Annotated in this window: 45 protein-coding genes and 2 pseudogenes (1 of these 47 cut by a window edge); 21 read left to right on the top strand and 26 right to left on the bottom strand. The window is 51.6% G+C overall.

Annotated features, from left to right (window positions below):
* Positions 1-645: the 3' portion of a DUF2807 domain-containing protein gene (locus tag IPF95_17735; GenBank protein MBK6476524.1), read on the top strand. 93 nt of this gene lie to the left of the window's left edge; only the last 645 of its 738 coding nucleotides appear in the window; its start codon lies beyond the left edge, outside the window; it ends in the stop codon at positions 643-645.
* A gap of 1 nt (position 646) precedes the next feature.
* Here IPF95_17735 and IPF95_17730 read toward each other — a convergent pair whose 3' ends face one another.
* From IPF95_17730 to IPF95_17720, 3 genes are all read right to left on the bottom strand, one after another.
* On the bottom strand, positions 647-1,555 hold the full coding sequence (locus IPF95_17730) for a T9SS type A sorting domain-containing protein (protein MBK6476523.1): 909 nt from the start codon (positions 1,553-1,555) through the stop codon (positions 647-649).
* 28 nt (positions 1,556-1,583) lie between these two features.
* A complete protein-coding gene (locus IPF95_17725; GenBank protein MBK6476522.1) occupies positions 1,584-2,948 on the bottom strand; it encodes a hypothetical protein in 1,365 nt (454 codons plus the stop codon).
* 84 nt (positions 2,949-3,032) lie between these two features.
* Complete coding sequence (locus IPF95_17720; GenBank protein MBK6476521.1) at positions 3,033-4,001, bottom strand: T9SS type A sorting domain-containing protein; 969 nt, start codon at positions 3,999-4,001, stop codon at positions 3,033-3,035.
* 554 nt (positions 4,002-4,555) lie between these two features.
* Between IPF95_17720 and IPF95_17715 the strand changes: the two genes are divergently transcribed.
* Entirely contained in the window at positions 4,556-8,044 is a 3,489-nt protein-coding gene (locus IPF95_17715; protein MBK6476520.1) for a methylmalonyl-CoA mutase family protein, read from the top strand.
* Positions 8,045-8,065: 21 nt separating this feature from the next.
* The gene (locus tag IPF95_17710; GenBank protein MBK6476519.1) at positions 8,066-8,272 is read left to right on the top strand and encodes a hypothetical protein; all 207 of its coding nucleotides are present in this window, start codon (positions 8,066-8,068) and stop codon (positions 8,270-8,272) included.
* 154 nt (positions 8,273-8,426) lie between these two features.
* Here IPF95_17710 and IPF95_17705 read toward each other — a convergent pair whose 3' ends face one another.
* Positions 8,427-10,415 carry a hypothetical protein gene (locus IPF95_17705; protein MBK6476518.1) on the bottom strand — a complete coding sequence of 663 codons (1,989 nt, stop codon included), beginning with the start codon at positions 10,413-10,415 and terminating at the stop codon, positions 8,427-8,429.
* Between the two features lie 24 nt (positions 10,416-10,439).
* On the opposite strand from IPF95_17705, the gene IPF95_17700 reads away from it, so the two are divergent.
* The 4 genes from IPF95_17700 to IPF95_17685 all read left to right on the top strand — a co-directional run bounded on the left by IPF95_17700 (position 10,440) and on the right by IPF95_17685 (position 14,401).
* The gene (locus IPF95_17700; protein ID MBK6476517.1) at positions 10,440-10,751 is read left to right on the top strand and encodes a hypothetical protein; all 312 of its coding nucleotides are present in this window, start codon (positions 10,440-10,442) and stop codon (positions 10,749-10,751) included.
* A 172-nt stretch (positions 10,752-10,923) separates the two neighbouring features.
* A complete protein-coding gene (locus IPF95_17695) occupies positions 10,924-11,262 on the top strand; it encodes a ribosomal subunit interface protein (GenBank protein MBK6476516.1) in 339 nt (112 codons plus the stop codon).
* Between the two features lie 276 nt (positions 11,263-11,538).
* Entirely contained in the window at positions 11,539-12,516 is a 978-nt protein-coding gene (locus tag IPF95_17690; GenBank protein ID MBK6476515.1) for a virulence RhuM family protein, read from the top strand.
* A 958-nt stretch (positions 12,517-13,474) separates the two neighbouring features.
* Complete coding sequence (locus IPF95_17685; GenBank protein ID MBK6476514.1) at positions 13,475-14,401, top strand: T9SS type A sorting domain-containing protein; 927 nt, start codon at positions 13,475-13,477, stop codon at positions 14,399-14,401.
* 74 nt (positions 14,402-14,475) lie between these two features.
* Here the strand turns inward: IPF95_17685 and IPF95_17680 are convergent, their stop codons facing one another.
* From IPF95_17680 to kdpF, 8 genes and pseudogenes are all read right to left on the bottom strand, one after another.
* Positions 14,476-15,807, bottom strand: a complete 1,332-nt coding sequence (locus tag IPF95_17680) for a sigma-54-dependent Fis family transcriptional regulator (GenBank protein MBK6476513.1) — start codon at positions 15,805-15,807, stop codon at positions 14,476-14,478.
* A 25-nt stretch (positions 15,808-15,832) separates the two neighbouring features.
* Complete coding sequence (locus tag IPF95_17675; GenBank protein MBK6476512.1) at positions 15,833-17,512, bottom strand: HAMP domain-containing protein; 1,680 nt, start codon at positions 17,510-17,512, stop codon at positions 15,833-15,835.
* A gap of 36 nt (positions 17,513-17,548) precedes the next feature.
* Entirely contained in the window at positions 17,549-18,658 is a 1,110-nt protein-coding gene (locus IPF95_17670; protein MBK6476511.1) for a sensor protein KdpD, read from the bottom strand.
* 65 nt (positions 18,659-18,723) lie between these two features.
* Positions 18,724-19,797 (bottom strand): porin, encoded by a 1,074-nt coding sequence (locus IPF95_17665; GenBank protein MBK6476510.1) that lies wholly within the window; start codon positions 19,795-19,797, stop codon positions 18,724-18,726.
* Positions 19,794-20,357 (bottom strand): K(+)-transporting ATPase subunit C, encoded by a 564-nt coding sequence (locus IPF95_17660; protein ID MBK6476509.1) that lies wholly within the window; start codon positions 20,355-20,357, stop codon positions 19,794-19,796. Before IPF95_17660 ends, IPF95_17665 begins: the two co-directional genes overlap by 4 nt.
* Before the next feature lie 41 nt (positions 20,358-20,398).
* Entirely contained in the window at positions 20,399-22,435 is a 2,037-nt protein-coding gene (gene kdpB, locus IPF95_17655; GenBank protein ID MBK6476508.1) for a potassium-transporting ATPase subunit KdpB, read from the bottom strand.
* Between the two features lie 5 nt (positions 22,436-22,440).
* A complete protein-coding gene (gene kdpA, locus IPF95_17650) occupies positions 22,441-24,135 on the bottom strand; it encodes a potassium-transporting ATPase subunit KdpA (GenBank protein ID MBK6476507.1) in 1,695 nt (564 codons plus the stop codon).
* A 7-nt stretch (positions 24,136-24,142) separates the two neighbouring features.
* Positions 24,143-24,309 (bottom strand): annotated as a pseudogene (gene kdpF / locus IPF95_17645) (K(+)-transporting ATPase subunit F).
* Between the two features lie 436 nt (positions 24,310-24,745).
* On the opposite strand from kdpF, the gene IPF95_17640 reads away from it, so the two are divergent.
* Complete coding sequence (locus IPF95_17640; GenBank protein ID MBK6476506.1) at positions 24,746-24,970, top strand: hypothetical protein; 225 nt, start codon at positions 24,746-24,748, stop codon at positions 24,968-24,970.
* A gap of 352 nt (positions 24,971-25,322) precedes the next feature.
* The gene (locus IPF95_17635) at positions 25,323-27,836 is read left to right on the top strand and encodes a cation-translocating P-type ATPase (protein ID MBK6476505.1); all 2,514 of its coding nucleotides are present in this window, start codon (positions 25,323-25,325) and stop codon (positions 27,834-27,836) included.
* Between the two features lie 270 nt (positions 27,837-28,106).
* Here IPF95_17635 and IPF95_17630 read toward each other — a convergent pair whose 3' ends face one another.
* Positions 28,107-28,715 (bottom strand): PorT family protein, encoded by a 609-nt coding sequence (locus IPF95_17630; protein ID MBK6476504.1) that lies wholly within the window; start codon positions 28,713-28,715, stop codon positions 28,107-28,109.
* 609 nt (positions 28,716-29,324) lie between these two features.
* Here IPF95_17630 and IPF95_17625 point away from each other — a divergent pair.
* The gene (locus IPF95_17625; protein ID MBK6476503.1) at positions 29,325-29,684 is read left to right on the top strand and encodes an HPF/RaiA family ribosome-associated protein; all 360 of its coding nucleotides are present in this window, start codon (positions 29,325-29,327) and stop codon (positions 29,682-29,684) included.
* A gap of 153 nt (positions 29,685-29,837) precedes the next feature.
* Here the strand turns inward: IPF95_17625 and IPF95_17620 are convergent, their stop codons facing one another.
* The gene (locus IPF95_17620; protein MBK6476502.1) at positions 29,838-30,287 is read right to left on the bottom strand and encodes a hypothetical protein; all 450 of its coding nucleotides are present in this window, start codon (positions 30,285-30,287) and stop codon (positions 29,838-29,840) included.
* Positions 30,288-30,372: 85 nt separating this feature from the next.
* Here IPF95_17620 and IPF95_17615 point away from each other — a divergent pair, with 85 nt between their 5' ends.
* Complete coding sequence (locus IPF95_17615) at positions 30,373-30,555, top strand: hypothetical protein (protein MBK6476501.1); 183 nt, start codon at positions 30,373-30,375, stop codon at positions 30,553-30,555.
* A gap of 53 nt (positions 30,556-30,608) precedes the next feature.
* Here the strand turns inward: IPF95_17615 and IPF95_17610 are convergent, their stop codons facing one another.
* Positions 30,609-32,468 carry a T9SS type A sorting domain-containing protein gene (locus IPF95_17610; GenBank protein MBK6476500.1) on the bottom strand — a complete coding sequence of 620 codons (1,860 nt, stop codon included), beginning with the start codon at positions 32,466-32,468 and terminating at the stop codon, positions 30,609-30,611.
* Positions 32,469-32,573: 105 nt separating this feature from the next.
* Here IPF95_17610 and IPF95_17605 point away from each other — a divergent pair, with 105 nt between their 5' ends.
* The 3 genes from IPF95_17605 to IPF95_17595 are packed head-to-tail and all read left to right on the top strand — an operon-like array spanning position 32,574 to position 34,522.
* The gene (locus tag IPF95_17605) at positions 32,574-33,431 is read left to right on the top strand and encodes a hypothetical protein (protein MBK6476499.1); all 858 of its coding nucleotides are present in this window, start codon (positions 32,574-32,576) and stop codon (positions 33,429-33,431) included.
* Entirely contained in the window at positions 33,431-34,360 is a 930-nt protein-coding gene (locus IPF95_17600) for a hypothetical protein (GenBank protein MBK6476498.1), read from the top strand. Before IPF95_17605 ends, IPF95_17600 begins: the two co-directional genes overlap by 1 nt.
* Positions 34,361-34,375: 15 nt before the next feature.
* Entirely contained in the window at positions 34,376-34,522 is a 147-nt protein-coding gene (locus tag IPF95_17595; GenBank protein ID MBK6476497.1) for a hypothetical protein, read from the top strand.
* A 32-nt stretch (positions 34,523-34,554) separates the two neighbouring features.
* On the opposite strand, the gene IPF95_17590 is transcribed toward IPF95_17595, so the two are convergent.
* Together IPF95_17590 and IPF95_17585 are read right to left on the bottom strand one after the other, a co-directional pair.
* Positions 34,555-34,962, bottom strand: a complete 408-nt coding sequence (locus tag IPF95_17590) for a hypothetical protein (GenBank protein MBK6476496.1) — start codon at positions 34,960-34,962, stop codon at positions 34,555-34,557.
* Between the two features lie 205 nt (positions 34,963-35,167).
* The gene (locus tag IPF95_17585) at positions 35,168-35,527 is read right to left on the bottom strand and encodes a hypothetical protein (GenBank protein MBK6476495.1); all 360 of its coding nucleotides are present in this window, start codon (positions 35,525-35,527) and stop codon (positions 35,168-35,170) included.
* 116 nt (positions 35,528-35,643) lie between these two features.
* Here IPF95_17585 and IPF95_17580 point away from each other — a divergent pair, with 116 nt between their 5' ends.
* Positions 35,644-36,534, top strand: a complete 891-nt coding sequence (locus IPF95_17580) for an IS4 family transposase (protein MBK6476494.1) — start codon at positions 35,644-35,646, stop codon at positions 36,532-36,534.
* A 232-nt stretch (positions 36,535-36,766) separates the two neighbouring features.
* Here the strand turns inward: IPF95_17580 and IPF95_17575 are convergent, their stop codons facing one another.
* On the bottom strand, positions 36,767-39,442 hold the full coding sequence (locus IPF95_17575; GenBank protein MBK6476493.1) for a leucine-rich repeat domain-containing protein: 2,676 nt from the start codon (positions 39,440-39,442) through the stop codon (positions 36,767-36,769).
* A gap of 79 nt (positions 39,443-39,521) precedes the next feature.
* Positions 39,522-42,260, bottom strand: coding sequence for a hypothetical protein (locus IPF95_17570; protein MBK6476492.1), 2,739 nt, complete (start codon positions 42,258-42,260; stop codon positions 39,522-39,524).
* 254 nt (positions 42,261-42,514) lie between these two features.
* Here IPF95_17570 and IPF95_17565 point away from each other — a divergent pair, with 254 nt between their 5' ends.
* The 4 genes from IPF95_17565 (at position 42,515) to IPF95_17550 (ending at position 46,279) form a co-directional block, all read left to right on the top strand.
* Positions 42,515-43,189 carry a response regulator transcription factor gene (locus tag IPF95_17565; GenBank protein ID MBK6476491.1) on the top strand — a complete coding sequence of 225 codons (675 nt, stop codon included), beginning with the start codon at positions 42,515-42,517 and terminating at the stop codon, positions 43,187-43,189.
* Positions 43,186-44,454, top strand: a complete 1,269-nt coding sequence (locus tag IPF95_17560) for a HAMP domain-containing histidine kinase (protein ID MBK6476490.1) — start codon at positions 43,186-43,188, stop codon at positions 44,452-44,454. Before IPF95_17565 ends, IPF95_17560 begins: the two co-directional genes overlap by 4 nt.
* Positions 44,455-44,534: 80 nt before the next feature.
* Entirely contained in the window at positions 44,535-45,005 is a 471-nt protein-coding gene (locus tag IPF95_17555) for a PepSY-like domain-containing protein (protein ID MBK6476489.1), read from the top strand.
* A 38-nt stretch (positions 45,006-45,043) separates the two neighbouring features.
* Positions 45,044-46,279 (top strand): hypothetical protein, encoded by a 1,236-nt coding sequence (locus IPF95_17550; GenBank protein MBK6476488.1) that lies wholly within the window; start codon positions 45,044-45,046, stop codon positions 46,277-46,279.
* 281 nt (positions 46,280-46,560) lie between these two features.
* Here the strand turns inward: IPF95_17550 and IPF95_17545 are convergent.
* Positions 46,561-47,325 (bottom strand): annotated as a pseudogene (locus tag IPF95_17545) (IS5 family transposase).
* Between the two features lie 138 nt (positions 47,326-47,463).
* Between IPF95_17545 and IPF95_17540 the strand changes: the two are divergent.
* Positions 47,464-48,804, top strand: coding sequence for a T9SS type A sorting domain-containing protein (locus IPF95_17540; GenBank protein ID MBK6476487.1), 1,341 nt, complete (start codon positions 47,464-47,466; stop codon positions 48,802-48,804).
* A 371-nt stretch (positions 48,805-49,175) separates the two neighbouring features.
* On the opposite strand, the gene IPF95_17535 is transcribed toward IPF95_17540, so the two are convergent.
* Both IPF95_17535 and IPF95_17530 read right to left on the bottom strand, forming a co-directional pair.
* Positions 49,176-49,973 carry a T9SS type A sorting domain-containing protein gene (locus IPF95_17535; protein MBK6476486.1) on the bottom strand — a complete coding sequence of 266 codons (798 nt, stop codon included), beginning with the start codon at positions 49,971-49,973 and terminating at the stop codon, positions 49,176-49,178.
* Between the two features lie 168 nt (positions 49,974-50,141).
* Complete coding sequence (locus IPF95_17530; protein ID MBK6476485.1) at positions 50,142-50,483, bottom strand: hypothetical protein; 342 nt, start codon at positions 50,481-50,483, stop codon at positions 50,142-50,144.
* 219 nt (positions 50,484-50,702) lie between these two features.
* Between IPF95_17530 and IPF95_17525 the strand changes: the two genes are divergently transcribed.
* Positions 50,703-53,666: a T9SS type A sorting domain-containing protein gene (locus IPF95_17525; protein MBK6476484.1), complete on the top strand. Its 2,964-nt coding sequence runs from the start codon at positions 50,703-50,705 to the stop codon at positions 53,664-53,666.
* 200 nt (positions 53,667-53,866) lie between these two features.
* Here the strand turns inward: IPF95_17525 and IPF95_17520 are convergent, their stop codons facing one another.
* The 4 genes from IPF95_17520 to IPF95_17505 all read right to left on the bottom strand — a co-directional run bounded on the left by IPF95_17520 (position 53,867) and on the right by IPF95_17505 (position 57,624).
* On the bottom strand, positions 53,867-55,096 hold the full coding sequence (locus IPF95_17520) for a hypothetical protein (protein MBK6476483.1): 1,230 nt from the start codon (positions 55,094-55,096) through the stop codon (positions 53,867-53,869).
* A 143-nt stretch (positions 55,097-55,239) separates the two neighbouring features.
* A complete protein-coding gene (locus IPF95_17515; protein ID MBK6476482.1) occupies positions 55,240-56,118 on the bottom strand; it encodes a pirin family protein in 879 nt (292 codons plus the stop codon).
* A gap of 73 nt (positions 56,119-56,191) precedes the next feature.
* Positions 56,192-56,806, bottom strand: a complete 615-nt coding sequence (locus IPF95_17510; GenBank protein ID MBK6476481.1) for a Crp/Fnr family transcriptional regulator — start codon at positions 56,804-56,806, stop codon at positions 56,192-56,194.
* Positions 56,807-56,997: 191 nt separating this feature from the next.
* Entirely contained in the window at positions 56,998-57,624 is a 627-nt protein-coding gene (locus IPF95_17505; protein ID MBK6476480.1) for a hypothetical protein, read from the bottom strand.
* Positions 57,625-57,671: the final 47 nt, after the last annotated feature.

Below are 57,671 nucleotides of genomic sequence, written 5' to 3'. Positions count from 1 at the left end.
GAGCGTGAAGAGATCCGTATGCTCGAATCGTTCACCACCGTAGACCTGAACGACAGAATTGATCTCGTACTTGAAGAGCGTTCATCGCATACCATTTCGATAACAGCAGGTCGTAATTTATTGGATCAAGTTAGCACTGAAGTACGCGATAGTGTGCTCTATATCACCAACGGCAACCGCTGCAATTGGGTGCGCAGTTTCAAGCCGCGGATAACCGTTGGTGTTTCTATCGCTGACGTGGCTAAACTCATACTACGCGGTACTGGGAACGTGACCAATTCGGACACTTTGGTGCGCGATCATTTCAGTATAGATCAATTCAATGCTCAAGGAACCACGACCTTGACAGTGGATGTGAATACGCTCGATGTCGACCTGCATACCGGTGCTGGTGACATTAAACTTTACGGCCGTTGCGATCAAGTTGCGAACCTGTATAGCGGGATCATGTCGCCGATGGATGCATCCGGAATGAGTGCTCGCTTCGTGAATGTGAACAACAGTGGTGTAAGTGATATCCGGTGCTGGGCCACGGAAGGATTAACTGTTCAACTCCGCGATGTTGGGGATGTGTATTACCGGGATGTGCCGCTCAGTTTTTTAGAAACGGATATCACGGGTAGCGGGGAATTGATCCCCTATTGATCTAGTACTTTACCCAATAGGCATACGATCTAACGCCTTGCATGTCGGACTTTCGAATGAAGTAGCCACCTGGGGCGAGTAGCTCCGTGTTGATGGTAACAGATCCACTTACTGCCAACCCTTGCTTAACGAGCCGACCTTCCTGATCCAGGATATCCACTTGAGATGAACCTGAAGACAGCTGTATGGTAACGAATTCTGACCCTGGATTCGGAAAGACATTCGCGGATCCGTCACGTGCAATGTCCCCAATACCGACCAACGAGCTACAACTGAATTCGCCGAATGCCGTGACCAGATCGATCCCATTGTCCAAATAACAGAGCAGCGTTTCGGTCTGGTTCGGAGGGATACATCCGCTCAATAAATTGAACGATCCATTGGCCAGTCCGATACGTTCCGTAAGCGTGTGTAGATCACCGGATGGCGTTCCGAATTCATCCACATCGGATAGCTGAAGTTCTCTCAGCGGAACACCATCAATGATCACGGTAGCTGTATCCATCACTTGATACATACCGGCTGGAGTTGGGCCGCATTCGCCGTCATCCCCGGGTGCATACCAACGATCACCGGGCATTGCTCCGAACCAATACAACGTGTCCCATTCCGGCGGCCCGTTCCAAATGGACCACAGCAGAACCACGTCATTCTCTATTGAAGTAAACCGGTATTGATCGATGAAAAGCGTGTCGGGTGTTCCGGTCGTATTCACACTAAAACCTGTAACATGGATCCGTTGAGCCGTTCTGCCGTCGATCAACGTATCTCCAACGTAGTGCCGTTCGGTCCTTCCTTCACGTTCAAAGCTGGAAGTATTCCATTTCCACGTTGCATTGGGCGGGCACCAGATCTGCGCGGAAATGAACAGCGGAACCACGAGTGAAAGTAGGAGAGCGACGCGAAGCATGGGTCTAAAATAGGAGCGATCGCACTCCTTAAGGGATCAACATTCCCCAATAAACGAACAATCCGACCATTAAAACGGTGATCGATGTATTCAGCATCAAGAACCAGCGATAGGCGAACGGTTGATCACTTTGCCATGCGCGATACGCGAAAAAGATCAGTCCGAGCATGAGCAAACAACTCAGTGCAGGTATGTATTTCAGGATTGCAGAGACCGCATCTGTCGCATATCCAAAGCCGAAATAATAAACCCCTTCGTTCAGTAATAGGATGGGAATGGCGATGAGCACTACAGCACCTGATAGGGACATGGTCAACAACGCGTATGTCCCCGTCGTTGAAGCCCCTCGTATCCTCGCAATTGAACGGCACAGTAATCCGATGGCGCAATAGAGCATGATGATCCCGGTCATGCCCGCGAACGCGACAAGCGAATAGAACAACCACCGTTGGTGGAACGGCGTTCGATAGGCAACCAACTTTTCATAGTCGGCATTCCGGGGGAAGAACGATGCCATGTCCAGTTCATGATCGCCTTTTGCCAGTTCTTCATTCACGTTGAAACTGCGGACGCTGTTGTAGTCGTGATAGAAATAGAGGTGTACCACGCCATTCAGCGGATCGTACACGTTGCTGTATAGCGTTCCGGTCAGGCCCGCTCGTTCATCGTGTGCGCCCCTCCGTGCTGCCATCTTATCGAGTACCGAAGTTCCAAAGGCGATAGAAATATTCGCATTGTCGGACAGCATTGCCCGACCGTTCTGATAACGTTCAATAGGAACTGCATCGAGGTCCACGCACCGTGACATTCGGAAATTGCCGAGTGCATAGGTCGCGTCGTTACCGGTGTAAAGTGTATCGCCTTCCGCGACCAAGTAATCACCATTCCGATCAACAAGCACAACGATCGCATGGCCCAACGTAGGTATAGTATAGATGCGGATGATCTTCTCTGCTTCGAACATCGTTGCGCAGGTATGCATGATCATTGGCATCAACGTAGCGAAATCGGTGATGCGCGTGTTCGGTCTTCGCGAGATCTCCGTTTCCTCAACGCTCAGGCCATCGAACACAAGCCCTTCGGAATTCATACCGCCTTGATCGATCGGTTGTCGCATAGGGCTACCGTTGTAATGCGCGAAATACACAGCGCCGTATTGGCCCGGCCCACCATTCACGAACCGCACGCGGGCATTGATGCTCCATGCATCTTCGTTGTTCCCAATGATGGACTTTCCGTCCTTGGTTATTTTGAAGAAGGTGCAGGCGTGTGCAGCCGACGCCGAACAAAATAGGAGCGCTACAAGGGTTGAACGAAGAAGCTGGGACATTGTGGATTGATGGTCGTAGAGGTGTGTTACGACCAATGCGGGAATGCTTGAATAGTAACGCATTGGTGCTGTCTATTTGACAGTTACGACCCAGTCACCAACATCAAGTAGTGAATAGATCTGACTTCTAAATCCAAAGCAATTCGACTATTCCTTCACCCACCGAATAGATGAACTTCCTTTGTCAATCCGCACCATATAAATGCCAGTTACTAGGTGAGATGCATTAACGAGAGCTTGTCCGCCGTTTGATCTATGGAGAAATACCCGTTTGCCGAGCGGGTCAAAGATTTCTATAACATGCTCACCGGGCGGGAATGTCAATGCGAATTGACCAGTGCTAGGATTGGGGTGGAGTGCGAAGAAATTCGGTTTGGCACTTTCCCCAACCGAAATTGGTTGAATGACTTCGACCAGAACAGAATCTCTGTACGTGCATCCGCTGCTTACGGATGTGAGGACATATGTTGTGGTCATAATTGGCGAAGCAATAGGGTTGGGTATACCATTCTCGCTGAGACCGTTCAGAGGCGACCAATCATAGCTAGCTCCAACACCAGAAAGTTGAATGCTTTCACCAAGCGGGATCGAGACATCTGGACCGGCACTTAAGTCAACACCGACAATATTTGCGCCAACCCCGGAGACTTCGATGGTGAAATCACATTGGGCTGCATTGAGTGCACTACCATTGGACTCGCCCGCAACAATTAACCAATACTGGGTCGATGGGTTAAGCGGAGGTGTAATGAATGAAAAGTCCTGCGAGTCTGCAACACAAGGTGGCACTGCCACGAATGTGGATAATGCACAAGATCCATCTCCGCTGAGAATAAGGGCGGTCAACAGATTACCCATATTAGCAACTTGCGGGCAATCGATACCGGTGATATCTACATCCACAGAACCTCCGATTGAATTCGTTGTGAACGTATACCAGATCACATTATTTGTATTCGTGCAAAAGCCTGGGATGCCGGCTGGTCCTGTGTTATTACCTGCCACTGGTTGCTGTCCACAAAGTGTTTGAGCGGTCGCGCAGCTACTGTTTGGTGGTTGCGCGAAAGCACTTACACCTAAAAGCAACAAACTGATTATGACAACGGTAATACGCATGGAATAAACAAATACGTTAGTTGCGAACTTACGGCAACATCGAAGGTAAATGTGGTCATATCTGCCTTTTCAATGTGAACGCGCCCCTTTTCACACAAAATGTTGTTAAGCGTGAAAACTGAGAATGTGCTACATAAGCCTAGATCAATACCGAATCGTAAGTACCTCGCCCTGTGTGAGCAGAAACTGCTTCTTCGGGTTTACGGTGTAAGTGATGGTTTTGGGAATTCAGTGTGAACATCAAACCCGCTGTCACTCAAGTGTAGGCCGCAGTTACCGTTGAAGCGGTTGGTGATGGCGTTGTCTTGGGCTGTTGCGTATGCAACGATGGTCAGAGCCGTGACGGTAATCAGAGAACGGAAGTGGATATGCGGCATGAATGTGTGGGTGGTGAAAGTAGGGTGGTTGAGGATATGCTCAATTGGTAGTATGCTAATTATTGTACCGTTCCTGATCTGAACGAATTTGAACGCTCATATTTCACCGGTATTCAAACTTTTACATTTTTCATTCTCCATTCTCCATTCCGCAGAGCGGCTAAGTATCTTCGCAGCATGTCCACCTACGTCCAGGCCCCGCCATACGTCCCCAAGAACAAAATTCGGATCGTAACCGCTGCATCGCTCTTCGATGGGCATGATGCCGCCATTAATATCATGCGTAGGATCATTCAGGCCACGGGTGCCGAGGTGATCCATTTGGGGCATGACCGTAGCGTTGAGGATGTGGTGAACACCGCGATCCAAGAAGATGCACACGCCATTGCGATGACCAGCTACCAAGGTGGGCACACCGAGTATTTCAAGTACATGCACGACCTGCTGAAGGAGAAAGGTGCGGGGCATATCAAGATCTTCGGCGGTGGCGGTGGTACCATTTTGCCGGAGGAAATAAAGGAGTTGCACGCATACGGCATTACGCGTTTGTACCATCCGGATGACGGCCGTTCGATGGGCTTGCAAGGCATGATCAACGACATGCTGGAGAAGGCTGATTATGACCTAAGTGATAAGGTGAATGGCGAAGCTAAAAAGCTAAGTCCACAGAATTGGCCGGCCATTGCGCGATTGATCAGCGCTGCGGAAAATCACCCGGAAGTGTATGCGAAGGTGAGCGACGAGATCGAAAAGAAAGCTGCTGCGAACAAGGCTCCTGTGTTGGGCATTACCGGTACCGGTGGTTCGGGAAAGAGCAGCATGGTCGATGAATTGATCCGTCGATTCTTGATCGATCAGCCGGACAAAACGATCGGTGTGATCAGCGTAGATCCGAGCAAGCGCAAGACCGGTGGCGCGTTGTTGGGCGATCGCATTCGCATGAACAGCATCCGCGGCGAGCGGATCTACATGCGTTCGTTGGCAACGCGCCAGAGCAATTTGGCGTTGAGCAAGCATGTACAAAAAGCGGTGGATATTCTGAAAGCAGCAGGCTTCGATCTGATCGTGTTGGAGACCAGTGGCATTGGCCAAAGTGATACCGAGATACTCGACCACAGCGACGTTTCGTTGTACATCATGACACCCGAATTCGGTGCGGCCACTCAGTTGGAAAAGATCGACATGCTCGATTTCGCCGACGTGGTTGCGGTGAACAAATTCGACAAACGCGGTGCGCAAGATGCAGTGCGCGATGTGAAGAAGCAGTACAAGCGCAACCATCAGTTGTGGGATATCGACGATGAGAAGATACCCGTAGTGGGAACCATTGCCAGCCAGTTCAACGACCCCGGTACGAACAATTTGTACGTGCGGTTGATGGAGACGATCAAGGCCAAGACCGGTATCGATTTCCACAGCAAGTTCGTAGGTCACGATGAAATGAGCGAGAAGGTGTGGATCATCCCACCAGCGCGTACCCGTTACCTAAGCGAGATCAGCGAAAGCAATAGGCGCTATGATGCGCATGTTAACAAGCAAGCGAATGTTGCGGATCAGTTGTATGGTTTGCATTCTGCGGTCATCACATTTGGAGGACCAGATCTTATTAACGGTGAATGGTCTTTGGTGAATGGTGAATGGACAACTACCGGCAACGTGAGCGCTCCCATCACCCTTCACTCATCACCTATCACCACTTCACGCATCTCCACCTCCACGGAAATCGAAACCCTTATTCGGAAATTTCAAGAAGTGAAAAAAGACCTCGACCCCCACATCTGGGCGATGATCACCGGCTGGGACGCTGAGGTGGCGCGTTACAGCGGCGAGTTCTTTACGTACTCCGTTCGCGGCAAGGAGATCAAAGTTCCGAACCACACCGAATCACTTTCGCATTTGAAGATCCCGAAAGTGGCGCTACCGAAATTCCGGAGCTGGGGCGATAAAGTGCGCTGGGCGATGCAAGAAAATACACCCGGTTTCTTCCCGTATACGGCGGGCATCTATCCCTTCAAACGCACCGGTGAAGATCCCGCGCGCATGTTCGCTGGCGAGGGTGGTCCGGAGCGTACGAACAAGCGCTTCCATTACGTGAGCAAAGGCATGCCCGCCAAACGACTGAGCACGGCTTTCGATAGCGTAACGCTCTACGGAAACGATCCCGGCCGTCGTCCGGATATTTATGGCAAAGTGGGCAACAGTGGTGTGAGCATCTGCTGCCTCGACGATGCCAAGAAACTTTACAGCGGCTTCGATCTTGCGAGCAGCCTAACCAGCGTGAGCATGACCATCAACGGTCCTGCCCCGATGTTGTTGGGCTTCTTCATGAATGCCGCCGTAGACCAAACTTGTGAGAAATACATTACCGAACACAAGTTGGAGAAGGACGTCGAAAAACAACTGAAGGCGAAGTACGACGACAAGAAATTGGAACGTCCGAAATACCAAGGTGCGTTACCCGAAGGAAACGATGGTCTTGGATTGATGTTGCTCGGCATTACCGGTGAAGAAGTGTTGCCGAAGGATGTGTATGCGAAGATCAAAACAGAGACCATTGCGCAAGTACGTGGCACCGTTCAAGCCGATATTCTGAAGGAGGATCAAGCGCAGAATACGTGCATCTTCAGCACCGAATTCGCGTTGCGGTTAATGGGCGATGTGCAGGAATATTTCATCGCGAACAACATTCGGAATTTCTATTCAGTAAGCATTAGCGGTTACCACATTGCAGAGGCTGGCGCGAACCCGATCAGTCAGTTGGCGTTCACGTTGGCGAATGGCTTTACATATGTGGAGTACTACCTCAGTCGGGGCATGGACATCAACAAGTTCGGGCCCAACCTCAGCTTCTTCTTCAGCAATGGGATCGATCCGGAATACGCGGTGATCGGTAGGGTAGCGCGCCGCCTCTGGGCCAAGGCCATGAAGCAGAAATACGGAGCCGACGAACGCAGTCAGATGCTGAAGTACCACATCCAAACAAGTGGCCGAAGCCTGCACGCACAAGAGATCGACTTCAACGACATCCGCACCACGTTACAAGCGCTCTATGCCATCTACGACAACTGCAACAGCCTGCACACCAACGCCTACGACGAAGCCATTACCACACCTACAGAAGAAAGCGTACGTCGCGCCATGGCCATCCAGCTCATCATCAACAAAGAGCTCGGCTTAGCAAAAAACGAAAACCCGCTGCAGGGCAGCTTCATCATCGAAGAACTCACCGACTTGGTAGAAGAAGCAGTCCTCACCGAATTCGACCGCATCACCGAGCGCGGCGGCGTGTTGGGCGCCATGGAAACCATGTACCAGCGCAGCAAGATCCAAGAAGAAAGCCTCTACTACGAAACCCTAAAACACACCGGCGAATTCCCGATCATCGGCGTAAACACCTTCCTAAGCAGCAAAGGTTCACCAACGGTATTACCGAAGGAAGTCATCCGCGCCACCGAAGAAGAAAAGGAGTACCAGATCACGATGGTTGAAGGCTTGCAGAAAGCACATGCTGAACAAAGCACCGCATGGTTGAAGACGTTGCAGGCTGCTGCGGTTAAGAATGAGAATATGTTCGCGGTTTTGATGGAGGCTACTAAGTATTGTTCTCTTGGGCAATTGACTGAAGCTATGTTTGAAGTTGGAGGGCAGTATCGGCGGAATATGTGATCACTGATGCGTGGACCTTTGATGTACCTGATCTACTTCACCCTTGTGGTAATCGGACTTATCACTTTTTGGGTGTGGCTGATGTACTGCGCAGGCGTCCATGGCACCTTCCGAGTTCGCTGGGGAGAATGGGAGAACTGGCTGCTTATCTCGGTCATTCTGTTCTGCTTCGGTCTTCCATTGCGAAACGTGGTGTTGATATTGCGCATCAAGAAGAACAACGAATGATAGCGAAGCACGAATCGATAGAGGCTACGAAGTACTGTTCGCTTATGCAGTTGACTGAGGCTATGTTTGAGGTTGGTGGGCAGTATCGGCGGAATGTAGATGGGCACTATCCTGGCATAAGTAAAAGCGCATGAAGAATCAATGAGATCCGAGATCAAGGAGATTGTGCATGCCGTGTGTTCGTTGGTACAACACCTCCGATGGTCTGTAGGATAATGTCACGATCGTTGTCCTGACCGGTATAGCGGATCCAACCATCCAAGTTCACATCTGTACCAGCATACATGGTGACCGAATTTGTGGGGACGGTTCCTCCGATCGCTTGTAGGATGAGGTCACGGTCGTTGCTCTGGCCGGTGTAGCGCACCATGTCATCGGCAATAACGTCGCCCGGCCACAGCATGGCCACACCGCCAAGGACCTGTTGTGCATCGGTGCCAAAGGTGGGTGCGGTGGTAAGGTCCAGAAGTGGGTTGGTGCCCAGCGCGAGCGGTATCGCGCTTACCACCTTCAAATGGTTGCGGTGCCGAATACGCACGTAGTAGGTGCCCGCGGGAACATGGAAAACGATGGTGGCACTGCCATGCGGCATGGTCACCGTGCCATTGCGTCGCAGTAAAGCTGTGCGTGTGGATGCTACATTGCCGTTGGGATCGAGCAGTTCCACGAACACCCAATCCACCACTGCTTGTGATCCGATGACGTCCAACCGTGATTGCGTGGTAAGCCCGCCGGGTACACCGATGTGGTTGTAACCCAATGCGGTGTAAGGTTCGGTAAGTGGCACCATAGCGTTCGTACGCAGGTCATCGCGCATCAGTCCGGTCGTACCGTTGTACGCACCGCCAAGCAGCACACGCAGGCGCACGGCGCTTCGGTCGCCTGCGCCGCACACGGGATATACTGCTTGAGCTTCCACGGTGGTCATTACGGCGCGGGTGGTCATTACAGTGCTTAGCGCGATCGGAAGTTGACCGGTGGAAGCAGTGGCCGTGGGTGCCAGCAGAACGTTGAGCGAAGAGGTGGAGGAGGCACAGTCCCCCAGCCGCCAGTTGTTATCGGTCCGCATCAGCATGGTGCCACCTGGCGTTCCGTTGCTTGGCGAGTATCCGACAACGTATAAACCACCGTTGCTGGCCAATGCTACATCATGCAAAGTAGTGTAGCCAAGATCCACTTCTTCGCAACGTGTGTTGGCGAGCAGCGGATCAACGTATGTGGTGATGATGGCTCCCCGTTGCACCACAGGTGTGTTGCTGGTGAAGCTGGCTGCAATGGCGATACCACCATCCTGTGTGGCGGCGAAGCCAGTATAGGATAGGCTATGTTCGAACTGCGGTAATGCCCATGTGACCGCATTGCTTACCGCTCCATCGCTATGGAACATGACAAGCGCGGGGCGTGTGGGTTGGCCGGGTACACCATAGAGGGCAAGCACGACCGGAATGTCTGCCGTGATAAGGATCTCCCACAACACGAGCGAACCAGCGGGTATGGATATGGTCTTCCGCCAGATCAGGTCGCCATTGGCGCTCCATTTCATCAAGAGCGGCCCATAGACAGCGTAGATCGATCCATCGCTGCTACACACCATGCGTGAGGGAGTACGCCCATTGCCATTCCTTGACCAGAGGTGTACCCCGCTAGCATTGAACGCATGCACAGATCCATTTCCACCATTGCTGTGCGTGCTCACGATGATGTTGCCGTTCGGGGCCAAGGCCAGATCGAACCAATGGTAGACCTGTACATCAACCCCGATCACTGTTAGCGGCGCCGTGGGTTGACCTTGGGCATCGAGGTATAAGATAGCCGGATGGCTCACGCCGGACAGCACCTCATCGGGAACCACACAGAGGGCCACTAGCGCACCGGAGGCCTGTTCGGCAACTTTTTGGATCGCCACACCATAACTCCGGTGCCACACGATAGTTCCACTGGGCGTGGTACGCATAATGCCGCTTCCACGCTCTTCATGGAACAAGGCATCCCCATTCCCGAGTTGTTCCACTCGAGGTGGGTTCCAAGAGGTGTTGTATGACCGGATCCAAGGCTGAGCCGTAAGTGTTGGTATGCACGATACCACCAACGTAATGAAAAGTATGAATGTGCGCATAATGAGTAGACGAAAGACGATCCGCATGGTTGCTTAAAGGTCACTGATCCTTTGGTTGAGTTTCGTTTGGTTGTAGCGGAGGAATTTGTTAATTTAAAACATATGGCCTCAGCCTCAATTAAAGATCCTGACGCTAAAGCCTGCAACTTTGTATTCATGGCCACGCTACCGCTTCGCAATGAACCAACAGAACTAGTTGCCAATGAAGAAGAACACTTTTTGGTTGCAAGCACTTCGGAAATCCTTAGCAGCGGTTCGAAACACGCGTTGTTGAAAGCCAAGCGTGCTGTGGATTCGCTAAAGGCCGATGTAGACGAAGAAGTAAAGGTTTTTTCCATTGACAACTTCCTGATCGACTGCTGAACGGAAGAAGAAGTGAAGGTCCACGTTTTGGATGTCTTTGATCACGGATATGATCCGTTGATGGTGTGGTAGCAGACTTTCCGTGACATCCGTTTTTTTTCAATGGTCAGAATCTCACTCGGTTGGATCGTCGTGCAATTGGAACCGAAATTGCCATAGTTGAATAGTTGTATTGTGGTCGGGAAAACGTTTTAATCCGTACCTTGACCACAAGCAAATACAGATCAATACCGACAAGAATATTGAAGGCACCGAGGCTTGTGCCGAACATGTACGCGCTGTTGTGGAGAAGACCTTGAGCAACTATGCTCACCGCATTAAGCGTGTGGAGGTACACTTACAGGACATGAACGCCGACAAGACCGGACCCAAAGATCATAGCTGCACCATGGAAGCCCGTCCGAACGGCATGGATCCCGTAGCTGCTACGTTCAAAGCATCGAATAATCACCAAGCTGTTGAAGGTGCTGCACAAAGCCTCTCAAATCACTGCGTATTACCCGTCGTGTAAAATGAACATTCCCGAAAACATCCACATCAAGAAAGCCGAATACCGTGGTGATTTTCAGCTTTCCGCTACAAGTCAGCACTCGTCGTTCCTCCTCGCTTGCGGGCTTTCCGCTGCAATCCGTCACGCGAAGCACACCAACTTCTACTAGCGTTTCGTCCACGCATTCCAAGATCGACAAATTTGGGTTTGGGTTAAAGCTTACAAGTAGCGAAAATGCGTTCAACTTCACTATCTTGTCCAAGTCCCGGTTGACAGAAAACTAGTCGGGTAATGACCATGAGCAAAGGTGAGTTATTGATCTATCAGGGCAAGGATGGTTTTACGCAGGTGAGCGTTCGTATGGAGGAAGAGACCGTATGGCTAAACCAGAACCAGCTAGCCGATCTGTTCCAGACCACCAAGCAGAATGTAGGGCAACACATAAAGAACATAGTTGCTGATGGCGAATTGGACGCTGAGGGAACTGTAAAGGATTTCTTTACAGTTGCGCGGGAAGGCCGGCGGAATGTGAAAAGGTTGGTAGAACACTACAACCTGGACATGATCATATCGGTTGGTTACCGCGTTAACAGTCATGTGGGCGTACACTTCAGAAGATGGGCAAGCGAGCGGCTCAAAGAATACATTATTAAGGGGTTCGTATTGGATGATGCCCGGTTGAAGCAGGCGCGTGACGGCTACTTCGACGAGCTGCTGAGTCGGATCCGGGACATTCGCACCAGCGAGAAATTATTCTACCGAAAGGTCTGCGACATATACGCTACAAGTATTGATTATAATGGTACGGTTGAGGCCTCTCGGGATTTTTTCTCAAGTGTCCAGAACAAATTTCATTGGGCCATTCACGGGCATACTGCTGCAGAAGTGGTAATGCAAAGAGCGGATGCCTCCAAGCTGAATATGGGTTTGACCAACTGGCCCACAACAGAAATCCGGAAGCAAGATGTGGTCGTTGCGAAAAATTATTTAGGGTCTGAAGAACTCGATCATTTAAATCGGATCGTTAACCAATACTTGGAATTCGCTGAACTACAAGCTGTACAGCGGAAACCCATGCACATGGCGGATTGGAAAAAGAAGTTGCATGATTTTTTAACCTTAAATGAACGCGAGATCTTGTTGCATGGTGGTAAGGTTAGCCATGAAGAAGCAGAAGTATTTGCACAGGCTGAATTCGAGAAGTTTAGCAAAGCTTTGGATGAAAGTAAACCCGATGAATTGGATAAAGCTCTAAAAAGGTTCAAGAGCAAGTAGTACTGGTTAGAGCGAGCGTAAGTAGGGTGGGAGTTATTACTCGCTTCCGTGAGTTCAAACTGCACAAGAACGTAGATGTCTTTTGGGATGACTGGGAAATGTGTTTCCGTTTTGAAACGCTTTACCAAGGGCAGTTGCCGAAATTTCCGAAGCGTGTTGCTGCGAAACGGGCTTCAAGAGCGAGAAAGGTTCAGAAGGTGAAAGCTTGAAATTCGGGTTGATCCATTAGGAATGACAATACACACTGCTAGATCTTCAGTATATTTAGAGCGAAGGAAGTGCTTTGTTCAGAAACAGTTGATGGAGGCGACGAAATATTGTTCGCCCGGGCAGTTGACGGAGGCGATGTTGGTGGTCGTAGCGAAGTATCGGCGGAATAGGTGTTAACTGATGCGAGGACCATTGATGAATCTGATCTACTTTACACTTATGGTGATTGGAATTGCAGCCTGTAGGATGTGGTTGATGTATAGTTCAGGCGTACACGGGACCTTCCGATTTCGCTGGAATGAATGGGAGAATTGGCTATTTATCGCGGTCATTTTGTTCTGCATGGGGATTCCAATGCGGAACATGGTGTTGATTGTACGCAGCAAAATGAACCGCTGACTAAAGCGATGTTCGAAGTTGGTGCGCAGAATCGCAGGAATATGTGATAGCAATGCTGAGTAAAGCTGGTTTTGAAGTTGGTGCACAGTATCAGCGGATAATGCGGCAGTGATCTGTTGATCGCGATGCTAAACACCGCACGCAACTCCGGGTGTGATCTAACGGAGTCTTTCATCCAAGGCCCATTACCAGCTACCGACTTGAGTCACTAGGAGCTTAACGGACGCGGATCACAAACGGACGGCCCCCTCGTAAAAATACCGGTTTACCGGTATATGATTCTTTTGATATACGATGTTGATTTGCGTCTTCAATAAGAATCCATCCACCTCGATAAAACCAACTTCCAATGAGATCAACAGGACTTCTTTCAGGATTGCTTTATATAACCACCAGTGTTTCGTCCATTGGTCAAGTTATTGACAAAGGTTTCGAATTTTCGAATGATGTCGGCAGTAGTGCTGGTGTACAAGCTTCTCTCGGAGGGGAAGGTGCCGTGCAGACCGCTGTTCCCATGGGGCCGAAGTACTCAGGTGCAAGGTTCCATCGCGGAGCTTTGTTAGGAGGAACGGATCCCAGCCACGATCCTGTTTTGATGAACGCTACGGGTCCAAGTGGTACAGAGCCACAAGGTGACGTCACGTTAACCGATGTCATTTTGAACGGAACTTGGTCGTTTACAGCTTATTGTAATGGGCAAGAAACGAACCTCATTGGAGGCACTGTATACAATAATGACATCGAATACACTAGCGGTTCGATGAGAATGAGGTTGTTTTACTCTACAACCGGATATTTGGGAGGTTCAATATCGGGATGGGCCATCTTTACCTATATGTTTGCCAGCGTTCTTTCTCCGGGGCAGCAGTATGCCACCATAGATCTATATTCCCCATGGACCGATACGCCACCTACAGGAACTTATTATCCAACCCTTTTACTTGAGGAGCATTATCAGGGACAATTTTATATAATTGACTATCTGAATTTTCCGTCCGTTACGCATAACTGTAGCGTTGGCATAGAGGAAAATGAGGAAAACGATGCAGTGGTTCTTTATCCAAATCCGGTGGAAGATCAGCTCACGATCGAGACTGAACAAGGGGTGTCAAGTAGCGCGGTAGAACTCTACACCATGGAAGGTCGACTCGTTCGTCAACAGTCGCTGATCCAGGAGAAAATGGAAATAGATATTTCTGATCTGGGCGAAGGCATTTACACAGCGAAGGTGATAACCGCACGCGGAGCTGTATTGAAGCGGTTCGTCAAAAACTGATCCTGTTGTTCAGTAATCATAATTGACCTGAACTCCAGAAGGACGAGCCTGAGCTGGCTAGGTTGAATTGTACGTTATCCTTCCCACTTCTTCAATTTCGCATAAAGCGTGGTGATACCGATCCCCAGCAAAGCTGCAGCCAACGTTTTGTTGCCACCGGTGTGTTGCAGCACGCGACGGATGTGTTCGCGTTCCACATGCTCAAGATCGTAGACCGGAGAGGTGGACGAGTTGCTGCGGGGCCGCTGTAATTCAAGCGGCAAGGAGGGCGCATCCAAGAGCGGCGCGTCGCAGAGGATGCATGCACGTTCGATCACGTTCCGCAGTTCGCGCACTTGGCCCGGCCATGCATGCGCGGACAATAATTCCAAGGTAGCGCTGTCGATACCTGTGATCGGTTTTCGGAGCTTGGTGGCGAAGCGCTGCAAAAAGAACTTTGCAAGCAATTCGATGTCCGTAGGTCTTTCCGCTAGGCCGGGTATGCGGATGACGAACGCGGCCAGCCGGTAATAGAGGTCTTCGCGGAAGCGACCATTGGTACTATCGAATGCGAGGTCTCGGTGCGTAGCAGCTAAAAAGCGAACATCGGCTTTTCGAGGAACTGTGTCCCCTACGCGGATGTAATCGCCCGTCTCGAGTACGCGCAGAATTTTGGCCTGTAGCGCCAAAGGCATTTCCCCGATCTCATCCAGGAAAAGCGTGCCTCCTTTAGCAGCTTCGATCAATCCCTTTTTGTCTTTTCCCGCTCCGGTGAATGCACCTGCCACATGGCCGAAAAGCTCACTTTCCAAAAGCTCGCCACTGAGTGCGCTGCAGTTCACGGCTAGCATTACGTGTCCCGCGCGTGCGCTGGCTGCATGGATGGCATTCGCAAATACTTCTTTCCCTACGCCGGTGGTCCCGGTCAATAGCACAGTGGCTTCCGTTGGCGCCACTTTCCGGGCAAGCGCGATGGTCTGTTGTATGGCGGACGAACGACCGATCACACCCGCGAACGGATCCGAGGAGACTTCAAGCGGAACGATATCCCGGCTGTTCGCTTGTTGGAGCGCGGCGCTGACCGTGGGAAGCAACTTCGCGTTGTCATCCCCTTTCACCAAGTATTGGAATGCGCCGTTCCGCATGGCCTGAACTGCATCGGGGATCGAGCCGAAGGCGGTCATTACGATGACTTCTGCGGATGGTGCGATCGAGCGAAGTGCACTCGTCAATTCTACGCCGTTGGCATCCGGCAATTTCACGTCGCATAGCACGACGGGAAAGGGTGTTTCCTTCATCCGTAAAAGGCCGATAGCACCGGTCTCAGCAGTTGTAACGGCATAGCCCTCGCCTTCGAAAACACGCCGGAGCATATTCCGTAGTTGTGGCTCGTCATCGATTATGAGCAGGCGGAAAGGTCCGGTCATACCGCGAAGTAACACCAAGTGGTCCCTATCCTGTGGAAGCACATTCAAAGCGAATGGTGAACACCGAGCCTTTTTCACTGGTGGCCGAGAGGGATATTTCACCATTCATGGCGCGCATGAAATCCCGAGCAATGGATAAGCCCAATCCACTCCCACTGGTCGCATGTGGGTTGAAGCGCTCAAAGAGGTGAGCGTGCTGCTCATCCGTAAGGCCGGGACCTTGGTCGCTTACCGAAAGAAGCACGGTGTTACCTTGTATCTTGCAGGTCAATGAGATAGTGCTTTGCGGCGGACTGTGGCGCACCGCGTTGCTCAACAGGTTGATCAGCGCCCACGAGGATTTTTCGGCATCCGCGTGTACGAGTAGGTCGTCTGGTAATAACTGGACGTCGATCCGCACCTGCTTTGCATCAGCTGCAGTGTGAAGTGCACTAACGGCCTTGTGCACGATCGCGCTCAAGGAATGATCATCCAACGCCACACGGATGCGACCGGTCTCGATCTGCGTAAGATCCAGCAGTTCGCTTACGATACGCACCAAACGCTGATGATCTTTGCGAAGGTCATCGAGTATCGCGCGTTGCTCGTCGCCCAAAGTCGGGCTGTTCTCCAGGAGGCCGAGCCCTAGATCGGTGCTCGCTAACGGTGTTTTCAGTTCATGGCTGATGGTGGCAAGGAAATGCGTTCGTGCTTCATCGCGCTCTTGGAAGGGGGTGATGTTATGCAATAGATGGACGGTGCCAAGATCGCCATTCACACTTCTTATCGGGGCCTGACTGCTTGTGAAGAATTGCTCCTTACCACCGACAACGGCCTTGAACGGGCGGCTTTCCCCATCGGATAGTACATAGCGCAGGAGGTCATTCCGCGCAATTAGTTCATCGATGTTTCGCCCCACCAACTCTGTTTCCCCCAGTCCTAATAGTTCCACTGCCTTAAGGTTCGCGAAAATGATACGGCCTTCGTGGTCCACACCGAACGCAGCGTTCACCATGCTGTTGAGGATCGCTTCAACGCGGCTCTTCTCCGTCATGATCATCGCCAAATTGCTGTTCTCCCAGTGTTCCAGTTGGCCTGCCATGACATTGAAGCGCTCAGCCATATGGCCGAATTCACCGTGTCCTTCGATCTCCACGCGTTGGCGATAGCTACCGGCAGCGACACGATCGATGCCTTCGGTAAGTAGGCGGATGGGTTCGGCCATCCGTTCAGGCAAGCTGATGAAAAGGCTGAACGAGATAAGGAAGCACAATGTACCGGTGACGCTGATCCAGATGTAGGACAATTCAGCCCTGTGCTCGGCCTGTGCAGCTTTGCGAACAATGGCGGAACGGTTAATGTCGATCACTTTGTTGATGTCCATCCGCAACGTACGCGTTGTCTGGGCATCGTCGGGGCTGGAGCGGTAAGCGGTGGTGGATCTTCGCAACTTTTCCGTCAATTCCTTCTCTCCGGGTTCAGTATTGTTCGCTGATTGGTTCGCGAGTAGCTCCAACAGCAATTTGGAACGACGGGTAGTATCGCTTTCGGCATCCATTGCCTCGAGCATGAGTTGCGCATATCCAATACTGTTATAGTTCGCGGTCAATACGTTGCGCCCTTCCATCCTAAGATTCCAGATGGTGCCGAGGCTTACAGCTGCCATCATCAATACCAGCATCGTCATGATGCCGAGCCACAACACAAGGCGGGTTTTCGTTTTCATGCCAAGTTGAGACGTTCGCGAATACTGAGCGTCATTTCAAGAGAGGATGATCAAGTCCACATTATTGCTGGACAAGGCATTGAGCAATTTGTTGAAGACGTTCGAACGTAGAATGATCTGAAAGATATTGAAATGCGGCTTGCCGATACACACCGTGGTTATGTTCCTATCCCGCACAGTGGTCAGGATCGCGTCGCTAACGCTGGTCACTTGTAGGTTGAGCACCTTCAACGGGAGCTTGGCCAGCGCCGCGATCCCGGACGCTTCGCCGCTTTGGGCCTGGATCACTTCAGCGCCCAATTCCACGGCCAGCTTGAAGTGGTTCAACAGGTGGCGCTGCCGGTCCAACGGTATACGGTCGAAGCTTTCCTCCGGCGTCTGCACGTAGAGCACGAACCAATCCCCATTGTAATAGTTGGCGAGGCGTGCGGTCTTGCGGATGATCCGCCCGGCGGTTAGGTGATTGCTGCTGATGCATGCCAACAGCCGCTCGCGGCGCACTTGCTTGGGCGGGTCCACCTCGCTCTCCACCTTGCGCACCACTTGTCCGGCCACTTCCTTCAAGGCCAGTTCGCGCAGTTGGAGGATCTTATCGGGCTGGAAGAAGTTGTTCAGCGCCGTCTCCACTTTCGCCGGATCATAGATCTTTCCTTCTCGGAGGCGGGTGATCAGGTCTTCTGCGGAAAGATCAATGTTCACTACATCATCTGCGTGGCGAAGAAAAGTGTCTGGCACGCGTTCCGAAACATCAACGCCAGTGATCCGCTTCACTTCTTCGGTGATGCTTTCAATATGCTGGATGTTGACTGCCGTGACCACATTTATCCCTGCGGAAATAAGCTCCATAACATCCTGCCAGCGCTTGGAGTGCTTGCTGCCGGGAATGTTGGTATGCGCTAGCTCATCCACGATCACCCATTCCGGTGCAAGTAACAAGGTGGCATTCAGGTCGAATTCCTTCATGCGCTTCCCTTTGTAGAAGGTTTCCCGAAGCGGTATGACCGGCAGCCCGGCAAGCAAGGCGTGTGTCTCTGATCGGCCGTGTGTTTCCACAAAACCGATCTGCACATTAATACCAGCGGCCAGCATGTTGTGCGCCTCCTGCAGCATGCGGTAGGTCTTTCCCACGCCGGCGCTCATGCCCATATACACTTTCAACCTACCCCGGTTGGAGGTAGGCCGAAGCAGTGGGTCTGTGCCGAAGGAAGTGATCACGGTATGGAGAAGGATATGCTGGAGGTGAAGAAAGTGTTGTTCGTGGTGGCGGTACCATCGGCATCCACGAAGATCTTGTCCTCGCTGTTCAGGCTGCGGGCCTCGATGCGCCAAAGTACGTTCGGGCTTACCCAATGGTCGAAGTTGAGCGAGTAACCCAAGGTGGTGAATCCGTTCGGCGTACCTGTTGCGATGATCACGCCTTTCTCGTCCTGGTAGTACTCCACGCGGGCGGCCAGGTAGCTCTTTTCGCCCAGCTTGTATCGGGGTATCAGGATCGGGGTGATCCACGTGCTGCTGCTATCCCCACTGACCGCTTGCTCCATGCCGATGTCGCAGCCCACTATCACACCGAAGCGTTCGGTGATCTGCAGCTGTGCGTATAGGTTGTTGAAGATGCGGGGTTGGCTCACGGTATCCGGCTTGTCGTTACCCACGAAGGTGCTCCAATTGAGCGTGGTGTTGCCGTTCGGCTTGTAGGTGAGTTGTGTGCCGAAGGCGGGCGTATTGTTGCCGTCAACACGAGCGATGCGTTGCCAGCCGTTCAGCAATAGGCCGCTGGCATACCACTTCCCGTTGTCGCTCGTGTAGCTCACGCGTGCGCCAGCCTCGTAGTAGGGCGTGTTGTCCGCCAGTATGCTTCGTGTCAGGTTCCAGCAATCCTTGCCGATGGCGCTCTCGAAGCCGATGTGGCTGGGAAGGACACCCGCGTCGAGCCAAAGGTTCTTCTTGCTGCTCAGCTTCACTCCGGCATTGGCCTCGAATACGCTGCGCAGTAGTTCCGGCTCAGCGGCCATGTTGTATTGCGCATAGGTACCCGCCATCAGGGCGAAGTTGCCGCGAACGTTGTTCTTCGCGTAGGCCATTTTGATCATGCCCATGTTCAGGTTCACCTCGTTGTGGCGGTTGAAACTGTAGAAGAACCCGGGCCGCAGGTGGTTGTCCGGCTGTGCCATGTCGTAACTGTAATACGCTTCGGCATAGGCACTGATGGTGATGGCACTGTCGAGTTGTTGTGCGTTCGCCGTGACGACAAGACCAAGGGTAGGGAGGAGGAGGAGTTGTTTCATTTGGAGGCGGCGTCCAGCGCCAGGTTCAGTTGAAGTACGTTCACGGTGGTTGGGCCAAAGAGACCGAGCAAAGGCGCGTCGGTATGCTCATCGATGAGTTTCAGTACAACGCCAGTTTCCATTCCACGCGCATTAGCGACGCGCTGTGCCTGCACCTGAGCGCCTTGCACGCTCACGTGTGGATCGAGTCCGCTGCCGCTGACAGTGACCAGTTCACTTGGGATGTCACTCTTGGCAACACCGGGGTTGTGTACGATGAACGTATCGATCCTCGCTTGCACGGTGGCGAGGTATTCCGGGTTCGTCGCTCCCTTATTGCTGGCACCGGAACCGGCCGCGTTGTAGCCCACTGTGCTCGGGCGGCTCCAGAAGTAATTGTCCTGCGTGAAGGACTGTGCGAGGTTGGTGTAGTACACGTGGCCGTCGTGCTCAACGGTTTCAGCATTGCCACCGTTGGGCGTCAGTTTCGCGATCCCGATCAACGCAAAGGTATACACGCCACTGAAGAAGACAAGGCAGATCAGCGTAAGCTTCACTGCGGGAAGGAGGTTCTGTTTCATGGTCTGTCATGCCGGGCTTGACCCGGCATCGCGTTTTTGGATCAGATGAAGAATGACACTGCGAGGTCGATGACCTTGATGCCGATGAAGGGCACGATAAGTCCACCGAGTCCGTAGATCAAGAGATTTCTACGCAGTAGAGCAGATGCCCCGATCGGTTTGTAGGCTACTCCGCGTAGTGCTAATGGGATCAGCGCAGGAATGATCAGCGCATTGAAGATCACTGCGCTTAGGATCGCGCTTTCCGGGCTGTGCAGGCGCATGATGTTCAGCGCACCCAAAGCAGGTATGCTGGCCATGAATAGTGCGGGGACGATGGCGAAATACTTGGCCACATCGTTCGCTATACTGAAGGTAGTTAGTGTACCACGGGTCATTAGCAACTGCTTGCCGATCTCCACCACCTCGATGAGTTTTGTTGGGTCGTTGTCCAGATCCACCATGTTACCGGCTTCCTTGGCGGCCTGTGTTCCGCTGTTCATGGCCACTCCTACATCTGCTTGTGCTAGTGCGGGCGCATCGTTCGTTCCGTCGCCCATCATCGCGACCAAACGTCCGCTCTGTTGTTCCTTCTTGATATAGGCCATCTTGTCCTCGGGCGTAGCTTCTGCAATGAAGTCGTCCACACCAGCTTTCTCGGCGATGTACTTTGCGGTCAGCGGATTGTCGCCGGTCACCATCACCGTCTTCACACCCATTTTCCGCAGTCGTTCGAAACGCTCGCGTATGCCGGGCTTAATGATGTCCTGGAGTTCGATGCAACCCGTGATCCGATCATTCTCGGCAACCACGAGTGGCGTACCGCCGTTCTCGGCGATGCGCTTCACTTCTGCTTCAACTTCCGCAGGAACGGCGAGCCCGGCTTGCAAGGTCAACTTACGCAGTGCGTCCTGTGCACCTTTGCGGATGCGCTGTCCGTTCGGCAGGTCCACACCGCTGGTGCGGGTCTGGGCGGTGAATGGGATCAATGCAGCACCTTGCAGCGAAAGACCTTTGGTAACATCCGCACCAGCGAGTTCCAAAATGCTCTTGCCTTCTGCTGTATCATCTGCGATCGAACTGAGCGCGCATGAACGGATGAAAGCTGAACGATCCACGCCCGGGGCCGGGAAGAAGGCCGTTGCCTTCCGGTTGCCGATGGTGATGGTGCCGGTCTTGTCCAGCAAGAGCACATCGATGTCGCCCGCAGTTTCCACTGCCTTGCCGCTTTTGCTGATCACATTGGCGCGCAGCGCACGGTCCATGCCCGCGATGCCGATGGCGCTGAGCAGGCCACCGATCGTGGTGGGGATCAAGCAAACGAACAAGGAGATCAACGCTGCGATGCTGACCGTTGCGTTCGCATAGCCTGCGAAGGGTTGCAACGTGACGCACACGATGATGAAGATGAGCGTAAAGCCGGCGAGCAGGATCGTCAGAGCGATCTCGTTCGGTGTCTTCTGGCGGCTCGCGCCTTCCACCAAAGCGATCATGCGGTCCAGGAAACTGCTGCCGGGTTCGCCGGTCACTTGCACGGTGATGTGATCGCTGAGCACCCGTGTGCCACCGGTCACACTGCTGCGGTCGCCGCCGCCTTCACGGATCACCGGCGCACTCTCTCCGGTGATCGCGCTTTCATCAATGCTCGCGAGTCCTTCGATGATCTCGCCGTCGTTGGGGATCAGGTCACCGGCTTCGCAGTAGAAGAGGTCGCCTTTGCGCAGTTCGTTGCTGCGGATCATCTTCACGCTACCATCGGCGAGCTTCAACTTGGCCGGTGTGTCCTCCCGCGTTTTGCGGAGCGAATCGGCCTGGGCCTTGCCGCGTGCCTCAGCGATGCCTTCCGCGAAATTGGCGAAGAGTAGCGTGAGCAGCAGCAGCAGGAAGATGGTGATGTTGTTGCCCAGCGAGCCTTGTGAGGCATCGCCGCTGAACAGCAACCAGAGGGAGACCACGAGCATGACCGCAGTGCCCACTTCCACAGTGAACATCACCGGGTTGCGCACCATGATCCGAGGGTCCAGTTTCACGAACGACTGTTTTATGGCCTCCATGACCAGGTCGCGCTGGAAGAGGGAGGTGGGTTGTTGGTTTTTCATGGTGATCAGAAGCTGAAGTATTCGGCGATGGGGCCCAGGGCAAGTGCTGGGAAGAATGAGAGCGCGGCCACGATGGCGATCACGCCGAAGACCATCATGCCGAAGGTGCCTGTGTCCGTCTTCAAGGTGCCTGCGCTTTCGGGAATGAACCTCTTCTCGGCAAGCAGCCCGGCGATGGCCAACGGCCCGATGATCGGCAGGAAGCGGGAGAGGATCAGGACGATGCCCGTGCTGATGTTCCACCACGGTGTATTGTCACCGAGGCCCTCGAAGCCACTGCCGTTGTTGGCCGCGGCGCTGGTGTATTCGTAGAGCATTTCGCTGAAGCCATGCGCCCCGGGATTGTTCAGCCACGCATAGGAGGGGTCATGCGTGATGCCGTATGCGGCCAGTGCAGTGCCGGCGAGGATCATCAGCGGATGCAGGAGGGCGACGATCAGTGCGATCTTCATCTCGCGTGCTTCGATCTTCTTGCCCATGAACTCGGGCGTGCGGCCCACCATCAACCCGCTGATGAACACCGCGAGGATGATGAACACGAATACATTGAGTATGCCCACGCCCACGCCGCCGTAGAATGCATTGGTCATCATGGCGAGCAGTTCGTTCATGCCGCTCAGGGGCATGGAGCTGTCGTGCATGGAGTTCACCGATCCCGTGCTGATCACGGTGGTCACAATGCTCCAGAATCCAGAGGCTGCAGCGCCCAGGCGCATTTCCTTTCCCTCCATGGCACCGCTGCTCTGGCTTATTCCCAGTGCATCGATCGCCGGGCTTCCGTTCATCTCCATCACGATGTTCGGAATGGCCAGAGCGAGGAAGCCGGCGGTCATCACGCCGAACACCATCCAAGCGAACTTTCTCCGCTTCAAATAGAAGCCCAGCGCGAAGACCATCCCGAAGGGAATGATCAGCTGGCTCACCATCTCCACCATGTTGGAGAAGTAGGAGGGATTCTCAAGCGGGTGAGCACTGTTGGTTCCGTAGTAACCGCCGCCGTTCGTTCCCAAGTGCTTGATGGCCACGAAGCCCGCGACCGGACCACGGGAAACATCCACGCTATCTCCTTGCAAAGTGACAATGCTGTCTTTCCCCAAAGCGGTCTGTGGTGTTCCGCTGAACATCAGCAGTACTGCCACGATGATCGACAATGGTAGCAGCACGCGGGTAAGGCTTTTCAAGAAATAATCATAGAAGTTGCCAAGCTTTTCGCTTGTACGCTCCCTCAGTGCGTTGAAGACCATCGCGGCTGCAGCCATGCCCGTGGCAGCGCTAACGAACTGCAGGAACATCATCCCGAAGATCTGGCTGAAGTAGGTTGCTCCGGTTTCACCACTGTAATGTTGCAGGTTGCAATTCACTACGAAACTGATGGCCGTGTTGAACGCGAGGTCGGCGCTCATGCTAGGATTTCCGTCCGGATTCCAAGGCAACCAACTCTGGTTCATCAGCACGAACATCGTCCAGAGGAACCAGATCATATTGATCGTAAGCAGCGCTCTCAAGTGCTCTTTCCAATTCATCTCGCGCTTAGAGTCGATACCGGAAAGGCGGAAGAAGAAACGTTCGATCGGACCCATCACAGGGTCCAACAACGAGCGTTCACCGCCATACACACGGGCGATGTACCGGCCCAATGGAATGGCCAGCACCAGTGAGCCGAAGAACATGGCCAGTATGCCGAAGAGTTCAGTGTTCAGCATAGGTTCAGAATTTTTCTGGTTTCACCAGCACATAACACATGTAGGCGAAGAGGAGGAAGGCAATGATCAGAAGGAATATCATCGGAGTTAGATCTTTTCAAACCATTGAATAGAGCGAAAAAGGAGCCCGAAGCACAGAAGGCCACAGACGATCAAGAGGAGGGTCATCATTTTGTTATTTTGTTAAGTGTCATTTAGAGTTCTGAACTTGGATCACGTTATTGTAATGTGAGGCGGTGTTCATTAGGGTGACTTGGTATTGAAATGCATCATGTCAGGTGATGTGTTGTGTCAACAATTGTTCAAGTAGGAGGATGCCGGACGGTGATCGCATTTATGATCGTGTCCACGCCATGGCGAAGTAGATGCCGGATCCCCTCGGATATTGGATTCAAGCACTACTGGCGAGGCTTTGCATCGTTCGATCGCTTTGTTGAAGGATCGATTACCCTACCGAAATGGAAGGGTATGATGCAGGAATGGGAGGCGTGAAGATGGCCACGTTCCGATAATGAACTTTTGGACGCACGGAAGAGTTGGCAGTTGCTTACGACAACAGTTGAATTGGCACGCTTTCTGGAGAGAGCCGCGACAAACACTATGTACAATGACACCGAAGAAATTAATGACCATTGCGATGATCTTGGCGGCAGGGACCACTGCGATGATGTTGCGTTCCGCTCCTAGAAGCCGAGCTGCCGCCACTTCCAAACCCGATGAGGTAAAAGCAAGTAGTGATCCGTTCGCTGAGATGATCCAAGAAGGCGACGGTCTGCTGGCGCAGTGGAAGGCTGAGGCGGCAGAAATTATGCGGAAGAAAAGCAGAGCTTAGACTCCTTCGGTCATAGGTATCCGGTCTTTTTCTCGCTGTACTGATGTGCCATCATAGGTATGATGTTGCGATCACCAGAAGTAGCATAACGAGAAATGGTGATTTTAATTCGGACAGGAACAGTTCGAAGCGCTGTTCGATCTTGTCGCCGACCATGAGATGGTCGATTTTTCCGGGAAGGAACGGATCTCGCAGACCCATTCTTGCAACGCGCAATATGTTCTTCCTGCCAGATCATCATGGTGAAGCTTGGCCATTTACTAAGCGATCAAAGCATCCATGCTACGTCCGAGTATTAGTGTAGAACCCGAGGGTTATTTAGTTAGCTATCCGCAACTTACCTTAACCGCCGATGCCCTCAAATCCCTTCTCCTTCCCTGGTCTTACCGAGGCTGAGGTGAGTGTTGCGCGAACGCGCCACGGACGGAATACCATTGCGGAAAGAACACAAGGAAATTTCTGGCCTGCGGTGAGGGGTGCGGTGATGGAACCGATGTTCCTGCTGCTACTGGCCACGAGCATCATCTACTTTGCGTTGGGTGAACGCACCGAAGCCTATTTCATGGCGGGCGCGATCGTTCTTGTTTCGACGATCAGCATTTATCAGGACTCGCGGAGTCGCAGAGCGCTCGACGCACTGCGGGCATTCAGCGAAGCACAAGCCACGGTGATACGTAACAACGCTGTGTTGAAAGTGCCTGTCGAGGATGTTGTGGTCGGCGATCTGGTCGTAGCAGAAGAAGGCAGTTTGCTCGCGGCAGATGGAGTGATCGTGCAGAGCAACGATTTCAGTGTGAATGAATCGATCCTCACGGGTGAAGCGTTCGCGATAGCGCGCAACATGGATGATCCGGAACTGGCCAAGGTGAGCAAAGGCACACAGGTTGTTTCCGGGCTTGCGGTGTACCGCGTTTCAGCGGTTGGAAAAGGCACACAGTTGGGCAAGATCAGTACGTCCCTCGAAGCAATCGAAGTGCCGCCGACACCGCTCCAAGAACAGATCACACGGTTCGTTCGCAACATGGCCATTGTGGGCGTAGTGGTGTTCCTCGCCGTATGGGTCGTGGCGTATTCGCGCAGCGGATCGCTATTGGATAGCTTGCTCACTGGACTCACCTTGGCGATGTCCATTCTGCCGGAAGAGATCCCTGTTGCATTTGCTACGTTCTTGGCATTGGGTGCATGGCGCTTGGCCAAACAAGGTGTTATCGTGAAGCGCTCCACCACGGTGGAAACATTGGGTTCGGCCACCGTCATCTGCACGGACAAGACCGGTACCATTACCGAGAACCGGATGACGTTGGCGCAGATCTTCGTGCAAGCGAATGGACGTACAATGGCCGCGGAAGCATGGCGCGAAGCAGAGGCTCAGCGGGTGATCGAGATCGCGATGTGGGCAAGTGAGCCCGTTCCGTTCGACCCCATGGAAGTGGCGCTGCATAAGGTCTACAAGGATACCTCACAACGTGATCGCCGGCCGGAATTCCACATGGCGCATGAGTATCCGCTTGGTGGCAAACCACCGATGATGACACACGTGTTCGCGAACAGTGCTGGCGAACGGATCATCGCCTGCAAGGGTGCACCGGAACGAGTGTTGCGCCAGTCATCGTTGAGTGATCCGGAGAAGAACGCAGTACTTGCACAAGTTGAGGCATTGGCGGGGCAAGGATTGCGTGTGCTTGGTGTTGCCCAAGCGAAGTTCTCCGGAGATGCGTATCCGAAGGATCAAGAGGAATTCAGGCTGGACTTCCTTGGGCTGGTAGCGTTCAATGATCCACCGAAAGCAAACATTAGTGGCGTGTTCCAACAGTTCTACACCGCGGGCATCCAAGTGAAGATCATCACCGGCGACAACGCGCTCACCACCGCTGCCATTGCAAAACAGACCGGCTTCCGTGGAGCTGAAAAGACCATGAACGGCGATGAAATGATGCTGTTGGATGATGCCGATCTGCGCAAGGTGGTGCACGACACGAACATCTTCACGCGCATGTTCCCCGAGGCGAAACTGCGGATCATTAAAGCCTTGCAAGCAGAAGGCCATGTGGTTGCAATGACCGGTGATGGAGTGAACGATGGACCTGCGTTAAAAGCCGCGCACATCGGTATCGCTATGGGCAAGCGGGGTAGTGAACTCGCCAAGGAAGCAGCGTCGTTGATCCTCGTGAACGATGATCTGGGCAACATGGTGGAGGCCGTTGCGTTGGGCCGCAAGATCTATGGCAATCTGAAAAAAGCAATACAGTATATCATCTCCATCCATATCCCCATCATCCTCACTGTATCATTGCCGTTGTTCCTAGGGTGGATCTATCCCAACATTTTCACTCCGTTACATGTGATCTTCTTGGAACTGATCATGGGTCCTACGTGCAGTATCGTTTACGAGAACGAACCACTTGAAAAGGACGGCATGTTGCGATCACCGCGCCCCCTCAGCCTCACCTTCCTCACGTGGAAGGATCTTTCCATCAGTATCTGGCAGGGACTGGTGATCACGCTAGGCACACTGGGCGCATATCAGATCTCTGTGCAACAAGGCTATCATGAGGAACTGGTCCGGACCATGGTCTTCAGCACATTGGTCATAGCGAACATCGGGCTCACACTGGTAAACCGTTCATTCACTGCTTCGCTTTTCACGAGCTATGGCAATAGCAATTTGCTGCTGCGTGGCATGTTGCTGCTCACTATCGGCTTGTTGGTCGCGATGCTTTATATACCAGTGATCCGTTCCTTCTTCCATTTGGCTTCGCCAACGCTAACACAGCTTGGCCTATCTGCGGTGATCGGTCTGGCTTCCGTGTTGTGGTTCGAAGTATACAAATGGATCAAGCGACGTTCGATCTCAGCAGTGAAGTGATCTTGTTGTGACTATTGCCGACCAGGATCACTAGTAGCTCGTGCAAGATCGTGCATCTTTCATTTTACACAGGTCATGCACGAGAGATGCACTGACGATGATGCTCCAAGAACTTATCATAGTGATGTCGCGTAATGTTATGACCTGACATGAATGTGATAACGCTCTCCATTACCTGTAGCAGCGAAGCATGGGGGTAATAAAGAGCGTGATAGCTGCTGTGTTGGTTAGCTAATACGATATGACCCTATCGTCTTAGCTAACCAACAATTATTTCGCAAGTCGTAGGCGCACTCCTCCAACAATATGGAGATAGTTCACTTTCGGATTGGTTGTCAAATTCGGACGATTGAACTCGTCGAACTCTTTGGTCAAGGCCACGTCGTAACCAGCTTCCAGGAACAGGAAACTGAACTCAAGACCCGCTCCAAACCCTACGTACCATTGGCTGGAACTGGTCTGCACATCCAGATTATTATTGTTCAGGTCAGCACTTAGGTTGAACAGCGCAGTTGGCCCTGCCATAACATAAGCGTTGATCGGTGGATCATCCGTAGGGTCAAGAAAGTTCACACCTAGCATTATCGGGACACTCAAATAGCGCGATGTATACTTAAATTCGGTAGGTGTGATCCCCGTCGTATCCGCAAAACTGTAATTCAAGTTGCGCACCATAAAATTGATGCCGGGTTTCACGAAGACACGATTGCCAAGTAGCACATCAGCACCGAACTGGTAGCCGGCTCGACCCGCCCATTTATCAGTTCCGGTTTCTTTGATGTTGGATCCATTGTACCCCGCTGAAAAGCGGATCTCTTGGGCGGTGCTGCTCAGTGAAGTGATGAGCAGTATCGGTAAAATGTATTTGTAAGGTTTCATGGTTTATCGGTTTTAGTTGTTGTAAGTTTCTTAGGTGTTGTCTCTTGTAAGCCTTGTAGCAATTGGACTTTGAACTAACCCACGTAAAAGGACGAAAGCCTCTTTATGTTATTCACTTAGGTACAAAGATGTTGGTCGAGTTACGTGATCCGTGATATTGGGACGGCGTAAGTTTTAATATGCGTCAACGCCTCTAAAAGAACCATGCCGTATTCAGGCTTTGTCGAAAAGTGTTGGTAACACTAGTTATACTTCGTAATTCTCGATCTCATAACCTGCGCGCAAGGGAAATCCATTACCGGGATCGGGGAATAAATTCTCAACTTCCTATGGGTGTTTGATGCTATGGAACCAAGCTTCAGGGTAACTTAGTTACGAATCAGCAGATCGGGATGTGAAACACCCTCACCAACAGCACCCTGAATGAACAATAAACGGCTCTTTCATTTACTTTCTGATATTTCCCAATTTGCCTGTTAAGAATTTTTCATTCATATTTTTCTCTAGTTAATATGATAGAAATGGAGGGATGGCTAACCCTTTGAAATGTTTATCATTTCTTGTGACCAGACCCAATGTGCGAAATGGTTTGATCCGTACCTTTAGCACATGCAGATACAGATCAACACCGATAAGAACATCGAAGGCTCTGAAGCCTTTGCTGAGCATGTACGTAACGTAGTAGAGAAGAGCTTGAGCCACTTCGCGGAACGCATTACCCGAGTGGAAGTACACGTACAGGATATGAACGCCGACAAGACCGGACCCAATGACCATAGCTGCACGATGGAAGCACGCCCGAATGGAATGGATCCCGTTGCTGCAACATATAAACCATCGAACAATCATCAAGCTGTAGAAGGTGCCGCACAAAGTCTTTCGAATTTGCTGCGCACCCGTTTCGGAAAATTGAATGATCACAAGTTGAAAGCGAAAGTTCCGTTCGTGGAGGACGCGGATCGAGAGTGATCTCGCATATCGGATCGATCAATTATACCAACACGACTTGGGTTGATGTTGATCGATATCTTATCGAATGTCGCGTGTTGTTCTTAGAAAGAAAGTTGTGCTCGAGTCTGTTTTCAGTAAGATGGAAGTACTTCTTTATAATAGTCTGCTGGATCAACGCCACCGCAGTTCCAGCGCGGCACCTTCCGCTACGTTATCCCAACTGTTCAGGAGCGTAACGTAGGTCTGAAGCATGTGCGTGATCACCGCATCGGTAAGACCTTTGGGTACGCGGGAAAGTTCCGCCTCAACGCTTGCACCAAAATCGCTTTGGGCCACCGCGCCATTGCTCAAACCCTGCAAGGTGCGTGTAAGCACCTCTGCCTCCATGGAGCCAGCAGGTAGGCTAGGGATCACCGCCGGATCACCGAGTTGTTGAATGCTGTACCCTTCGTTGATCAGTCCGAAAAAACCTTGATCCAACCGCAATTCACTTTCCACAACGAAATGCGCCAAGTCGTGTTCGGGAAGCGAAGGTCCCACTGCGCTTTGCGTGAATGAACCATCGCGCCGTGTGCAGATCAATCGGTGGCCACCGTGTTCTTTTTGAAAGCGGATGCGCATGGTGTAAAAATAGGTGGGGTTAGCGGCTAGACAACGGGCAGTTCCATTCGACATGGCCTAATGCACGCTGGCCGTCCTCAATACTGTGCATCTGTCGGGAGATGATGTGAATGGGTTGGAAGGATTCGTTCATGGAGGCTTCTGGGGCACGGTCGTTAATTATTTCCCAGCGTTGAATGCATCGGTTTCCATCTACGTTCTGGAGCGGGACAAGCGCGGCATTCGGAAAGAGCTGATGGAAAAGATCTTTGGGTTTTTGAGCGAATGATGGGGTCTTATCGGCTCAATACGAACTTTGAACGTACCGGTTACCGCCAAAACCTACCGCGCAATGACCAGCTTTGCCGTGCCGTTCGGGAGCAGATCAAAGCGAATGAAGTACGTTCCATTCGGCAATTCTTCCACGGAAATGGGTTCTCCGGTAAACGCGGTTCCATTTCGTATTGTGCGTCCATCTGCATTGTGCAGCGAGTAGCGTTGCGGTTCGTTGTAGGGTAGTTCCAGGACAAAGTGTTGTGCTGCGGGGTTCGGGAAAATGTAAAGTGATCGCGGGTTTGGATCTGCACTCGTCCCAGTGGAGATGTTCGTGCAAGCAGGCCAGTAACCTGCAAGTACTTCATTGGTATGTGCATTCACGCTGTCGATATCAGCACCAATGTCGGTGCCGTCCGATGCCCCACCAGCGTATGGACTGGAAGCAAGCAAGTGATAATTGTTGGTGCTGATGTCTGCGAAACCAACAGCACTTGGTTGTGTCGGGAACCAATGGAACGGAGGGTATTGGTTCGGATTTCCGGAGGCACCACCTGCTACGCCCACGATCACATTGTGCGTGAACGTTGATCCGGGGAAGTAGGTATTGATGGTCGCGTTACCACATCCCGATCCGGTGCCACATACGCCATAGGCACCGTAACCCACGATGTTATCAGCGAAGGTGAGCGCCACCATGGGCGCGCCGGCGGCGCTGGTGGTGGTGCCGGTATTGAGGTCGGTGTTGTGTTTTATGGTGACGTGCTCTGCGCCGTTCAGGAACTGGTACATCTTGTTGACATTGCTGATCGCGTAAGAAAGGTTGTGCTCGATGAGGATGCGTGTGCTCACCGGGTTCGGCAGCTGATCGTCGTGCCCACTGATGTTGAAGCCACCATCGCTGTTGATCAACTGATTGTGGCACCAAGTAACATCTGTGACACGGTTGTTCATCGCAGCGCCGCTTTCCGTACGCGGTGTGAACACGATGGCGAAGCCGCTTTGGCAATGCGCCCAGTTGTTCTCAAAAATATTGCCTTCCACCCAAACACGTTGCGCGTTCTTTAGTTCGAAGAGGTTCTTGATGCACCACGGCGTGCCTTCGTAATTGGGGTCGCTGATGCGCCAACTCGGTGGTTTGAAAAAGTGATTGTTGCGGATCTCGATATCGGATGGGATGAGGTCGGTGATCGTCGCGAGTGCCCCGCCGAACATGACGTTCTCGCCACTTCCTTCCAAGTGGTTATTCACGATCTTGAAGGGACCGGGACCGTTCCATCCGGCAATGGCCTGTGCATCCTGTCCGTTGGCCTTGCAATCACTGATCCAGCAATTGATCACGGCGGAACTGGCGCTGTTCAAGCGGATGCCACGCTTGGTGCCAAGGATCGGATCGCCATGAATGTACAGCCGATCGAACACGATATCGTGCGGCACATTTGCGACCGATGTTTCCGCACTACCCGCAACGATGATGTCATAACTGTAACCAACGGTCCGCACTTCCAGATCCATCACGCGGTAGTGGTGTGCACCGCTTGCGAAGATCAAGGCGGATTGGTTCACGGGCGCTTGGATCTTGGCCAGTAGCGCAGCGTAAGATGGGTCGATGCGATGGTCCTCATCCGGCAATTGAGCGTCGGAGATGTTCGTGCGGATGATGATCCATTCATCACCGACCTTCGCGGGAAGGGTGTACGGACCACTGTAGTTGTGTCCGCTCTGAAGCAGAATCGTGGTGCCCGGTAGCGCGTTGTCGATCGCCGATTGTAGTTGCGGATTGGTGTAGTCGCAACCACTTGAACATACGGTGACGGTGTTCGAGTTGGTCGGCATGCATGTGTTCAGCCAGATCTGCGGAGGGTCGGGTAGAACTTGCGCGCATGCGGCGGGTCCTAACAAGAGCAGGAGAAGAGTTGATCGACGCATCAGTGCAATAAGTTGCATTGGCAAAAGTAGGATAGGCCGGTGGTGCGTATGCACTAAATGGTGGCGCTAGCGAACCTTTTATCTACTTGGGTGTATTTTAACCCAATGCGACTACTTATCATAATGTCCTTATTCTTCTTGCCTGATAGCGCATGTGGTCAGTCAGATCTGTGCTCATATCGTTACAACTATGCCTTCATCGAGGACAGCAAGGACCTCATTCCGCTGCAAGGAAGCTACACGGTAGAGTACCTCGCTCGCGGCCAATGGTGGAGCTATACCGACCCGCGCATACCGGTGAATTATCCCGGAAAGCCGATGCAATTGAAGTCGTTGATCACCGTGAATGGAACTTCGATCAAAGCGGTTGAGGTCGGATGGAATTACACCACCACGGACAACAAACTGCGCGTGGTGCGCGGTGTGGATACCATGATCGTTGACCTTGCTGGCAATGGCGATATCGAAGAACGGATGTTGGCCCGCACGGCGCGTGTGGGTGTTCCTCCTCGTCCGCCGGTGTTGCTTCCGTTCCGGAATGGCTGGTTCGTTCTTGCCCAGTTGAATGATCCGATCAACGCGCAACTGACCGAACAGTTCGACGCCCTGTGGATGGCACAGCGTACGGAAGTGATGGCACTGTATGACACAGCGCGTTACGAATTTTCGTTGATCATGAACTTCTCACGCATTGGTCCACTGGAGATCCCTATTATGCGCGATCCGAATTACGCCAACCACCTTTTGCATTTCCCGGCAAGCGGCCCGGATACGCATTTCGAACTGTCTAGACAGGATACCCTCGGTGTCGCGGAAAGCAACATCAGTTTGCGTGTGGACATGCCAACGGACGGAGAGACCGATAAGTGGGTGGATGTTACCGATCTGCCATATGGCAGGTACAGCACGTACTTGAAATGGAAGGATCAACAGAGTTTGTTCTACTTGACCTTTGGATGGTGATGCTGCGAAATGTATTCAACTTGGTAGGCGGAAAGATCGCGCGGAAGTGTGCATTCGTTCTGCTGTTCCTTCCGTTCCTGCTACACGCACAACCAGGCGGTCCGGATCTCACCTTTCTCATGGTGCACAACGCGAACGGTAGGCCAATGAAGGGGTCGTATGTGGAGAATGCCATGCTGCGCGAAGCAGCGCGCACGAAGACAACGGAGCCGTGGTCGGTAGAGATCCACTTCACGGTTGCTGAAGGATATCCGTACGGTCCGGAGAATCCGGGCGATCACAAGCAGTGGTCGCTGGCCGGGACCGAGATGCCTGCACCGGGCAGGGATCGGAAGGTTTTCAGCATCATCGACTGTTGGTGTACCGATCTCCATATACAGGTGATCCAAGCTGATCGGATCATGCGGATCGATCTGCCGGATGCACCTGCTGATCGTTGGGCCTTGGTGCAACGCGTGATGGTGCGTTCCGGTGACCACCCTTCACCCGAAGTATTCCGTTTTCGTGTTGGTCGATACACCTATGCTGAGTTGGCGGACGACCCGGCGTTCGACAAGTTGGAGCAACGTATCGCAGATGGGCTCGGTCATGCCCGGGATACGGACTACCGGCGACAATTATCGGAGCAGGAGAAATACTATAATGAACAACTCCAGGTGGTGCCATCGGAATCGCAGTCGCCAGGGCTGGCCGAGATCGGAACGTACGAGCAAGAGATCGCCGCACGACCTGCGCTGAAGGTGTTGGAGATCGAACAACAACATGCCGACACCATCTGGCTCCAGATTACTGGTGGTGTGATACTCGACGGTGGCTGCGCGAGCTGGATGCCCCAGTTCAGTATCGAAATGCTGACCGATGGTAGTTGGGTGGAACGACATCCATTTCCCGTGGCACAGATGGATTGCGGCATGCCTTGGGCAGAGTGAAATGAACGCATCGTGATGCTTCACCCATTGCGTTGGTGGGTGTCCGCGAATTCGCCACAAGGCAAAAAGGAATTGTTGCCGGGTAGATACCGCTTGGTGCTGTTAGGTGCGAATGGGGAGTTGGTGCGGACAGCAACTTTTGTGATATCCACCGATATGTGACCCTCGGCCTAGGATGTAAAACCGGACCTAACCTACAGCTTCGTGATCTCTTTCTCCGTTACCCACTTGTCCTTGAACAAGGTGTTGTCGTATTTGATGTGGTATTTGTTCTCGCCCACTTCGATCACGGTAGCAGGTTCAGGTACCATGCCGTATTCCACTTCCACTTTGTCGCCCACATTGAATTTGGTAAGGGGCGAAGAGGGAGCAGGAGTTGCAGCAGTTTTAAAGTTACGCAGGCGATCCACTGTTACCCATTCATCGAAGCTATCTGACCAGCCTTCATAGGTGATGAAGTATTTGTCCCCTTCAGCTTTGAGGATCTTTCCCGGATACCAGGCACCGGCGGATTCGATCTCTACGGTCTCGTTCACTTTCTGGGCTTGCATGGTGGTGATGCCCAAGGTGCATAATGCTAGAATTGTCAAAAATTGTTTCATGGTGGGGTTGTTTTTTGTTTCGGAACTTTCCAAACACAGTGCCAAAATAGTTCAATGCGGAATTTGAACTGCGATCTGCATCACGGGTTGTAGAAAAATCTTCGTTCACGACTATACGCTGGTCCATGCCAAGACAGTTACACCATGTCATGTTTGGGGTAAGGACCGGTTGTTCAAACTGATAATTTCTAAGCACATTGACAGGTCACGGCAGCTGTTCAAATAGGATGTTCGTTGGCACCGTACCTCCGATATTCACTAAGATCCGGTCGCGGTCGTTGCTTGTCCCGGTATATTTCACAAGACCGTCCATATTAACATCATCGCGGTAATAGCCGCCAAGTGTGTTCGTAGGTATTACACCACCGACACGTTGCAGGATCAGGTCCCTGTCGTTGTTCGTTCCGGTGTATTTGAGATCACCATCGCTGCGGCAATCACCAGCCCAGAGCACTCGCCGTGTTCCGACAGTAGCTTGCGCATTGGTGCCGTATGTAGCAGTTGTCGTAACGCTGAAATCTACCGTTGTGGTTACCGCACTTAGCGAGCGTCCAGTATTGGTCATTGTTCCCAAATCACTGCCGTCCGGAACAATAGAACGGACCGGATAATTTTGCACTGCTAAAATAGGAAAGGGACCCCTGATTGCGTCGCGGATCCCTTTCCATAATTAATGGTACCATGGGCAAAATTAAGGCAAAGGCTGGAACTCCGGTTTACGGACAGCTGTTATCGCTTATCAACCGAAAAGACTTCCATAATGCGGTAGTTGAAACCGGTGCAGACTTCGCTGTAAAGAAGCTCAATACATGGACCTTGATGGGGTCTATGATTTTTGCCGTGTTGCAAAGAACTTCAGGGCTTCGCGAACTCACCAGTGGTTTAGCGGGTTATAGCGAAGGTCTGAAACACTTGGGGTTTACTCACCTGCCCAAACGCAGCACCGTAAGCGATGCGAATAAGAAGCGGCCACCAGAGTTGTTCGCTAGGGTTTTTGCGGACATATACCGCCGATATAGACACTATTTATCGGACAGCAGTTTGCCAAAGAACGAACGTTGGCTACGTAATTTGTTCTTGGTAGACTCAACCACAATTACACTTTTCAAAGAGATCATGAAGGCTTGTGGGCGCACTCCTGCCGACGGAAAACGCAAGGGCGGGGTGAAGGTCCACATGGGTATGCACCTTACTGAAGAAGTGCCATCTCTGATTCGGATTACCAAAGCGGCCACCAACGACAAGCAGTTCATGCCTGAGTTCAAGAACATGGCCAAGGGAACCATATTGGTGTTCGACAAGGCGTACATGAACTACCCTTTGTATAGGCACTGGGGTAAGACCGGGGTGCATTTTGTTACGCGCCTAAACCTGCGAAGCACGGTGCAAATACTTCGCGATCGCACGGTAAGCGCAAGCGCCAAGAAGGCTGGAGTACTCAAAGACCAATGGGTTCTGCTGGGCCACGAAGGCGAACTCAACCCTATACTGTTGCGCTTGATAACCTACTACGACCAGACCTTCAAACGCACCTTGCAATTCATTACCAACATGGGTAAATGGGACCGGTGAACGTAGCCCAAGCCTATAAACAGCGGTGGCAAATTGAGATACTATTCAAGCGTCTCAAGCAGAACCTGAAGTTTACCGACTTCCTAGGTGACAATGAGAACGCGATCCGGATCCAGATCTGGTGCGCCTTGATCGCGGATCTATTGGTAACGATCAAGCGCAAATTATTCTCCTTCAAGATCCAGCCAGCATATTCAACGATGGTGGGCCTAGTGCGATTGCATTTAATGCGTTATGTGGATCTAAAGGAATTGTTGCTGAGCCCTGATGATCCTAAAGCTGCCACAACATCGCCATCGCGTTGTACCAAGGCACTTCGTGTAGCTAACACCCCGTACGGTGCAGTTGTACTGCGTAGCTCTACCACTACCCAATCTACAATGGCATTGTTGCCCGTTACAGCTAGTGCTGCAGAGGTTGTTGTTTCTCCGCCGCCACCGTTCACATGGGAATATCCCTGTGCAGTATAGGGTTCTGTAAGTGGGATAAGACCACCGCTCCGCAAACCATCAGACATCAATTGAGTTGCTTGAACGTATGGTCCACCAAGCATCACCTTTGGGGAAATGGCAATACCGGGTGAAGCAATTGTTATCACACTTGGATCGGTGATGATCGGCGCGTTGAAATCGAAATAGATGTTGGCGACATTCTCGATCTCTTCTCCCACTATTAGCGCGGTATTGGCCTTGATGCGGAATTTGATGAAACCGTGGCTTGCCGGTTCATTCGCGTTGATATGCGGCAGTTGGATGTGGTCGTAGCGCACATGCAGCACGCCAGCTTCCATATACCAGAAGTTGCTGTGCGACGATGCCACGTACCTGAAGGTATTGGCCTGCAAGCCCGGCGGAAGCGTATCGGTGATCAACACGTTCTCGGCCATGAACGTACCCGTGTTCTGGAAGCGAATGGTGTAATCGATCCAAGCGCCGTTCTGCGCCTCGGTCGGTGTGAGCGACGACACCGAACTCACTTTGTCGTTCGGGTCATAGGAACCGACCACGGTCCTGGTCCACGTGGCCATGTTATCGGCAGGCGTGGTATCCGGCGCATCGGGTGTTGCCGTGAGTTGGTGCTGGATCCCAGTGCCCAAGGCCACGCTGGCCGGCGTGTTCAGTGTTACTCGGGCAGTCCATGTATCACCCGGATCCATCGCGATGCTCCACGTGGCGTTGTTTCCGACCTGCGCGTTCGGTGCGACAGTGGCGCTCACCCAGTTCTGATCCGTATCAAAATCAAAGTTGATCGTGGCGGTACTTGCTTCGGTACCGATGTTCGATACGCTAAAGTACACGTTGTTATCGAAGCCGGGGCGCGTTACGCCTGCGGTCAATTCAGCCACCAGGTCATAGATGCCCGGTATTGCTTGGTACCCGATGTGCTTGTCCGTAGCGGACATGCCAGCGGTGATCGTTACGTTGTGCGCTGGTGTCGTTATCGTATGGTACAGAACACCTTGCCCTTGTACTGTGTAGCTCCCGGGTTCTACCGGTATGCCAAAGCTCCCGTTCACATCCACACCGCTCAGGTTGTTGCCCGGCTGCGCTTCGGCCACACCACTCAAGAAGGCCGTTTCCCCGGCGTCCTGTAGGCCATTTCCATTGGCATCATTGAATATGGTACCTGTGATGGCTTCGGGTGGGAAACAGGGGTCCGTGGTCGAACACAAGACAGGAGTAAACCCAAGAATATTCGACGAAGGTGACAATCCGAGAGGTACGTTAGGTAGGCAGTTGATGGAATTTCCAGAGCACCTTAGGTCGATCAACGAGTTGGATAGGGTCGGTAAGCAAGTGAGTGTATTGTTTCTGCAATTAAGTTCTTCAAGCGTGTTTGGTAATTGAGGAAGCGCGGAAAGTGAGTTGTTAGCGCAAATAAGTTCTATCAACGTGCTTGGCAAAGAGGGTAAGGCACTGATCGAATTGCTATATATATCGAGCGATGTCAACGAATTGGGCAATGAGGGAAGGTTTGTGAGTTGGTTGTATTGGCATTGGATCTGAAACAACGAGTTGGGCAAAGTGGGTAGGCTGGTGAGTTGATTGAAACTGCAGTAGATCAATTCTAAATTATTAGGCAATGTGGGTAGGTTGGTGAGTTGATTGTGATCGCATCCAAGTAACCACAACGAGTTGGGTAATGCCGGAAGGCTTGTGAGTTGGTTGTAATTGCATTGAAAATTATAGAGATCATTGGGCAATACAGGAAGGCTGTTGAGCTGGTTATGATCGCAATAAAAATGAGCCAGAGTGTTGGGCAATGTCGGAAAGCTGGTGAGTTGGTTGGATCTGCAATAAAGAGTACTCAACGAGGTGGGTAAAGTTGGAAGGTTGGTGAGTTCATTGTTACTGCAAACAAGAGAAAACAACGAGTTGGGCAAGGTTGGAAGGCTGTTGAGTTGGTTGTTACCGCAATCAAGTTGAGACAACGTGTTGGGCAACGTCGGAAGGCTGGAGAGTTGATTGGATCCGCAATCAAGATAAGTCAACGTGTTGGGAAGTGCAGGAAGGCTGGATATTTGGTTGGATCGGCAATAGAGCGACGTTAATGCGCTGGGCAATGGCGGAAGGCTGGCAAGTTGGTTGGATTCACATCTCAGAGTGGTCATGGAACTAGGTAGGTCCGGCAGAGTGCCAAGTTGATTACCACTACAGTTAAGCGTTGTCAATCCTGTGAAGAACTGAACCCCATCCAAGTTGGAGATGCTGGAATACTGAACGGCCATGCTCGTCAATGATGTCACATTCGGGTGGTTCTCATCCAAGACATTCCCGTTCATCGCATTCGGCACGAGCACTTGCAGCTTGGCAGCAAATGCCGGGTCCGGTATGGTGTATTGGGCGTGTATCGCTGAACCGAAAAAACACAGAAAACCAAGGCCAAGAATTCCATTCCACATATTCATTCCCATTTGTTGTTAGACGTGTGATCCAGGATAGGTTGCCTGATCCCGGAATTGGCACTTCTTCGCAATTTATAGGATCTTAAGGCAACTGCTCCACCACCACATTCGTAGGCACGGTACCGCCAATATTCTCCAGGATCCGGTCGCGGTCGTTACCGGTTCCGGTGTACATCACGAGCCCATCCATGTTCAGATCTTCAACTCTATATCCGGCAACCGTAGCCGTAGGCGTTACCCCACCAACGGCTTGCAGGATCATGTCGCGATCATTGCCTGTGCCAGTGTATTTCACTTGACCATCGCCAGTGCAATCACCTGCCCATAACACCATTGTTCCGCTCACGTTCTTGCGGGCATTGGTACCCCACGTGGTGGCAGCCGGAGTCGTGAGATCCAAGGTCGTCGGTGTAGGAGAAAGTGCGAGTGCATTGGCGCTCATGCAGCCCAAGTGGTTACGGTGCCTGATGGCGATATGGTAATTGCCCGCCGCCATGTTGAACGTTACGGGCGACGTCCCGTCCACATCGACAACGTCGCCATCGCGCTGCACGAGGGCGCTGCGTGTGGCGAGTACAGTGCTTGGGTTGCCGGTACTACGCAACTCGACCACCACCCAATCCACAATGGCGTTGGTACCGCTCGCGGTGAGTACTGCAGATGTTGTTGTTTCTCCACCGCCGTTCACGTGGGAATAGCCCAATGCGGAATAGGGTTCGGTAAGCGGGATCAGTCCGGCAGTGCGCAGTTGATCATTCATGCCTTGTGCGGCATTCATGAATGGCCCGCCAAGCATTACGCGCACTGAGATCTCAATTCCCGGGTTCGCCACGTAGTCGGTTGGTATGTATTCCCACAGATCATTGGCATTGAAACTGGATGCGGTTGAGGAACTGACAGGGTTCAAGTTCCCACAGGTCAAAAAACCACGTCCCGCCGCTCCGGCAGCAGCGCCATCCCTGCGCCATCCCCCTCCTGTGGTAGCCTGAATGGTCCATGCATTGGTCACTGGGTCGTAACTGTGGAACGCATTCAGGATGGTGCCGGAGATAAAGCCCCCTGCCCTATAGGCTTGGTCGTCGATCGCGAAGGCCATGTGCGACTGGATCTGGTTCGGTGCATTGAAAGATGCAAGATTCGACCAGCTATCGGCAACAGGATCATAACAACGAACGGCGCTGGTGGCGGTGCTGGATCCGTTCAGGTTCCCACCACAGATACATCCTTTGTTACCGATCACGAAGGCCGCAGCAAGTTGCACTCCAGCACCATTCATGTTGGTGCGCTGTCCCCAGCTATTGGTCTGCGGGTCATAGGCCCAGAGGTCGTTCTGGCGCACGGAATTGACCGCACCGGTACCAACGAATACACGGTCATTCAGCCCGAACGCTACGGTGTTCGTGCGCGCTCCACCGGGCATGTCAGCGCGTTGCGTCCATGTGTTCGCCACAGGATCATAAGCCCAGAAATTGTTTGATGCTGCATTGATCAGTACGTAGCCCTTACCATTGATCGCGGCTCCTGCTTGTGCACCAGTGGCAGGTACTGCTGCGCGGGAAGTCCATGATCGCGCCTCCGGATCATAAGCCCACACCTCATTGAGATTCCCGCCGGAGCTGGAGTTCCCTCCCGCCACATAGATCATATCGTTGATCACGAAGGTCACCGGCCGTTCACGCGGAACACCCGGTAAGTAAGGCCTTTGTACCCACGTGCCGGGAATGATCGGCGCAGGTGGTCCGAGTTCCCAGATCTCTGCAGCAGGATCGTAGGAGTTCAAATGCGCTCGGCCGCCGATCACATAAGCCTTGTTCCCGTGGGATACGGCCACTGCATCTTCGCGACCGTAGGCATCCCACAAGTTTGGTACGGATGTCCATGAGTTCGAGGCAGGGTCGTAAGCAAAGAAATCCCTCGTGCGGCCAACTCCGGCTCGATATCCCGTGCCCATGAACCCTTTGCCGTCTTTGGTAAATGCGACGGCACCATCACGCGCTCCACCGGGATAGGGGGCTTTTGTCGTCCAGGCGTTCGTGACCGGATCGTAGCTCCAGAGTTGGGTGCCAGTGCTGCTGATCACATAGCCTTTTCCATCCAACGCGAAAGCCGTTCCAGATTCGATGGTCGCGGGCATGTTCGCACGTTGGACCCAACCGGTCGCTGCGGAATATTCCCAGAGGTCGCGGAAGGTGTTTACCGCGTACGCATCGACCCCGCCACCGATATACGCCTTGTCGCCGATCACGAAGCAGATTGCTTCATTGCGTTTTCCTCCAGGGAACACGAGCGGCGTCATAGCCCAGAAATGATCATCGGTAAGTGTGTAGCGGAAGATCGAGTCATTGGCATCGGTTCCGCTTCCCCCGAGACCTGCGTACCCAACATTGCCCATGGAGAATCCGACCCCACCTGCGCCGGCGTTGAAATTCGAGAAGCCACCCTCCGCTTGCCCGCCTGGCCCGAAGCCAGAAAAGGTGTTGGTCGCTGGGTGGTACTTTCGAAAGATGGAGGTCACCTCACCATCGTTCAAATAACCCATTCCGAAAAAGACATAGTCGCCAAGGCTGAAGCCTACACCACTATGCTGTGCCCAGAATACACTTGCATTGACGCCCTCTGGCTTCATTTTGATGGACCATTCCTCTTGGGCGTGCACGCTGAATGAGACGAGGAGAACGAGGGTCGTTAGCAATTGCTTCATGGACTTCGAGTAGCGTAGGTTTAGGTCAGTGAAGCCATTCTGAAAATAGAGCTGTGGCGCTTGCGCCGGTAGCTGGAATACAACGAGGAGCGATGCTGCGATGGTGAGATTTCGTGGCATGGTAGGAGAAGGTTTCTGTAATAGGACGCACATTATTGAAGATGGATGCCTCTATGCGTTGAACTGAGTCCAAGTCATTGAGGATCAGCTGCAAATTACCATATCGGAAGTCAATTCTACAAAGGGCGCATTGTTACATTGAATTATAGGCAGCTACTTGAAGTTCCCTGGAATAAGCATTGGATCCTTTCAGCGCGGTTACACAGACCACTTTCCCAATTCATTCCCAGATCCGGCCGGTACTTTTGCGATCGATGAAGATCTTGGTGATCGAAGATGAAGTAGAACTCGCTGAGGTGATCGTGCGCTCGCTGGAGCGGGAACACTTCGTGGTGGAAACTGCGCGCGATAAAAGTGAAGCGTTGCGGCGCGTTACTGACCATGATTACGATCTGGTGCTGTTGGATATCATGCTGCCCGGAGGGAGTGGATTGGAGGTGTTGCGTGCGATGAAGGAGGCAGGCAAGGCGGGTAATGTGATCATCATTTCGGCCAAGGATTCGTTGGATGATAAGTTGGCCGGGTTGGATCTTGGAGCGGACGATTATTTGACGAAGCCGTTCCATATCGCGGAGCTCAATGCGCGCGTCCGCTCCGTGTTGCGGCGGAAGGATCTCGGTGGAAGAACCACGTTGGATGCCGCCAACATGCGCTTGGATCCGGAAGAGCGCACGGTGCATGTGAACAACACGCCGCTGGCCTTGAACCGCAAGGAATTCGACATGCTCACTTACTTGTTACTGAACAAGGACCGGCTCGTTACGCGATCATCATTAGCGGAACATGTGTGGGGCGATCACGCAGATCAAGGAGACGACTTGGATTTCGTGTATGCGCAGATCAAGAACTTGCGCAAGAAGTTGAAACAAGGCGATGCTGAAGTGGAGATACAAGCGGTCTACGGCATCGGATATCGCTTAGTGGAATGAAGTTATTGAACCGCTCATTACTACACCTCTCGTTGGCACTTTTGCTGGTGCTGGGCTTGTGGTCGGTTGCGTTCTTTTTCGTGTTGCGCAATGCCGTTCAGGATAGCATCGATGAAGGGCTGGACGATCAGGAGGAAGTGATCACATACAGGATCAAGAGTGATAGCACACTGCTCGGTATCCGGGATCTAGGATTGTATGGATTTGCAATTGAACCTGCCGCAGAAAAGGTGAAGAAGAGCTTCCTCGATACGTCACTGTTCATACCCAGTGAGGGCGAAGTGGAATCGGTGCGTTTGCGCAACGGAACTTTCAAACACGAAGGGCAATATTACCGGATCCAGATCTACACCAGCACCGTGGAAGAAGATGATCTCGTGGAGCACATCGCCCTTGCATTGATCGCACTTTACGTAGCGGTATTGTTGACCATCATGCTGGTGAACAACGTGGTATTGAAGCGCACATGGCAACCCTTCCACGCAATGCTGGATCACTTCAAAACATTCCGCTTGGGCACAGCGCGTTCCTTGCCCGATGTGCCGACCAAGGTTTATGAGTTCAACGAATTGAAGGCCGCAGCGAACAGCTTGGTGCGCCACGCAACCGATGCGTATGCGGACCAACGCGCCTTTACCGAGAATGCTGCGCACGAACTGCAAACCCCTTTGGCCATCGCCATCAATAAATTGGAATTGTTGGTAGAGCACGGTGGGAGCGAAGAAGAACGCATGGTGGCCGTTGGCGAAGTGATCGCTGTGTTGGAGCGCTTGACCCGGTTGAACCGATCGCTGTTACTACTCGCACGCATTGATAGCCGACTGTTTCCAGACGAACAGGAAGTGTCTTTCGCAACACTTGCTGCAGAGGTCATGGAGGAATTCACGGATCTCGCCGAACACCGCGAAGTGGAGATGCAACTAGAAACGCAAGGTGACCTGACGCTTGCCATGGATCCCGCGTTGGCGCGCACTTTGGTAACCAATTTGCTGAAGAACGCTATCGTTCACAACCATGCTGGTGGTCGCGTTACGGTGTTAGTAGTGCAGGGCCGTGTAGTCGTTCACAATACAGGTAGCACCCCGGCGTTGGATGCCGAACGGATCTTCCTCCGGTTCCACAAAGAGACGAAAGCTGAAGGCGGTACCGGCTTGGGACTGGCCATTGCCAAAGCCATTGCCGATCTGTATGACATGCAGCTAACGTATCGCTATGATACAGTGCATGAGCTCGAGTTAACTGCACCTGAGCAGAACGGGAAGTAATTTATTTCTGTGTTTTTTTTCATTCCCAATTCTTTCCCATGTCACTGCTTCCCTTTGTGATATCAAAAACACAAAGAACCATGAAAACCCCAACTTATTTCCGCCACTCTTTACTCACCGCCTGTGCTACAGCTGCGCTACTTTTGGGCAACGCGGCTTCAGCACAGGAGGTGCCACAAGTACAAGTTCCCGCACCGGTACTTGCTGCATTCAATAAAGAATTTTCTGGTGCTATGGATGTGGAATGGAAGCTCAAAGGCACACAATACAAAGTAGAGTTCGAGACCGGTCTGCTTTTCACGGATCACGATGCGTGGTATGATGCCACCGGCAAGTTGTTGCGGCACAAAGAGGAGATCTCCACATCGGATATACCCGCTGCGGTACAGGCTTCCATCGCCAACGAATTTCCCGGTCACCGAACGGATGATGCAGAGCGTATTACTGCTGATGGTGCGGTCTCGTACACCGTGGAATTGAAAGGTAACGGAACGGAATGGGACGTTGTTTATGACAGCAACGGAAATCAACTACAGAAGATGGCCGACTAATTCCAGAACGGCCAACAACATCGTAACCAAAAATGATCATGCGCACTTTCATAGCCACCAGCTCTATCCTTCTGTTCAGCTTCAGCGTCGCTGCCCAGCCAGCCAATGACCCATCCTATGGTCAACTGGTGCAGCAACGCTGTCCCGGTGCGGATATCGTAAAAGTGCAACGTGCAGATTTCGATCTATTGGAAGTGGAGTACCTCTGTCACGGTCGCAAAGTGGAAATGGGCATACACAATGGAGCAGTGGTCTATGAGGAAAGCGAAGGCAAACCGGATACGGATGCGATGCTCCGCATCCGTCGATCGTTGGATAAGAAGTATCCCGGTTGGCTGATCGATGAGGTAAGTCTGATCACCGCGAAGGATAGCACATTCGTAAAGGCAGAGGTGGTGTTGGATGGCGTTGAGCACAATGTCTACTTCACCACCACGGGCCGCAAATTCAACCCGCTCTCCATGTTGGCGGCACACGGTTGGAGTGTCGAAGAATTGGCTGCTGTTGCGCTGCCCGGTGCACCCTATGACCTTCTCAAGCCGGATAGTATCTATACGCTACCGGAACTGTTGCGCGAGGTTTCGGACATTGCCCTGGGTGGGCCGAATACGGTGTATTGTGTGCAGGATGAATTGGGAGCTGTGTTCGAATTTGACCTGATCGCTGAGGCTATTATAAATGTTCACCGTTTCACTGATCTTGGCGACTTCGAAGGAATTGCTGTGAATGGCGATCGCATTACTATTCTGCGCAGCGATGGCAAGCTTTACACCTTGGATTGTATAACGGGCGAGTTGGTAAGCGAGCAACACTACACGTTGCCTTCGCTCAACTATGAAGGACTTTTTTCTAATAGCAACGGCGACTTATTCATAGTAAGCAAAGAGGCGCCTGTAGTGGGTGAAAGCAACAAGCGTTTGATACACCGCATTCACAACAACAAACAGCAACTTCACCGCACGTTGGATGCCACCGAGGTGGCCGATGCATTCGCGCGGACCTATCCCACGTTGGCCGAACGGAACGTGCGTTTCAGTCCCAGTGCCGCTGCGGTGCATCCGGTTACCGGTCAACTCTACGTGTTATCTGCGTCAGATCGGTTGTTAACGGTATACGATGACACGTTGCGCCTTGTAATCCCGCTTCCAGCCGCTTTATATTACAAGCCGGAGGGCCTCGCGTTCCATACCAATGGCGATCTTCTCATTTCCAACGAGGGGGATAAGAAAGGGCTGGTGCCAGCGAATGTGATGCGGTTCACGTATCGTGAATGAACCATGGGCTTTATTGAGGTCGTGGAACTGTACAAGGATCCGCGTTCTCGGTGATCGTGTTCTGTTATAAGCCATTGCCGGAAAAAGCACGGATGCGGCACGGAAAGTTAGCTTTAATTGGTGATCTTGTAAGATCGATAAGTTCTGTTTCAACCTAGGCGCGCAGCTCAACTCGCAAGCTTAAGGAAATGGAACATGTCGTTTTGTGTCATCAATTACATTAGCTTTACGTAACTTAAATGAACCGTTACGCTGTCGCTTTGTTTTGCCTAGAAGCCATCTCAAAAATAACTTTTGAGAATTATCATTACGCAAGCCAACTGCACCATGCCTAAGAAGAGGTCTGCATGGTATTCATACCGAACGAATGTACGGCGCGAGTTAAACAACCACGCGAACAACCTTTCGACCTTCCAGCGGCGTTTGTAGCGCCGTAATTCCCGTCCATCTTGATGCACTTGTCGTTTTCTGTTACTCCTGTGCGGACATACCAGTTGGATTCCGCGTTTCTTCAATGTGCGTCTTAGTTTGTCACTGTCGTACGCCCTGTCGGCGATCACACGTTTGGGCTTTATGGCACACGAACGGATCGTCCTATCGGCTAGCTTTACTTCATGGGTGCTGGCGCTAAAGGCCCGTACGGTGAGAGGAATACCAACAGCGTCTGTGACTGCCATGATCTTGGTGCCTTTCCCTTTCTTAGTAGGTCCAACACAAGCCCCCTTTTTTGGCACTTGCGAAGGTGCCATCGATAAAGCATTCGGTAATGTCGATCTTCCCTCGATCGCGTAGATCCGATGCAAGAGCATGCAGCAGTTTATCCCAAGAACCGCTCTTGCACCAGTGTTTGTGGTACCGATGGCAAGTCTGGTATGGCGGGTATCTGCCAGGTAGATCTGCCCATGGTGCACCGGTCCGGCATATCCACAAGATCCGTTAAGCACCGCACGTGGATCTTGTCTGGGCCTGCCACGTGTTTCGCTCTTATGAAAAATACTTGTAAGCGGTTTTTCCAACACTTCCCATTGCTTGTCGCTGATGTCCATCGCTTTTCTTAGCGAAGTACATTGCGCCAAAGAAGAAGATCAACTGGAACATTAAAAAGTTGATCAAAGCCCAGTGTTCATAGATAACTTAGGCAATGCTTATTTTTGAGATTCCTTCTAGTAATGCCATTATCGATAATGGCGCAGCAATGGTCATTTTTCCAACCGGGCTGGAAGTATAATTACTTCACATCTGATACGGGTGCAGTAAGTGCTCAGGTTTTTATTACGCATACCGATACGCTTGGAGCAGAATTTTACGAGCATCAGTTTAATCGCATTGCGGAATACTGTGACACGTGCGTTCCCGATTCTGTAGTCACTGATCTGCCACAATTCGTACAACGTTCAGCGACCGTGCGAGATAGTGTTTGGCTGTTGCATGATCCGGATTCCTTAGTGTTCTTGCCGTATGCTGATCTTGGGAGTATATGGGTCATGGATACAGCTGCCAGTATCAATGCGGAAGTTACGGCTGTAGATACACTTGTACAATTCGGGTTGATCGATCTACAAAAGACGATCACATGTACGAATGGTGATGTGTGGGTGATCTCGCGCGAGTGGGGTATGATGCGTATGAATGATCTGGAGTTATATGGCGTTCACGGGCCGGATGTAGGTTTTTTGGTTCCGGATATTCATCAGATGTATCCATTCCAAGCTGGTGATATTATGGAATTGTTTATTGGGGGCGGCGGGGCTCACTATAACTGGTGGTATCCATACGGCAGCACGTATAGACGAAGAAAATATACTATGATCTCCAGAACGGATACGGGTGATGACGTGCTCTACGATACTTGGGCAGTTTGGACCATAACGACGACCACTCCCGCCACTTCTTCATCCACGAATACAAATTACTACTCCGGGTCGAACAATATGCAGTGGGAAACCTCGATCACCGAGTTACCATATCGTGACCTTTTATCATCCTATCCGGGTGAATTGATCATGTCCGAGCATCAGATCACACCGGGTTCGCCACATTTTATTTGTGTTGCAAAACATCGAATTGATTCGTTAGGGAGGTATTGTAAGGAATGCGACCTTAAGAGTTATCCTTATTGTAACTTATGGGATCATGTCAGCTATGTTGAAGGAAAAGGGATTGATAAATATTCGTGGAATTGTGCCGCACAAGGTGAAGTCTATCAGCTGGTCGGTTCTGTTATTAGTGGTGATACAAGTGGTACGATCAGTTCGGATAGTTATTTGCTTTCAGTTCAAGAGCAAACAATGTCTGAAATTCAAGTGTATCCGAATCCTGTGCAGGATTTGTTACAAATTGAAGGAATTGGTCATGGTGAGGTTACTCTTGTTTTGTTCGATGCGCAAGGAAGAAGTGTGTTGGAAAGGTCAGTTAATGGTCCTACTTATGTGCTTGATGTAGGGAGCTTCGAGGCAGGCGTTTATTCCATTATTATTCGAGGAAAATCGGATGGAGTTCCTGTGAAAGTGTTTATCTTTCATTAACTCGCAACGGACAAACTCATCTGCTCCGTTTGGCTTAAGTACACCGTTATTAATTATTGAATTCCGTAGATCGATATAGGCGCCCTAGCTCGGAGCGGTACTAAGCATAAGCACCTCGGGTCGAGGCTTAAGGCCCTAATATGCATCATGTGCATCTAGACGAAGGGATACCCTGATCTTATCTGCCTAGAGAATGGCCAATGCAAGGTTTGATACTAAAGCGAATTTGCTTGACGAAGGATTTCTCTCGTCGGAATGATCAGCGTTCGGCGGGATTCATTTTCATGGATAATCTAACCGACTAGCAATACGCAGATCGTTGTGTCAACCGGCAAGACATACACGTCTATTTTGCTAATAAGGCGGAACTTTCACTGCTGTACGAAGCGCGTAACCGTTTGCAGTCCGTTGGTATCTGTAGCCCGAAGGAAGTAGGTGCCGGATCGTTCCGGTGCAGCCATGGTCCGCGTGTTGCCGTTGTATTGTGCAATGACCCTTCCGGTTGGGTCGAGGAATTCTAGGCTCATAAGTGCATAGGGGCTTTCTACACGGATCGATCCGCCGTTGCTAGGGTTCGGAAAGAGGCTTACCGGAGTGGGTGCTTCATACTGCTCTATGCTATTGGGGCCTTGGCAGATGGGTAATACGTGGTGGATCTGCAAACTTATTTCCGGGGACTCAAGATCAAATGACAGAAGGATCCAACCCATTTCATTTCCTCGGCGGTAAGCGATGTACATACTGTCGATCCGTGTCGGCCCGATGCCCGTGAATCCGCCCAGATCACCAAGAACAAGTTGATCGCCCATTAGCCAATCGAAGTTGCCCACACATGCCAGCACCTCACTGAAGCTATAGAACTTTGGTCGCAGTTGAAATCCTGTGGTAAGGTCGGTGCAGACTTCGATATCGTTATCAACGAAATGCAACATGGCCACGTGTGGTGCATCGATCTCAGGTGCACCTCGAAATAGTTGCGCGCGAACATCCCCGAAGTCGTCACAGTCCAATTCCACATCAGCAGAATCGGAAGTGAATTGCGTGGTGAGGTTCAGGTCAATGTTCGTAGTGTAAGCGATGCTTCCGGCGGGTATCTCACCGGCAGTAAGTTGCGCAAGCAACGGCGCACTGATCATAAGAAAGGCAACGGGGAGCATAACTGTTCTCATCTCTTTTCGGATTAGATCGGCGATACAGCACTATGACGCAGCAAGTAGAACAGGTGCTGCCTGAAGGTATGGAAAGGACAAGTCCTAGGAGACAGAAGTGACACCCACATATAGCTCCGCACGCACAGGACCAGCGTCTGTAACATCCAGAAAAAGGAAGCTGGAATTCTATTTCATTTTTACCATCGATAGCACTTCGATGGGGTTTGCTTCCTTGCATCGATTGACCATGCGTAATGGCAGGTAATCAAAGCGTACACGAAGCTCGTTGACCATGAATTCTTCTCCGAGATTTGTGGGGTCCAGCAAGTAGTCCACTTCCTTGATGCGAATGGTCCAAGCGCAACCTTCTTTGGTAATGGCCTGTTGTATTACACCGATCGTACGGTTCTTCTCATGGATCTCCGTTGGAGCAGTTTCCTTTTCTTTCTCTACTTCAAGGGGAGCTGAATTTTTCTGGGCGCAGCTCACAAAAATGAGTGAAGTAAGTATAGCCAGTATCGTTTTCATTTCGGCGTTCTTTATATGTGTTTTGCACTATGCAACCAGCGTGCCATAAGCATTGAATGGTATTCCTTTTGGCCAAAGGAATTGCTGTGCAATGTAGCCGAAAACCATGCGCGAAATTGATCGGTTGTAAGTGGTCAACATTTCGGGATCCATAGATTGATCCATTATTATTCCTCTAATTGGGATAGAGTTCTATAGATTCACGCAAAATAACCCTCAATGCGCTCAACCTTTACACTAGTTTCCATTGCTCTTCTAACTTTGATAAGCACCGGAATTCATGCCCAAGGATCAACAAATAATGCTTCTCCGAACGTTGCTGGTCCCGCAACCTACACCGGGGTGATAACCAAGTTGCGCGTTGAGGCACCACTCTCTGAGCGGTCTTCCTTGAACCCGGCAATACCATTGACCGAGGCTCCGAACGACGGTAGGGCATCCAAGAATCTTGTTGTTCCGGGTAAGGACAGGCAAACCGAGAACGATGTTCTGGCCACCGAACAACATCGTCTAAAAGGACGAATTCAGAGCAGAGCACCTTCCCTTGTTTTCGATGTGAACAACAATGTTTCACCGCCATCGGACCCTGATCTGGCAGTTGGCCTCAACCACGTATTTATCGTATACAATACGGGTTTCATTATCTATGACAAGGACGGAAATGCGCTTACCGCAGGGCTGAATGTGAACAACATCTTTTCCTCCGGAGGGTGTTGCGATCTCACTGTATCCTATGATGCGGCTGCGGACCGTTGGGTCATTACATACCTCTTCTTCAGCACCGGTGCCGAGGTGGCAGTTTCACAAGGACCTGACCCGGTCACTTCTGCATGGAATGTCTATTCGGTGAGTCAGATAAGCGACTATCAAAAGCTTTCGGTTTGGAGCGATGGCTATTACATAACGGACAATACCGGTTCCAACAATAAGGTTTGGGCACTGGAGCGTACGGCCATGCTTGCCGGGGCAGCAACGCCTGGTATCCAAAGCTTTAACCTTCCGGGTATGGTCACAAGCGGGTTCCAAAGTCCGCAGGTGCTGAACGTTACCGATGATGTTATGCCTGCTGCAGGAGGTGCAACTGCGATTTATTTACAAGATGATGCGTGGGGAGGTGTAAGCTTCGATCACATCAAGCTCTGGACGATCGATGTGGATTGGGCGACACCGGCCAACTCAACAGTTTCGGCGGCAACTCAATTGGCGGCCACACCTTTCATCTCTGTTTTCGATGGCGGTAGTTTCTCGAATTTGGCACAACCTGGTGGTGGTGGGAATATCGATGCGTTACAAGCAACGATCATGAACCAAGCTCAATTCCGCAAATTCTCTGGTCATAATTCAGCCCTCTTCAATTTTGTTGTTGATGCTGATGCAACAACAGGTGAACTGGCCGCCGTTCGTTGGTATGAGCTGCGCCAACCTGCTGATAATGCACCATGGGCAATTGAGCAGGAAGGAACGTATACCGCTGAGAATGGAAAACATGCATGGTGCGCAAGCCTCGCGATGGACCAATACGGCAACATCGGCATGGGGTATACGAGCATGGCGGGTCCTACCACGCCATCTCCGACCAACTACCGTGTGAGTTCATATTATACCGGTCGCTTCGCGAATGATCCGTCTGGAACCATGACCGTTGCTGAAGAATTGATCTCAGCAGGAACGGGCAACATCAGCGGTAACCGTTTTGGTGACTATGGCAAGATCGATGTCGATCCCGTGAACAATAAGGAGTTCTGGTACACTACCGAATACATTCATAATGGTAGTGGCGCTGATGTGGTCGGTGTATTCCAGATCGCTTCGAACTTCACCGATGATGTTGGCGTGGTCACCATCGATACCCCAACGGACGGTGCGTTGACGAACGCAGAACAAGTGACCGTGACGGTGTTCAATTACGGCCAATCGTCCGCTACGGGTTTCGATATCTCCTATCAGATGGATGGAGGCGCGGTAGTAACTGAACCGTTTGTTGGTACGCTTGCATCTTCCGTATCTGCGCAGCACACATTCGCTACAACAGCAGATCTTTCGATCGTTGGGCAGACGTATGCTTTGCGATCATACACCACGTATGCTGCGGACCAATTCAACGGGAATGATACGACCAGTCAGAACGTAACACATCTATTAGGCGCTGATTGCGGGGTAACAGCGATCACAAGCCCATCAACGGGATCCGGCTTAACGGCCACAGAGGACATTACCGTGGAGATCACGAACTTCGGTAGCGCTACGCAAACTTCGGTTCCGGTCTATTATACTGTAAATGCAGGAACTCCTGTGCAAGAGACCTATGCCGGGTCCATAGCCTCCGGGGCATCTGCCACATACACCTTTACTGCCACAGTAGATCTCTCTGCACTCGGTTCGTATAGTATTGTTGCAGGAACAGAGATCGTTGGTGATGGAGATACGAGCAATGACGACTTCACGAAGGTTGTGGAGAATAACATCTGCCAACCTACTTCGGATTGTGCAGGATTCAATGATGGTGTGACGCAACTCCAACTCGCCGATCAGGATCTCGAACCTACTTGTGGAACTGCGCCTCCGGGATACAGCTACGAGCCCAACATCGTCTTCAACTTTGTTATGGCGAACAACCCGTTCGTGTCTTCGTTGGAAGTGGGATATGACGATTCTGATTTCGCGATCTGGATCGACTTCAACGATAACTACCAATTTGAGACCAGTGAACGGATAGCCACTGGCTCTGTTGCCAATGCAGATACCAATTTCCCATTCACGGTGAATTTTGCAACCGTTGCAGGCGTAACACAAGGCATGCACCTCATGCGCGTTCGTGGTACGGATGGCAACAATGTGTCAATCGCTTGTGATGACATGACCTATGGCCGCACGAACGATTACACTGCGAACGTTACAGGCATAGTTGGTGTAGGTTCCGATCTTGCCAATGATGCGAACTTGTCCATTCAGCAAATGGATGGTGGCCGCTTTATGCTTACTTACACAACTGCGGCATCGAACGAGAAACTGCCGGTCTCCATTTATGATACGAAGGGCAAACTGTTGGCGTATTACTCGTTGGCGAACAACGCTGGTGTGTATTCCAAAATGCTGGACATGTCCTACGTGAGCGCAGGAGTGTACATGGTAAAAGTTGGAAGCGGTTCGCTGAATGTGGTGAAGCGGATCGTTGTAGAATAGACGAGCAGAGATCTAGATCTGATCAAGATCAGTACGGCGAGACCCTCAGGTTTCGCCGTACTGGTATTGGATCCTTCTCCGGTTATCCGAACGAACCAGCTCGCTGCAACTTATTGTGCTTTCGATATTCGTGCGGTGCAAAGAGCACCTTCACCCTGATTCAATTCTTCGCATAGCGCTGATCGGATCATGTTCACTGATCATCGAACGATCACGATCCGCCCTAGGATATGGGAATCACCGTCCTCCAAAGGTTGGCCCTGAATCACATAAGAACCTTCTTTCAGGTCTGCTAATTGTATATTGATATCACTAGAGATACACTGAATTCGCTGCACCACGCGACCCGATGCGTCGATCACATAGAGCGATGTTCCCACTGGTGCTTGTGTTACGTGTAACATGTCTCCAGTGCAGGTTATTTGTGGAGCACTGGTATTGTTCTGGCTGTCGTTCGTTGAAACGGTTGTGTTGCATTCACAGGTGCTGAAGTGCTCGAGGAACATAAGTTCCCCGCTGGTCACGCTAGCATTGTAAACGTAGGAGCCGTCATCCAGCGATGCTCCGATAATGATTCCGCCTGCCCCTGCCCAATAGAACACGTTGTTGCCTTGGTCAACACATGAGCCACCCCAATAAGGTTTCCAGAAGCCGCTGGGTGTGCCGCTCTCCGAAATGTGAGAGACCACAGGGTCGAACGCTTGGCAGACGCCCAAGTATTTCAATTGCGCATTATGGTCAATGGAGGTGCCGTAGAGAAGTGGCCCTTCAGAGGATCGGCAACCAAGCGCCCAATGCCCGAATGACTCACCAGGAATACCTACCATACTATCCGCACTAAGTACTTCGCCAGAGTGTACATCCAGGCAGGCCAACCCATAACTCCCATCGCCGATGAGGTCGGCTGAGATGATATAGACGCCAGTTGAAGGGTCGTACTCAGCACTTGGAGCTGTTGGTACCCACTGCAGAAGTGGTAACGGAAGTATCGATGTTACGTTGTTCGACAATGGATCGTAGCTCACAATTGAAACGCCGATGATAACGCCATTCGCGTATTCCTTCAGGACGCCATAGAACATTCCATCACATGGGTCCACAACCACTTGAACGAAAACAGAGCTGGGTGGCAGTGGAAGTGTTGTCGTGGTCATTGGCAGCATGCCGTTCGCATCGAAACCGAAGATCTGGATCCCGTTACACAAATAGAATTGTTCAGCGGTAACATTAACACACGAGCTGTAGGTATCTCCCACAGTAACAATGGGTGCCAATTCAATATCATCAATAACTCCAGTGCCGATGCCTATCGAACTGAACCAGAAAACCCCCGGTGAGGGGTTTCGGATGAAAAAGAGTTTGTCCGTTAGCTGCGCAAACATTATCGGAGTAATTACCAACGCGGCGATCAGCGTGAAGTAAGTGCGCATCAAAGTGGAAGTGCCTCTCGGTTAATGTTTAGACGGATCAAAACCAAAAAGGGTTGCTTTGGTGGACGAGCTTTTCATACGCTCACCACCATGGTCGGTCCCAAAGCTGAACATAACTAAAGGAGGCATTGGAAGGCAGCTATTCAATCCTCCAAATAGCCGAACTTGCCTTGGTTAAAGTCGTGCATGGCTTGCCTGATCTCGTCTTGCGTGTTCATCACGAACGGGCCATGTGCAGCAATGGGTTCATTGATCGGCTCCCCGCTAAGCACAAGTACTACTGCTGGTCCGGTTGCTTCAATGGTGATGGTTCCTGCTTCATTCGCAAGCAGTACAAAATGATCGGTTGGCACGTTTTCGGTGCCATTCACCCGGATTGCGCCTTCCACCACTAAAAGCGATGTGTTGTAATTCGACGGGAACTCAAAGTCCGCCGTTCCACCTGCGCTCAAGCGTGCATTATACATGTGCACTGGGGTGAACGTTGTCGCTGGTCCTTGGGTACCGTTGTAATTACCCGCGATCACTTCGATCGCTCCACTGCCGTCCGGTAGTTGATGTTGTGCCATTTTTTCGTGTGCGATCGCTTGGTACTTCGGCGTGGACATTTTGTCCTTGCTCGGTAGGTTCACCCAGAGCTGCACCATCTGGAAAATGCCACCATGTTTGCTGAATTCCTCTTCATGATACTCTTTATGCAGCACACCGGAAGCGGCCGTCATCCATTGTACATCGCCTTCACTGATCACGCCTCCGCCTCCGCTGCTGTCGTGGTGCGCAACTTTTCCTTTGTAGGCGATCGTAACGGTTTCGAACCCACGATGCGGATGCACACCAACGCCGCGAGGACTGTTAGCAGCAGGTACTTGCCACTTCGAGTTGTAATCCAACATGATGAACGGGCTCATGCGTTCCATGGAAACTGACGCTCCGTGTGGAATGAAGTTGTGAACGCGGAAACCGTCGCCAACAAAATGAGGTTGGCCGGGTGCGATCACTCTTTCAATAGGTCTGTAGGTCATTGTAGTTGAGTTTTTGAACGCCACAAAGGTCCAACCACATGCTGGTCCTGTGCATTGACCTATGATAAGAAGTTCACCGTGTGCTGAAATTGCGTTCAGCCAGATCTCGGCGAACACGGCTCAGCGATTCCGGGGTGATCCCCAAGTAGCTCGCGATCATCCACTGCGGAACGCGCAAAAGCAGATCGGGGTACATGCTGACGAATTTCTGGTAACGCTCATCGGCCCGAGCACCAAGCAACAGCGCTATGCGATCCTGCATGTGGCGAATGTGATTATGGAGAAGAGTGGTGTTGAATTTTCGGAACGTTTCGCTGATCGTTGCTAGGGCATCAAAATAATCCTGGCCTACCATCACTGCATCCGTATCTTCAATGGCATCGATCCGGAGATGCGAAGGTTCTTGGAAATACATGCTGCTTCGGTCCGATGCGAACCAGCCTTCCGGAGCGAATTGAACGATATGCTCATCACCATTCTTGTCCAACGTTGCCACTCTTAACAAACCGCGTGTAACGTGGAATGCATGAGCGCAAACAGAACCGATCTCAAGAACTACCGCTCCTTTATTGAAGTGCACGGGACGTAAGAAGTGTGCGATGAGGTTGAATTCATCCTCGCTAATTCCTGAAGCATCGCGGATGTAGGACTTGAATAGCGCGAAGGCTGCGTGGTCGTTTGCGGGCATGAGCATAGTGCCTGCAATTTATGGCGAGGAACTGGATCGCGATCGGTCGGTATCATGACTCCGACGAGATCACCATATAGCAATCGCCACTACGAATGGTCGGGGTTTCAACCGACACCTGAGGGCTACGGGCTATAAGGACCGGATAGTGGAATACTTCTTATCCAGATGACGCCGCCATGATCGAAGGCCTATTTCGTCTTCAAATAGTTCTCCATTGGTCCACAAACAGAAGGACAAGGGTCGCCACAGACTTTGGTATTATCGGGCGCGGTTCCAGCGATCACCACTTTATCGTCAATGATTGAAATGGTCACTAGTCGAAAACCGGTGTCCTTGCCTACAGCTTCCTCCGTTATTTGAATTCCGTCGCACGCCATGGCGAGAAGCGCCTCAATATCTGGTTTTTCCATGCTTGCGGTGGAACAGGTCTTGCCGGATGCGGTCAACCGGATGCAAGCTGCGGATGCCTTGGATGCTGTCAGATTCTTTGCTACGATCTTTCCACTTTCCAGTTTATCGTACATGCGATAAGCCTTGCCACCATTGAGTTCTTTTCCATCTTTATCAATGCCGATGGCAATCACGGTGTACGAAGTTGCATCACTTGTAGCCAAGGCGTTGTAGAAACGAATTGCTGTGCACAAGGGGTTTTTCAGTAGGTCCTGAAGTACGGCTTTATCGAAAAGCGCAGTCGGGGTGTCCACAAGTGGTTGTGCAACGTCTTCAGTGACCTCGACCGAATTGTTTTCAAGTGGTGCGCAATAACTAGGCTGTGAGCTTAGTAAAAGCAGACATGCAAGAGGGAGAGCTAGCATTTAATTTGGGTTTTAGGTTGGTAATATACGGAATTCTGGATCTTATC

This window comes from Flavobacteriales bacterium (assembly GCA_016704485.1).
Lineage (GTDB): Bacteria > Bacteroidota > Bacteroidia > Flavobacteriales_F > PHOS-HE28 > PHOS-HE28.
Note: the sequence above shows the minus strand (reverse complement) of the source record. Positions and strands in the feature narration are given on the sequence as shown.

Bases quoted from the DNA above. Each gene is read 5' to 3' on its own strand.
- IPF95_17630 (MBK6476504.1), bottom strand. From the start codon at position 28,715: ATGAAACCTTACAAATACATTTTACCGATACTGCTCATCACTTCACTG.
- IPF95_17665 (MBK6476510.1), bottom strand. From the start codon at position 19,797: ATGAAACAACTCCTCCTCCTCCCTACCCTTGGTCTTGTCGTCACGGCG.
- IPF95_17685 (MBK6476514.1), top strand. From the start codon at position 13,475: ATGAGATCAACAGGACTTCTTTCAGGATTGCTTTATATAACCACCAGT.
- IPF95_17660 (MBK6476509.1), bottom strand. From the start codon at position 20,357: ATGAAACAGAACCTCCTTCCCGCAGTGAAGCTTACGCTGATCTGCCTT.
- IPF95_17525 (MBK6476484.1), top strand. From the start codon at position 50,703: ATGCGCTCAACCTTTACACTAGTTTCCATTGCTCTTCTAACTTTGATA.
- IPF95_17520 (MBK6476483.1), bottom strand. From the start codon at position 55,096: ATGCGCACTTACTTCACGCTGATCGCCGCGTTGGTAATTACTCCGATA.
- IPF95_17625 (MBK6476503.1), top strand. From the start codon at position 29,325: ATGCAGATACAGATCAACACCGATAAGAACATCGAAGGCTCTGAAGCC.
- IPF95_17600 (MBK6476498.1), top strand. From the start codon at position 33,431: ATGCTGCGAAATGTATTCAACTTGGTAGGCGGAAAGATCGCGCGGAAG.
- IPF95_17530 (MBK6476485.1), bottom strand. From the start codon at position 50,483: ATGAAAACGATACTGGCTATACTTACTTCACTCATTTTTGTGAGCTGC.
- IPF95_17715 (MBK6476520.1), top strand. From the start codon at position 4,556: ATGTCCACCTACGTCCAGGCCCCGCCATACGTCCCCAAGAACAAAATT.
- kdpB (MBK6476508.1), bottom strand. From the start codon at position 22,435: ATGAAAAACCAACAACCCACCTCCCTCTTCCAGCGCGACCTGGTCATG.
- IPF95_17535 (MBK6476486.1), bottom strand. From the start codon at position 49,973: ATGAGAACAGTTATGCTCCCCGTTGCCTTTCTTATGATCAGTGCGCCG.
- IPF95_17620 (MBK6476502.1), bottom strand. From the start codon at position 30,287: ATGCGCATCCGCTTTCAAAAAGAACACGGTGGCCACCGATTGATCTGC.
- IPF95_17605 (MBK6476499.1), top strand. From the start codon at position 32,574: ATGCGACTACTTATCATAATGTCCTTATTCTTCTTGCCTGATAGCGCA.
- IPF95_17690 (MBK6476515.1), top strand. From the start codon at position 11,539: ATGAGCAAAGGTGAGTTATTGATCTATCAGGGCAAGGATGGTTTTACG.
- IPF95_17515 (MBK6476482.1), bottom strand. From the start codon at position 56,118: ATGACCTACAGACCTATTGAAAGAGTGATCGCACCCGGCCAACCTCAT.
- IPF95_17550 (MBK6476488.1), top strand. From the start codon at position 45,044: ATGCGCACTTTCATAGCCACCAGCTCTATCCTTCTGTTCAGCTTCAGC.
- IPF95_17680 (MBK6476513.1), bottom strand. From the start codon at position 15,807: ATGACCGGACCTTTCCGCCTGCTCATAATCGATGACGAGCCACAACTA.
- IPF95_17670 (MBK6476511.1), bottom strand. From the start codon at position 18,658: ATGGGCATGAGCGCCGGCGTGGGAAAGACCTACCGCATGCTGCAGGAG.
- IPF95_17555 (MBK6476489.1), top strand. From the start codon at position 44,535: ATGAAAACCCCAACTTATTTCCGCCACTCTTTACTCACCGCCTGTGCT.
- IPF95_17640 (MBK6476506.1), top strand. From the start codon at position 24,746: ATGACACCGAAGAAATTAATGACCATTGCGATGATCTTGGCGGCAGGG.
- IPF95_17575 (MBK6476493.1), bottom strand. From the start codon at position 39,442: ATGAATATGTGGAATGGAATTCTTGGCCTTGGTTTTCTGTGTTTTTTC.
- IPF95_17725 (MBK6476522.1), bottom strand. From the start codon at position 2,948: ATGCGTTACTATTCAAGCATTCCCGCATTGGTCGTAACACACCTCTAC.
- IPF95_17505 (MBK6476480.1), bottom strand. From the start codon at position 57,624: ATGCTAGCTCTCCCTCTTGCATGTCTGCTTTTACTAAGCTCACAGCCT.
- IPF95_17675 (MBK6476512.1), bottom strand. From the start codon at position 17,512: ATGAAAACGAAAACCCGCCTTGTGTTGTGGCTCGGCATCATGACGATG.
- IPF95_17710 (MBK6476519.1), top strand. From the start codon at position 8,066: ATGTACCTGATCTACTTCACCCTTGTGGTAATCGGACTTATCACTTTT.
- IPF95_17565 (MBK6476491.1), top strand. From the start codon at position 42,515: ATGAAGATCTTGGTGATCGAAGATGAAGTAGAACTCGCTGAGGTGATC.
- IPF95_17595 (MBK6476497.1), top strand. From the start codon at position 34,376: ATGCTTCACCCATTGCGTTGGTGGGTGTCCGCGAATTCGCCACAAGGC.
- IPF95_17610 (MBK6476500.1), bottom strand. From the start codon at position 32,468: ATGCGTCGATCAACTCTTCTCCTGCTCTTGTTAGGACCCGCCGCATGC.
- IPF95_17705 (MBK6476518.1), bottom strand. From the start codon at position 10,415: ATGCGGATCGTCTTTCGTCTACTCATTATGCGCACATTCATACTTTTC.
- IPF95_17540 (MBK6476487.1), top strand. From the start codon at position 47,464: ATGGCGCAGCAATGGTCATTTTTCCAACCGGGCTGGAAGTATAATTAC.
- IPF95_17585 (MBK6476495.1), bottom strand. From the start codon at position 35,527: ATGACCAATACTGGACGCTCGCTAAGTGCGGTAACCACAACGGTAGAT.
- IPF95_17730 (MBK6476523.1), bottom strand. From the start codon at position 1,555: ATGCTTCGCGTCGCTCTCCTACTTTCACTCGTGGTTCCGCTGTTCATT.
- IPF95_17635 (MBK6476505.1), top strand. From the start codon at position 25,323: ATGCCCTCAAATCCCTTCTCCTTCCCTGGTCTTACCGAGGCTGAGGTG.
- IPF95_17580 (MBK6476494.1), top strand. From the start codon at position 35,644: ATGGGCAAAATTAAGGCAAAGGCTGGAACTCCGGTTTACGGACAGCTG.
- IPF95_17560 (MBK6476490.1), top strand. From the start codon at position 43,186: ATGAAGTTATTGAACCGCTCATTACTACACCTCTCGTTGGCACTTTTG.
- IPF95_17570 (MBK6476492.1), bottom strand. From the start codon at position 42,260: ATGCCACGAAATCTCACCATCGCAGCATCGCTCCTCGTTGTATTCCAG.
- IPF95_17510 (MBK6476481.1), bottom strand. From the start codon at position 56,806: ATGCCCGCAAACGACCACGCAGCCTTCGCGCTATTCAAGTCCTACATC.
- IPF95_17590 (MBK6476496.1), bottom strand. From the start codon at position 34,962: ATGAAACAATTTTTGACAATTCTAGCATTATGCACCTTGGGCATCACC.
- IPF95_17720 (MBK6476521.1), bottom strand. From the start codon at position 4,001: ATGCGTATTACCGTTGTCATAATCAGTTTGTTGCTTTTAGGTGTAAGT.